The organism is Flavobacterium buctense (genome assembly GCF_014486695.1).
Lineage (GTDB): Bacteria > Bacteroidota > Bacteroidia > Flavobacteriales > Flavobacteriaceae > Flavobacterium > Flavobacterium buctense.
In genome coordinates, this window is sequence record NZ_JACTAB010000006.1 from 57,672 (window position 1) to 115,342 (window position 57,671).

At 37.3% G+C, this 57,671-nt stretch carries 50 protein-coding genes (1 of these 50 only partly in view); 20 read left to right on the forward strand and 30 right to left on the reverse strand.

Going from position 1 to position 57,671, the window contains the following annotated elements:
• Position 1: 1 nt before the first annotated feature.
• Together gap and ICG50_RS10175 are read left to right on the forward strand one after the other, a co-directional pair.
• On the forward strand, positions 2-1,012 hold the full coding sequence (gap, locus tag ICG50_RS10170; protein WP_187660806.1) for a type I glyceraldehyde-3-phosphate dehydrogenase: 1,011 nt from the start codon (positions 2-4) through the stop codon (positions 1,010-1,012).
• 187 nt (positions 1,013-1,199) lie between these two features.
• Positions 1,200-2,051: a BadF/BadG/BcrA/BcrD ATPase family protein gene (locus ICG50_RS10175; protein WP_187660807.1), complete on the forward strand. Its 852-nt coding sequence runs from the start codon at positions 1,200-1,202 to the stop codon at positions 2,049-2,051.
• Between the two features lie 69 nt (positions 2,052-2,120).
• Here the strand turns inward: ICG50_RS10175 and ICG50_RS10180 are convergent, their stop codons facing one another.
• From ICG50_RS10180 to ICG50_RS10215, 8 genes are all read right to left on the reverse strand, one after another.
• A complete protein-coding gene (locus ICG50_RS10180; protein ID WP_187660808.1) occupies positions 2,121-2,621 on the reverse strand; it encodes a hypothetical protein in 501 nt (166 codons plus the stop codon).
• Between the two features lie 76 nt (positions 2,622-2,697).
• On the reverse strand, positions 2,698-3,084 hold the full coding sequence (locus ICG50_RS10185; protein WP_187660809.1) for a DUF4279 domain-containing protein: 387 nt from the start codon (positions 3,082-3,084) through the stop codon (positions 2,698-2,700).
• Positions 3,085-3,119: 35 nt separating this feature from the next.
• Positions 3,120-3,518 carry a DUF4279 domain-containing protein gene (locus ICG50_RS10190; RefSeq protein WP_187660810.1) on the reverse strand — a complete coding sequence of 133 codons (399 nt, stop codon included), beginning with the start codon at positions 3,516-3,518 and terminating at the stop codon, positions 3,120-3,122.
• 135 nt (positions 3,519-3,653) lie between these two features.
• A complete protein-coding gene (locus ICG50_RS10195) occupies positions 3,654-4,184 on the reverse strand; it encodes a hypothetical protein (RefSeq protein ID WP_187660811.1) in 531 nt (176 codons plus the stop codon).
• Positions 4,185-4,328: 144 nt separating this feature from the next.
• Positions 4,329-4,541, reverse strand: coding sequence for a hypothetical protein (locus ICG50_RS13120; protein ID WP_222940183.1), 213 nt, complete (start codon positions 4,539-4,541; stop codon positions 4,329-4,331).
• 570 nt (positions 4,542-5,111) lie between these two features.
• Entirely contained in the window at positions 5,112-5,501 is a 390-nt protein-coding gene (locus ICG50_RS10205) for a putative quinol monooxygenase (protein ID WP_187660813.1), read from the reverse strand.
• 132 nt (positions 5,502-5,633) lie between these two features.
• Positions 5,634-6,020: a RidA family protein gene (locus ICG50_RS10210; RefSeq protein ID WP_187660814.1), complete on the reverse strand. Its 387-nt coding sequence runs from the start codon at positions 6,018-6,020 to the stop codon at positions 5,634-5,636.
• A 23-nt stretch (positions 6,021-6,043) separates the two neighbouring features.
• Positions 6,044-8,710, reverse strand: a complete 2,667-nt coding sequence (locus ICG50_RS10215; protein WP_222940185.1) for a putative LPS assembly protein LptD — start codon at positions 8,708-8,710, stop codon at positions 6,044-6,046.
• Positions 8,711-8,841: 131 nt separating this feature from the next.
• Here ICG50_RS10215 and ICG50_RS10220 point away from each other — a divergent pair, with 131 nt between their 5' ends.
• The 10 genes from ICG50_RS10220 to ICG50_RS10265 all read left to right on the forward strand — a co-directional run bounded on the left by ICG50_RS10220 (position 8,842) and on the right by ICG50_RS10265 (position 20,098).
• Positions 8,842-9,966 (forward strand): N-acetylmuramoyl-L-alanine amidase family protein, encoded by a 1,125-nt coding sequence (locus tag ICG50_RS10220; RefSeq protein ID WP_187660816.1) that lies wholly within the window; start codon positions 8,842-8,844, stop codon positions 9,964-9,966.
• A 38-nt stretch (positions 9,967-10,004) separates the two neighbouring features.
• On the forward strand, positions 10,005-11,156 hold the full coding sequence (locus ICG50_RS10225) for an N-acetylmuramoyl-L-alanine amidase family protein (protein ID WP_187660817.1): 1,152 nt from the start codon (positions 10,005-10,007) through the stop codon (positions 11,154-11,156).
• A 51-nt stretch (positions 11,157-11,207) separates the two neighbouring features.
• Positions 11,208-12,164 carry an MlaD family protein gene (locus ICG50_RS10230; RefSeq protein WP_187660818.1) on the forward strand — a complete coding sequence of 319 codons (957 nt, stop codon included), beginning with the start codon at positions 11,208-11,210 and terminating at the stop codon, positions 12,162-12,164.
• 11 nt (positions 12,165-12,175) lie between these two features.
• Positions 12,176-13,483 carry a 4Fe-4S dicluster domain-containing protein gene (locus ICG50_RS10235; RefSeq protein ID WP_187660819.1) on the forward strand — a complete coding sequence of 436 codons (1,308 nt, stop codon included), beginning with the start codon at positions 12,176-12,178 and terminating at the stop codon, positions 13,481-13,483.
• Positions 13,484-13,636: 153 nt separating this feature from the next.
• Entirely contained in the window at positions 13,637-14,083 is a 447-nt protein-coding gene (locus ICG50_RS10240; protein ID WP_187660820.1) for an LNS2 domain-containing protein, read from the forward strand.
• Positions 14,084-14,155: 72 nt separating this feature from the next.
• Entirely contained in the window at positions 14,156-14,947 is a 792-nt protein-coding gene (locus tag ICG50_RS10245; RefSeq protein ID WP_187660821.1) for a (Fe-S)-binding protein, read from the forward strand.
• A 33-nt stretch (positions 14,948-14,980) separates the two neighbouring features.
• Entirely contained in the window at positions 14,981-15,463 is a 483-nt protein-coding gene (locus ICG50_RS10250) for an ABC transporter ATPase (RefSeq protein WP_187660822.1), read from the forward strand.
• A gap of 10 nt (positions 15,464-15,473) precedes the next feature.
• Complete coding sequence (locus ICG50_RS10255) at positions 15,474-18,476, forward strand: serine hydrolase domain-containing protein (RefSeq protein ID WP_187660823.1); 3,003 nt, start codon at positions 15,474-15,476, stop codon at positions 18,474-18,476.
• A 66-nt stretch (positions 18,477-18,542) separates the two neighbouring features.
• Entirely contained in the window at positions 18,543-19,676 is a 1,134-nt protein-coding gene (gene bshA / locus ICG50_RS10260) for an N-acetyl-alpha-D-glucosaminyl L-malate synthase BshA (RefSeq protein ID WP_187660824.1), read from the forward strand.
• A complete protein-coding gene (locus ICG50_RS10265; RefSeq protein WP_187660825.1) occupies positions 19,673-20,098 on the forward strand; it encodes a protease complex subunit PrcB family protein in 426 nt (141 codons plus the stop codon). Before bshA ends, ICG50_RS10265 begins: the two co-directional genes overlap by 4 nt.
• 46 nt (positions 20,099-20,144) lie before the next feature.
• Here ICG50_RS10265 and ICG50_RS10270 read toward each other — a convergent pair whose 3' ends face one another.
• Positions 20,145-20,636 (reverse strand): hypothetical protein, encoded by a 492-nt coding sequence (locus tag ICG50_RS10270; RefSeq protein WP_187660826.1) that lies wholly within the window; start codon positions 20,634-20,636, stop codon positions 20,145-20,147.
• A 246-nt stretch (positions 20,637-20,882) separates the two neighbouring features.
• On the opposite strand from ICG50_RS10270, the gene aroC reads away from it, so the two are divergent.
• The 3 genes from aroC to ICG50_RS10285 all read left to right on the forward strand — a co-directional run bounded on the left by aroC (position 20,883) and on the right by ICG50_RS10285 (position 24,408).
• Positions 20,883-21,944, forward strand: coding sequence for a chorismate synthase (gene aroC, locus ICG50_RS10275; protein WP_187660827.1), 1,062 nt, complete (start codon positions 20,883-20,885; stop codon positions 21,942-21,944).
• Positions 21,945-22,029: 85 nt separating this feature from the next.
• Entirely contained in the window at positions 22,030-23,286 is a 1,257-nt protein-coding gene (locus tag ICG50_RS10280; RefSeq protein ID WP_187660828.1) for a dicarboxylate/amino acid:cation symporter, read from the forward strand.
• A gap of 63 nt (positions 23,287-23,349) precedes the next feature.
• Complete coding sequence (locus ICG50_RS10285; RefSeq protein WP_187660829.1) at positions 23,350-24,408, forward strand: T9SS type A sorting domain-containing protein; 1,059 nt, start codon at positions 23,350-23,352, stop codon at positions 24,406-24,408.
• A 35-nt stretch (positions 24,409-24,443) separates the two neighbouring features.
• Here ICG50_RS10285 and ICG50_RS10290 read toward each other — a convergent pair whose 3' ends face one another.
• The 3 genes from ICG50_RS10290 to ICG50_RS10300 form a co-directional block, all read right to left on the reverse strand.
• Positions 24,444-24,581, reverse strand: a complete 138-nt coding sequence (locus ICG50_RS10290; protein ID WP_187660830.1) for a hypothetical protein — start codon at positions 24,579-24,581, stop codon at positions 24,444-24,446.
• Between the two features lie 61 nt (positions 24,582-24,642).
• A complete protein-coding gene (locus ICG50_RS10295) occupies positions 24,643-25,059 on the reverse strand; it encodes a thiol-disulfide oxidoreductase DCC family protein (RefSeq protein ID WP_187660891.1) in 417 nt (138 codons plus the stop codon).
• Positions 25,060-25,066: 7 nt separating this feature from the next.
• Positions 25,067-27,235: an endonuclease MutS2 gene (locus tag ICG50_RS10300; RefSeq protein WP_187660831.1), complete on the reverse strand. Its 2,169-nt coding sequence runs from the start codon at positions 27,233-27,235 to the stop codon at positions 25,067-25,069.
• Between the two features lie 84 nt (positions 27,236-27,319).
• On the opposite strand from ICG50_RS10300, the gene ICG50_RS10305 reads away from it, so the two are divergent.
• Entirely contained in the window at positions 27,320-27,985 is a 666-nt protein-coding gene (locus ICG50_RS10305; protein ID WP_187660832.1) for a uracil-DNA glycosylase, read from the forward strand.
• Between the two features lie 3 nt (positions 27,986-27,988).
• On the opposite strand, the gene ICG50_RS10310 is transcribed toward ICG50_RS10305, so the two are convergent.
• The 9 genes from ICG50_RS10310 to ICG50_RS10350 all read right to left on the reverse strand — a co-directional run bounded on the left by ICG50_RS10310 (position 27,989) and on the right by ICG50_RS10350 (position 34,599).
• Positions 27,989-28,579, reverse strand: a complete 591-nt coding sequence (locus tag ICG50_RS10310) for a hypothetical protein (protein WP_187660833.1) — start codon at positions 28,577-28,579, stop codon at positions 27,989-27,991.
• 10 nt (positions 28,580-28,589) lie between these two features.
• Positions 28,590-29,159: a DUF3575 domain-containing protein gene (locus tag ICG50_RS10315; protein WP_187660834.1), complete on the reverse strand. Its 570-nt coding sequence runs from the start codon at positions 29,157-29,159 to the stop codon at positions 28,590-28,592.
• Between the two features lie 66 nt (positions 29,160-29,225).
• Entirely contained in the window at positions 29,226-30,158 is a 933-nt protein-coding gene (locus ICG50_RS10320; protein ID WP_187660835.1) for a transglutaminase, read from the reverse strand.
• A 17-nt stretch (positions 30,159-30,175) separates the two neighbouring features.
• Positions 30,176-31,027, reverse strand: a complete 852-nt coding sequence (locus tag ICG50_RS10325) for a substrate-binding domain-containing protein (RefSeq protein ID WP_187660836.1) — start codon at positions 31,025-31,027, stop codon at positions 30,176-30,178.
• Positions 31,024-31,527 (reverse strand): hypothetical protein, encoded by a 504-nt coding sequence (locus ICG50_RS10330; protein WP_187660837.1) that lies wholly within the window; start codon positions 31,525-31,527, stop codon positions 31,024-31,026. The genes ICG50_RS10325 and ICG50_RS10330 overlap by 4 nt, the downstream gene beginning before the upstream one ends.
• 4 nt (positions 31,528-31,531) lie before the next feature.
• The gene (locus ICG50_RS10335) at positions 31,532-32,065 is read right to left on the reverse strand and encodes a GNAT family N-acetyltransferase (RefSeq protein WP_187660838.1); all 534 of its coding nucleotides are present in this window, start codon (positions 32,063-32,065) and stop codon (positions 31,532-31,534) included.
• 120 nt (positions 32,066-32,185) lie between these two features.
• On the reverse strand, positions 32,186-33,052 hold the full coding sequence (locus ICG50_RS10340) for a nucleoside phosphorylase (protein ID WP_187660839.1): 867 nt from the start codon (positions 33,050-33,052) through the stop codon (positions 32,186-32,188).
• 102 nt (positions 33,053-33,154) lie between these two features.
• On the reverse strand, positions 33,155-33,487 hold the full coding sequence (locus ICG50_RS10345; RefSeq protein WP_187660840.1) for a translation initiation factor: 333 nt from the start codon (positions 33,485-33,487) through the stop codon (positions 33,155-33,157).
• Positions 33,488-33,645: 158 nt separating this feature from the next.
• Positions 33,646-34,599, reverse strand: coding sequence for an isopenicillin N synthase family dioxygenase (locus ICG50_RS10350; protein WP_187660841.1), 954 nt, complete (start codon positions 34,597-34,599; stop codon positions 33,646-33,648).
• 210 nt (positions 34,600-34,809) lie between these two features.
• On the opposite strand from ICG50_RS10350, the gene ICG50_RS10355 reads away from it, so the two are divergent.
• The gene (locus tag ICG50_RS10355; RefSeq protein WP_187660842.1) at positions 34,810-36,786 is read left to right on the forward strand and encodes an alpha-ketoacid dehydrogenase subunit alpha/beta; all 1,977 of its coding nucleotides are present in this window, start codon (positions 34,810-34,812) and stop codon (positions 36,784-36,786) included.
• Positions 36,787-36,854: 68 nt separating this feature from the next.
• Here ICG50_RS10355 and ICG50_RS10360 read toward each other — a convergent pair whose 3' ends face one another.
• On the reverse strand, positions 36,855-37,568 hold the full coding sequence (locus ICG50_RS10360) for a hypothetical protein (RefSeq protein ID WP_187660843.1): 714 nt from the start codon (positions 37,566-37,568) through the stop codon (positions 36,855-36,857).
• A gap of 227 nt (positions 37,569-37,795) precedes the next feature.
• Between ICG50_RS10360 and katG the strand changes: the two genes are divergently transcribed.
• Positions 37,796-39,973, forward strand: coding sequence for a catalase/peroxidase HPI (katG, locus tag ICG50_RS10365; RefSeq protein ID WP_187660844.1), 2,178 nt, complete (start codon positions 37,796-37,798; stop codon positions 39,971-39,973).
• A gap of 68 nt (positions 39,974-40,041) precedes the next feature.
• Here katG and ICG50_RS10370 read toward each other — a convergent pair whose 3' ends face one another.
• The 5 genes from ICG50_RS10370 to ICG50_RS10390 all read right to left on the reverse strand — a co-directional run bounded on the left by ICG50_RS10370 (position 40,042) and on the right by ICG50_RS10390 (position 51,245).
• The gene (locus ICG50_RS10370) at positions 40,042-40,986 is read right to left on the reverse strand and encodes an SPFH domain-containing protein (protein WP_187660845.1); all 945 of its coding nucleotides are present in this window, start codon (positions 40,984-40,986) and stop codon (positions 40,042-40,044) included.
• Positions 40,987-41,196: 210 nt separating this feature from the next.
• Positions 41,197-42,561, reverse strand: coding sequence for an oxygen-independent coproporphyrinogen III oxidase (gene hemN, locus ICG50_RS10375; RefSeq protein WP_187660846.1), 1,365 nt, complete (start codon positions 42,559-42,561; stop codon positions 41,197-41,199).
• A gap of 71 nt (positions 42,562-42,632) precedes the next feature.
• Positions 42,633-44,177 carry a T9SS type A sorting domain-containing protein gene (locus ICG50_RS10380; protein WP_187660847.1) on the reverse strand — a complete coding sequence of 515 codons (1,545 nt, stop codon included), beginning with the start codon at positions 44,175-44,177 and terminating at the stop codon, positions 42,633-42,635.
• A gap of 260 nt (positions 44,178-44,437) precedes the next feature.
• A complete protein-coding gene (locus ICG50_RS10385) occupies positions 44,438-50,101 on the reverse strand; it encodes an HYR domain-containing protein (protein WP_187660848.1) in 5,664 nt (1,887 codons plus the stop codon).
• Between the two features lie 613 nt (positions 50,102-50,714).
• On the reverse strand, positions 50,715-51,245 hold the full coding sequence (locus tag ICG50_RS10390) for a YceI family protein (protein WP_187660849.1): 531 nt from the start codon (positions 51,243-51,245) through the stop codon (positions 50,715-50,717).
• A 225-nt stretch (positions 51,246-51,470) separates the two neighbouring features.
• Here ICG50_RS10390 and ICG50_RS10395 point away from each other — a divergent pair, with 225 nt between their 5' ends.
• Complete coding sequence (locus tag ICG50_RS10395; protein WP_187660850.1) at positions 51,471-53,219, forward strand: ABC transporter ATP-binding protein; 1,749 nt, start codon at positions 51,471-51,473, stop codon at positions 53,217-53,219.
• Positions 53,220-53,252: 33 nt separating this feature from the next.
• Here the strand turns inward: ICG50_RS10395 and ICG50_RS10400 are convergent, their stop codons facing one another.
• The 3 genes from ICG50_RS10400 to ICG50_RS10410 all read right to left on the reverse strand — a co-directional run bounded on the left by ICG50_RS10400 (position 53,253) and on the right by ICG50_RS10410 (position 57,174).
• Positions 53,253-54,944: an MORN repeat-containing protein gene (locus ICG50_RS10400; protein ID WP_187660851.1), complete on the reverse strand. Its 1,692-nt coding sequence runs from the start codon at positions 54,942-54,944 to the stop codon at positions 53,253-53,255.
• A 95-nt stretch (positions 54,945-55,039) separates the two neighbouring features.
• Positions 55,040-55,900: a GNAT family N-acetyltransferase gene (locus ICG50_RS10405; RefSeq protein WP_187660852.1), complete on the reverse strand. Its 861-nt coding sequence runs from the start codon at positions 55,898-55,900 to the stop codon at positions 55,040-55,042.
• A gap of 206 nt (positions 55,901-56,106) precedes the next feature.
• Positions 56,107-57,174 carry a branched-chain amino acid aminotransferase gene (locus ICG50_RS10410; RefSeq protein WP_187660853.1) on the reverse strand — a complete coding sequence of 356 codons (1,068 nt, stop codon included), beginning with the start codon at positions 57,172-57,174 and terminating at the stop codon, positions 56,107-56,109.
• Positions 57,175-57,453: 279 nt separating this feature from the next.
• Between ICG50_RS10410 and ICG50_RS10415 the strand changes: the two genes are divergently transcribed.
• A protein-coding gene (locus ICG50_RS10415) for a DUF4920 domain-containing protein (protein ID WP_187660854.1) crosses the window boundary here: on the forward strand, positions 57,454-57,671 show its beginning. 289 nt of this gene lie beyond the right edge of the window; the window shows 218 of its 507 coding nt (coding positions 1-218); the start codon lies at positions 57,454-57,456; the stop codon falls past the right edge of the window.

The window sequence follows — 57,671 nt, forward strand, 5'->3', positions numbered from 1 at the left end:
AATGTCAAAAGTAAAGTTAGGAATAAACGGTTTCGGAAGAATTGGAAGAATAGTTTTTAGAGAAACCTTTAACAGAGATAATGTAGAAGTTGTAGCCATCAACGATTTATTAGATGTAGATCATTTGGCTTATTTATTAAAATACGATTCAGTACACGGACGATTCAATGGAAAAGTAGAAGTGAAAGACGGTAAATTATTTGTTAATGACCGATTCATCAGAGTAACGGCCGAAAGAGATCCAAAACTAATCAAATGGGATGACAAAGATGTGGATGTAGATATTGTAGCCGAATGTACCGGTTTCTTCACCACAATTGAAACTGCTAAAGCTCACATTGATGGCGGTGCCAAAAAAGTAGTAATTTCAGCGCCTTCAGCCGATGCACCAATGTTTGTTATGGGTGTAAATCATACAGAAGCTAAAGCTACGGATACTGTTGTTTCTAACGCTTCTTGTACTACCAATTGTTTAGCGCCTTTGGCCAAAGTAATCAACGATAATTTCGGAATTGTAGAAGGTTTGATGACTACGGTTCACGCCTCTACATCGACTCAAATGGTAGCTGACGGACCATCAAGAAAAGACTGGAGAGGCGGACGTGCTGCCAGCGTAAATATTATTCCTTCTTCCACCGGTGCGGCAAAAGCCGTTGGAAAAGTGATTCCGTCCTTGAACGGTAAATTAACCGGAATGTCTTTCCGTGTCCCTACAGTTGATGTTTCAGTAGTGGATTTGACTGTAAAAGTAGCCAAAGAAACTTCTTATGAAGAAATCATGGCCGTATTGAAAAAAGCTTCTGAAAACGAACTAAAAGGGATTTTAGGCTACACAGAGGATGATGTAGTTTCTCAAGATTTTGTTTCTGATTCAAGAACTTCAATCGTCGATGCTAAAGCCGGGATTGGTTTAAATTCTACCTTCTTCAAATTGGTTTCTTGGTATGATAATGAATACGGTTATTCCAGCAAATTGATTGATTTATCAGTGCATATTGCCGGTTTAAAATAATAAATAAAAAAATCCCGTTATCTTTGTAGGTGACGGGATTTTTTATACCTAAAACTAAACTAATCGAGGCGCAACTGAATTGTTTGGAGCGACTCGAAATAAAACCAATAAAATAAAGAGAATTAAGATTTATAATTTGAACTCAGTTTTAAATTCGTAATTCCTAATTCGTAATTCCTAATTGATTATGAAATTATTAGTTGATAGTGGTTCTACCAAAGCCGATTGGATTGCGATTGATGACAACGGAAAAGTGCTTTTCACCACTCAAACTTTAGGATTAAATCCTGAAGTATTAGACAAAGATGCTATACTTGAAAGACTTAACGAAAAGTTTGATATTGAGCACAACAAAGACAAAGCAACCCATTTGTTTTTTTATGGTGCCGGTTGTGGCACCGATAGAATGAAAAAATTCTTGACCATAGTATTTGAAGAATATTTCAGAAACGCTGTGGTTTCGGTACATGAAGATACTTATGCCGCCGTTTATGCCACTACTCCAAATGACGAGAAAGCCATTGTTTGTATTTTGGGAACCGGTTCAAATTGTAGTTATTTTGATGGTAAAGTTTTACACCAAAAAGTACAGTCTTTAGGGTACATCGTTATGGATGACGGTTCCGGAAATCGCTTTGGAAGACATTTAATTCGCGGTCATTATTTCAATAATATGCCGGAAGATTTGTCAAAAGAGTTTGCCGATGAATACAATTTGGATGCCGATTATATCAAAGCCAATTTGTACAAAGAAGACAATCCAAATGCTTACTTAGCCACTTTTGCTAAGTTCATCATCAAGCACAAAGACAATCCTTTTTGTCAAAAAATCATCAAAAAAGAATTGAAATCTTTTGCCAAAAACTATATCATGCAGTTTGACAATTGCCGAGAAGTACCGGTGCATTTTGTAGGTTCCATCGCGTTTTATTTGAAAGAGGAATTGGAACAAGTTTTGGCCAAATATGACATCAAAATTGGCAATGTACTCCGAAGACCAATCGACGGACTGATTGCCTATCACATTTTAAATAAATAGTAAAAAACCTAACAGCGATGTTAGGTTTTTTTATGCTTTGGTTTGTGTTGAATTTTGGTGGTTCTTCTTTTAAAAATATTTATAAGTATCACTTTCTTCACCATCATTTTTCAATTTCATTTCTTTAAATATCTCTATAAGTTTGTCACCTTTATCTGTGCAAAGTTCCGGAAAAGCAATGTTTTTTGATTGTCTGCTACCACCACATTCTGCGCAAAACTCATAAAAATCAACAATCTTATTCTGTTTGTAAAATAAAATTAAATGTCTTGGATTATAACAATCAGCCAGCAAGCATTCCTCTTCGGTTGAAAGTAAAACTTCCGCTATTTTTTCAGAATAATGTTTGTCTAAAACGACATTATCAATAATGTTTATGTCTGGAATTCGAATAGTATCTTTTTCTATTTTCAGTTCAAATTTGCTACTATACACATCTCTATGTGTATTGTAGGAGACAAGCCTGATTTTGTCATATCTTTTTAAAAATTTAGAAGTTTTCTTTTCCTGCTCATTACAGGACAGGATAAAAGTTGACATTAGAATTAAAAGGATAATTTTTTTGTTCATTGGGATTGTCTGTTTAAGTTCCGGAAAATGACTGTTAGCTTTCCGCAGTTGTTACAAACTGCTGTTAGAAACGTAGCTAAACACTATAAATGTCAAACCAAATATCAACATTTAATTTTCCAAGTTCCGTTAGTTGATTTGGTGACAAAGTTGGGCCACCATGTCCATCTTTGGAAAGCCAATAACATGAAATATCGATTTGGCTTCCTTCGGATTGAATTTTTTTCAAAATATCAATTTTTGGCCTAAACTTTTCAATCAAATAATCAATATGTCTACGTATGTCTTTTGAATCTAATATTTCTTTTGTTGAATAAAAGTAACCATTAAAATCTACTCCGGTTGATGTATCACTTGGTTTAATTTCCAACCTTTCCACAACATTTGAGTTTTTACTATAAATTCTCAAAGTTGCATATGTTTCTCCACACGTTGGATAGTTGTCGTTATATGGGTTATTCATGGGCTATAGTTGTAAATTGTTGTTATGTTACGTAGTTACTTATTATTATATATATCACAATCAATTACACCTCCTACAGTATTTACAAATTCCAATATCTTTTTACTAAAATGTAATCCAGGAGTTTCATCGCCTAAATATATTACGACTTCCAAAACAAAACTAATCTCTGGATTTTCGGCTTTTAATTTTAAAAATTCAACTTTATGATTGTTAAGTTTCATTATCAATTTTTCAATTTCTTCGAAAAAAAATGGATTTGTTAAATTGCCAGTTGAGTATTCCCAAATTGTACAAACCGGAACTTTCCCTTTTTCAAACATTTTCTGGAAACTAGTAGGCTTTACGGTTAAATATTTATCAAACTCTTGTAAACCAAAGTTTTCATTTTCAGTTTTAATTGCAAAATATGTATATCCTGTTGTGTCTTTCATTACAATTTTTCTCCTGTGGTGCATTAAGTGCCATAGCTTGCAACAGCTTTGACGATTTATTACTGATGCTTCCAAATATAAAACTCCTTTTTGAATTTTAGGAGAAAATTCGGGATAAGCCCAAGCGCGCAGTAGTTACAAACTGCTGATATGAGTTGATTTATATTGTAAAGACCTGTTTATTTTACCGAAAATCTCTTCATTTTTTCCTTTCACCAAACTTATTTCAGTCTTTACAAAAACACCTTCCGGATAAACTTTTAATTTATATAAAAATTTATCAATTAAACTTTTAGATTGCTTGACATGACTTTCCAAATCTTTTAATTCAAAGCAAACAAATGTACTTCCTCTACTTTGCCATAAGTTAACTTGCGTAATGTTTTTCCAGTATATTTTGATATCATTGATATGATCATAAAAATACTCTTCGGTTAATTCAATAGCTGGTTTCCCTGACAACTGTCTGCTAAGATTTTTGACTGTATTATAAAAATGATTCCATATAACACGCCAAATTATTAAAGCTAAAATAATTCCATAAGGTTGATGTTTATTCCAAACGAATAATAAAGTTATTAAAAAGAATATTGTAATAGTAATTATAGAATCAGTCCATAATTTCAATGGATAATACGAAAGTTGATTGTCTGATTGTTCGCTCATAAAGTGGTTCATAACGTTCCGTCGCTTGGCGTCAGTAGCGGTAAGTTAAAGAAAAATGTAATAAGAAATACTGAAGTTCAGCGTATTTTCCAAGAAAGACAAACTAGCTATTGCGCCAAACGGCTGTTAGCGGTAGTTTTATTTTTACTTCTCATACTCGATTAATTCTCCTAGATCTGTTTCAAGAATCATTTTTTCATTATCTAGGTATTTTATTTTTGATTTTCTACTACCATAGAGGGTAATATAAATTATTTTAAAACCACCAAATAAGCCTCTTCTCAATTTTATAAAAGATGAATGATTATTAAGTGGTATTCTACCATTTTCAAATTTATCTTTTTCAAATGTGTTCATTTGACCGTTTTTTCCATCAAAAGAATATTGATAAATTTCACTTGAATGATTATTTTTTATAACCCAATTACCCTTCAGTATTCTTTGAACGTCATCTTTGGTATTACAACATTTTAGTTTTTGAGAATTACAATTTAATATTGAGAGAAAGAAGAAAGTAAAAATTAAAACCCTGAATTTCATAAGATGTAGTGTCGTTAAAAATTACCGCTAACTCATCGATATATACCATAATCAAACAAGTCTATAACAAATATAAAAAAATTCCTTCTTGAATCGTTCCGTTATTCTTTTTCGGGAGTCAGATATTCGGGTGTAACGGTCAGCAGATCAAAAATGGAACTCTGAAGTCCATTTGCTGTAGTCCGAAGCATTGCTGCAAGAGTCCGAAACTTGTTCGCGAGAATCCGAAGCTTTTTCGTGTGAGTCCGAAGCTCGTTTGAGGGAGTCCGAAGCTCGTTTGACGGCTGCGAAGGCTTGGAAATGCTGTAAAGTTGGTTTTTGGGTCAAAAAAGTTCTTTATCTATTACCTAATGAATGTTTTCTGTTTTTCAACTAACTTAATGAAGGCTAAAACACTTTCTCCACTTGCCACAAAGAAATCTCCGGTGGTCCGGCTAAAAAGTTTCGGGCATTGGTAATGAATTGTTGTAAATGAGGTGTTTTCATATGCTCGTTTCCGTAATAAACAGCATCTTGCCATTCTTCATAAAGCAAAATATTCGTTGGGTCTTTGGGGTCAACATGGAGTTTGATACTCACAAAATGAGGCTCTTTTTTAACTTCCTCAATCAATGCAGTTAAGTTATTGATAACTTCTTCACTTTTATTGGGTTGGGTTTTGTATTTCACCAAAACTATGGAGTTTTTTGAAGCTAAAGTTGATGGGTTATTCCAACTCAAACAAAGGAATGCCATCAACAGTATAAAAATCGGAAGTACTCTTTTGATCGTTTTCATGAAGCTGGTTTTTGGTTGAATTGTAAAGGTAAGCAATTGGTGTTTAGGTCTATAAATAAAAAATCCTTCATTGTTATACACAATAAAGGATTCATCTATTTTTAATCTGTAAACTGAGACTGCGACTGTAGGCTATTTAATCGCTGTCATCGAAATCTCTACATTCACCCCTTTAGGCAAACCGGCTACTTGTACCGTTTCTCTTGCCGGAGCCGTACTTTCATCAAAGTAACTTCCGTACACAGCATTAATTCTGGCAAAGTCACCCATATCCATGATGAAAATAGTCGTTTTTACCACGTTGTCAAAAGTCATGTCAGCCGCTTCCAAAACCGCTTTCATGTTTTCCATTACTTGTTTGGTCTCAGTTTCGATATCGTCTAAAACCAATTCCATCGTACTCGGATTCAAAGCAATTTGGCCTGAGGTGAATAAAGTATTACCTACTAAAACCGCCTGGTTATAAGGTCCAATCGGTGCCGGTGCTTTGTCTGTAAAGATTATTTTTTTCTCACTCATAATTCACAATTTACAATTCACAATTATCTTAAGGTTCTGTCCGGAAGCGAACGTCTGTCCCATTTGATGTCGCTCAACACACCGGATTTGATTCCGATAAAGAATCCCCAATAAGCATTCTCGCCAAACGGTACCCAGTTGAAATCCATACGCCAACTCAACAAATCTCGTTCAAATCTGAATTGGGTAAACGTAACACCTCTTTGAACAAAGTCATATCCGGTGGACACCCCAATTTTCCATTTAGGCGTCAAATCAGTATTCATCGAAATCATGATTGAATTTCCGGTAATTTCTTGTTCCCTACTATTGTTAGAATAAGTTAATGAATAGGCCAAAGTCATGTCCCAAGGCAATTCGTATTTGAAAAATTCTGTCGGTGGTTTTTCTTCCCCATCATCTTCCTCGAATTGGCTTTGACGTCGGTCACTCAAATCGGTATTGGTCCCGAATAAATCATCTTCACGACCGCCATTTCGTTTGCCCTGCTCGTTTTTCTTATCATCACCATCGCCATCTTTGCTCGAAAAAGAGTAGTTCAAAGTCATATTGGCACTGGTCATTCTAAACAAACTTCCTCCGTTGTCAATATTCCAAGTATCAATTCTTCGTCCGGCATTGTTAATCGCATACGGATCTAAAGTCGCGGCAAAGTTAATATTCATCTTTTGATTCAATATCTGTGTTCCACCGCTGACACGCATTGGAGACCATCGCAAGGAATCAGCCGTAATGTCATAACTGGTTGAGAAATTTAAGTTGTTTAACAGCATCACTTTTTTAGGTTCAGTTGCGGTTGAATCTTTGTCGGTTACTTTGGCTTCAAAAGTATTGCTTAAGTTGAAACCAACATTGTTTGACATATTTTTTCCGGGAGCGCCAAAAATACCGCCGTCAAAACGGGTGTAGTCTTTTACCATGGTTCCGCTGCCGTCCGGGTCATAAGTGTCGAAATATTTTTCAAAACTCGGCGTATAACTATATGTAATGTTTGGTCTCATTACGTGTCGGATGGCCTGTATCTTTTTAGTTTCCCCTAAATTAAAGGTTCCGTATATTGTAGTTCCAACACCGGCTGTAAAAGAATAAGTTCTAAAAGCATCAAATCCTTGTACTTCAGTGTCAACTACTTCATTAACGTTGGCATCATATTGTTTCCGTATGGTTTTTAAATACCAAACTTCATTATAATTTACCGAAGTGGTAGCGCTGAAGTATTTGAATATTTTAAAGTTGGTACTCAACGGAATGCTGTGTTGAAACCCTACTTTAGCATCGCGAAACATTTCCGACTTAAAGAAAAGTGAATCCGTGGTTTGAATTCTGTTTTCACCTCTTAGGTTGTACTGTAAATTGATGTTTTTGAAAAATCCTTTTTTGATTCCGTCTTTTGGGGCAAAAGGAAAAATCCTGTCCACGCTCATTTGTAACGTAGGCAAAGTCATGTTGATTTGCTCTGTATTGGTGTTTTGTGAATGAGTTGCGGTTAGAGACAAGTTGACCTGAGGCACCGAATTAAACGTTTTTGAATACGAAATCGAAGAACTCAAAGTGTTATTTAAACCCGAACTCACATTCATCTGATTTAAAGATTGGCGGAAATACTGGCTACTTCCTAAGTTCACCGAAGCCGAGAATCTTGAGTTTGGATTTGATTTTCCGTCTTTGGAGTGTGACCATTGAATGTTGTAATTGTTGGCTCTCGAATAATCAGGATAACCTCTTTCGCTTTGGATTAAATTTTCAAAACGAACATTGATGTTTCCTAAGAATTTATAGCGTTTGGCATAAGAGGACTCAAATCGGAAGCCATAACTTCCGTTGGTAAAATAGTCGCCTAAAATTGCTAAGTCATAATGGTCACTCAAAGCAAAATAGTAACCACCATTCTGTAACGAAAAACCACGTGTATTACTGTCATTATAAGTAGGCATAATTAAGCCTGAACGCGCCTTGTCCGACATAGGGAAAAAAGCAAATGGCAAAGCAATTGGTGTAGGTACATCAGCAATCACCATATTGGTTACGCCAACCACTACTTTTTTACCGGGAACTAATTTCACTCGGTCCGTTTGGAAATAATATTCCGGATTGTCAATGTCTTTGGCTGTGGTAAAACGAGCGCCTTTCATGAAATAAACCGAGTCGTTTTCCTTTTTGGTGATCCTCGCTTTGATGTTCATTTCCCCTTGTTGGCTTCTCGAATTCCATACTAAAGCTTTTTTAGTTTTAGTATTAAATCGAATGGAATCCGGTTCTACTACATTGGCGCCTTGTTTAAAAACCGGTCTTTGCGTAAGGTTTCCTAATGAATCTTTGATTCTACCTGCGTAAATTTCATCTTTTTGGTAATCAATTACAATGATGCCCGATTTTAATTCGATATCTTGATAATAAACTTCTGCTTTGTTGTAAAGGGTGATGAGTTTTTTCTTTTGGTCTAATTTTTCATAGTCAACCGCTTTCCTTTTTATTTTACCATCTAAAAAAGCTTTCTTAGGTTTGATGCTGTCCTTTTTAGTGGAATCAATCACTTTGGTCAAGTCTTTTAACTCGACTTTAGTGCTATCTGCTTGGTTTTTAGCGGGAAAAGGATTGTTTTTTGGAGGTAAGTCTTGTGAATATGTTTTCGCGTTTCCCAATGTTAGGAAAATTGTTAAAAAAACGATATTAAATAAGTTTCTTTGCAAAGGTTTAATGCTATTTTTGTAGAAATATGGCTTGGTTTTTGACGTGGCAAACTTAAACAATATTTCCGCTCAAAAATAGGTAAATATTACATTTATGACCGCCGGGTTTTAATTTAAATTAACTTTTACAAATGAAATTAAATAATAAGAACATTCTTTTCTCGATAGTTTCGATGTTGTTCGTTTGTAGTTGGGCATGGTCTCAAAACGGTAAAGCATTCACAGTGATACTCGATGCCGGTCATGGCGGGAAAGATCCCGGGAATTCCTATCATGGTTTTGTTGAAAAAGAAATTGCATTAAAAACCACACTCAAAGTTGGCAAACTTTTAGAAAGTGAGAAGGATATAAAGATTATTTACACCCGAACTACAGATGTTTTTATCGAATTGGTCAACCGACCAAAAGTAGCCAACAAGGCCAATGCAAATTTATTTGTTTCTATTCATTGCAATTCGGTAACCAATCAAGTGCCATCCGGAACAGAAACTTTTGTGATGGGATTGTCTCGGGCCAATATGAATTTAGAAGTAGCCAAAAGTGAAAACTCGGTTATTTTATTAGAAGACAATTACAAAGAAACTTACCAAGGATTTGATCCGAAGAAACCGGAATCACTAATTGGTTTGACCATGATGCAGGAAGAAAATTTGAATAGCAGCATTGATTTGGCTACTAAGATTCAAGATAATTTCACCAACAACTTAGAGCGTAAATCAAGAGGTGTGAAACAACAACCGTTATGGGTTTTAGATGCCGCTTACATGCCGAGTGTCCTAATTGAATTGGGTTTTTTATCCAACAAAGAAGAAGGTGAATTTCTGAATTCTGATGAAGGACAAAATAAAATGGCAAGTCAAATTGCCGAAGCCATCATCAAATACAAAAAGGAGTATTTTAATGAGGCATATAACACTAACGAGAATGTAAAATATTTGGATAGAAAGGTTGTAAAGGAAGTTGCTGAGCCTATTGCGGTCAAAGCAGAAGAAACTGCCCCAACTGCTAATGTAAAAGAAGGTTTGTATAAAATCCAATTGTTTGCAACTTCTAAAAAAAGAGAGACCACTTCGCCTGATTTTAAAGGGCTTAAAAATATTTCATTTACCTTGGAAAATAAATTATACAAGTATTTTTACGGGAGTGCTGTCAGTTTGGAAGAAGCTAAAAAGTTAAATGAAGAAGCCAAAAATCAAGGTTTTCCGGATTCGTTTATTGTTACCACCGTTGGAGGAAAAACAGCTGCCTTCAAATAATTAAAAAAAATAAAGATATTTTGAAATTGATAAAACCAATGAAAGGAATTACGTTAGTAGGTACGATTTTATTATTTATTTCCAATTTGACTTTTGCCCAATCGGGAAAGTTTAAAGTGGCTCTTGATGCCGGTCACGGGGATCACGATTACGGCGCCGTTTACAACGGACATATTGAGAAGAAAATTGCTTTAGCAGTAGTGCTTAAAGTTGGGAAGATTTTAGAAAACAAATCCGATTTTGAAGTTATTTACACCAGAAAAAATGACACTTTTGTTGATTTAATTGAACGGGCCAATATAGCCAACAGAGCCGATGCCAATATTTTCATATCGATACACTGTAATGCCAATAAAAATGCAGCGGCTTGCGGTTCTGAAACCTATGTAATGGGTATGTCGAAAAATGCGTCCAATCTCGAAGCGGCAAAGAAGGAGAATGAAGTAATCACCATGGAGAAAGATTACCAACAAAAGTATAAAGGATATGATCCAAAATCTCCCGAAAGCATGTTGGGAACAATTGTGATGCAAGAAGAATATTTAGAAAACAGTATCTCCTTGGCAGGAAAAATCCAAAGCCATTTCATAGATGATGTCAGCAGTAAAAGTCGTGGTGTAAAACAAGCGCCATTCATGGTGTTACACAAAGCTTACATGCCTAGAGTATTAATAGAAATGGGCTTTATTTCTAATCCGGCAGAAGGGGCAAAGTTAGACTCAGAGGCAGGACAAAATGAATATGCCGAAGCGATAGCTAATGCCATTATCAACTACAAAAAAGAATTTTACGGTTCGGGTGATGTAAATGATGTTAAACCATCTCAAAAAATAGAAACGATAAAAATTGATTCACAGGCAACTCCAAAACCGGTGGTAAAAAATCCGGAAATTAAAAAAGTTGAACCAAAACCTGAAGTTATTCCAAATACGGGTATTGCCACGTTCAAAGTACAACTATCTGCCAGTGGCACTAAGTTAGAAACAGTACCCAGTAATTTTAAAGGCCTAAACAATATTTCGGTTTCCAGCGAAGGTTCTTTGTACAAATATATGTATGGCGAAACCACAAGCTATGATGAAGCCAAAAAATTATTGGCAGAGGCCAAAGCCAAAGGGTATACATCAGCCTTTGTAATCGCCTTCAAAAACGGAAAAAAAGTTTCAGTTCAAGAAGCATTAAAGCAATAATAATAAGGAGTTTTAGTATTTTATTTTAACTTTGCCAAAAAACAAATAGCATTGAAAATCACGAGAGAAATCAAGACAGCAATCCTAGTTATTGCTTCTATTTTATTGTTCATTTGGGGGTATAGTTTCTTAAAAGGGAGAGACTTGTTGTCAAACTACCACAAATATTATGTGAAATACAGTAATGTTGACGGTTTGGCTTCCTCGTCACCGGTTGTAATCAACGGATTAGTTGTGGGTAAAGTAAATTCAATCGAGTTACAGAAAGACTGGACTTCATTAGTGGAATTGCAAATCAATGGCGATTATAAAATCCCCAAAAACAGTGTAGCCGAATTGTATTCTCCGGGACCAATCGGTGGAAAGCAAATTGCTATATTACCCAATACAGAAACCAATGAGATTGCGGTTTCAGGTGATTTTTTCCAATCAGGCAATAAATTAGGTTTAACCGAAGAAGTTTCCAATCAAATCAAGCCTATAAAAGAAAAACTGGATAAGGTTTTGGAAAATGCCAATACGATGTTGGTCAACGTCAACCAAGTCTTAGATGAAAAAACCAAGCAGAATTTAAGAAGCAGCCTAGAAAACCTAAACGCTACTCTAGCCGAATTTAAACAAGCTTCGACCACTGTCAATCAAATGTTGGCAGAGAACAAAACAAAAATAGCTACAACAGTATCTAATTTTGACAAAACATCGGCTAATCTAAAAACCATGTCTGATTCTTTGGCAAAAGCCAATATCGGACAAACGGTTAGAAACTTGGAGAAAACATTGGCTAGCGTTGATAAAATCATGGCCGATATGGAAGCAGGCAAAGGGACTTTAGGTAAATTAGCCAAAGACGATGCACTCTATACAAATTTTGCCAAAAGTGCCAAAGAATTGGAATTGCTTCTGCAAGACTTGCGTTTGAACCCAACAAGATATGTTAATGTTTCTTTATTTGGGAAGAAAAACAAACCTTATAAAGCGCCTATAAACGATACCCTCAATAAAAAATAAAACCCTAAGCCATGATGTATATTGACAACATACTTTTTGCTATCATCCTCATTGCAGGAATTGGTTTTTTTGCTAAAAATGTAAAAGAACTAACGCGCAATATCAATTTGGGACATGATGTCAATCGCACTGATCATCCTTCAGCCCGATGGAAAAACATGGCCATGATTGCTTTAGGGCAATCTAAAATGGTGAAAAGACCAATCGCCGGTTTTTTGCACATCATCGTTTACGTTGGTTTCATCATTATCAATTTAGAAGTTTTAGAAATTATCATTGACGGTTTGTTTGGAACCCACAGAGTCTTCGCATTTTTAGGCGGATTCTACGGTGTTTTAATCGGTTCGTTTGAAGTGTTAGCCGTATTGGTTTTAGTAGCTGTTGCTGCTTTTTGGATTCGAAGAAACGTAATCCAATTAAAAAGATTCGCCAGTTCCGATTTAAAAGGTGCGCCTAAGAAAGATGCCGATACTATACTTTATTTCGAAGTAGTCTTGATGTCTTTGTTTCTAATCATGAATGCTTTCGACTTGAAATTCCAAGACATGAATTCGGGAAATATCATTTCACAATTTTTAGCTCCTTCTCCGGATGTTTTTTCCTTGGAAGCTGTTATTATTATTGAAAGAGCCGCATGGTGGTTTCACATCATCGGAATTTTGATTTTCCTAAACTATTTATATTATTCAAAACACTTACACATCCTTTTAGCATTTCCTAATACCTATTTTGCCGATTTGAATGCCAAGGGTAAATTGGACAACTTGGAAAGTGTTACCAAAGAAGTAAAACTAATGATGGATCCAAATGCCGATCCATTCGCGGCACAACCTGTGGATGAAAATGCAGTACCGGGTAAGTTTGGAGCCTCGGATGTGCAAGATTTGAATTGGGTGCAATTGTTAAATGCCTACACTTGTACCGAATGTGGTCGTTGTACCTCTTCTTGTCCGGCGAATCAAACTGGTAAGAAATTGTCACCTCGTAAAATCATGATGGATACGCGTGATCGATTGGAAGAAGTAGGTAAAAATATCGATGCCAATAAAGGGGTTTTTGTACCCGATAATAAATCTTTATTAAACGATTACATTACTGCCGAAGAACTTTGGGCATGTACATCGTGCAATGCTTGTGTGGAAGAATGTCCGGTAAACATCAGTCCGCTATCCATTATTATAGACATGAGAAGGTACTTGGTGATGGAGCAAAGTGCGGCACCACAATCATTAAATGCGATGATGGCCAATATCGAAAACAATGGTGCACCATGGCAATACAACCAACAAGACCGATTAAACTGGAAAGATGAAAATTAATCCGAGCGCATAGCGCGACTCGAAGCTTTAGCTGACAGGCGAAGCAATTGTATTGAACAAAGAGAAATAAATTATATAACCTGATGAATTCTCATAATTGTGAGGCTTGGGAATTTGTCGAATGAATTTGAAAACACTATAAAAAGTAAAAAAATGAAAGCGGAAGACATTGAAAAAAAACTCCAAAGCATCACTGAAAACGGACAGCATTTAAGTCCGATTTTACCGGAAGGAATTAAAAATTACTTAATCGACATTGACGGAACCGTTTGTGACGATATCCCAAACGAAGAACCGGAAAGAATGTTGACCGCAGAGGTTTACCCCGATGCATTAGTCACTTTAAACAAATGGTACGACGAAGGACACATTATATTTTTCTTTACCTCAAGAACTGAAGCGCACAGAGAATATACTGAGATTTGGTTAAAACAACACGGCTTTAAGTACCATGGAATCCTTTTCGGAAAACCACGTGGCGGTAACTACCACTGGATTGACAATCACTTGGTAAAAGCCACCCGATACAGAGGAAAATTTACCGATTTGGTAGACAAAGAAGTAACCATTCAAGTGTTTGATGACGAGCACCATGAATAATATTAAATATTAGATTTTAGATATTAAATTTTCAATATTTAATATCTAATATCATAAATCTAAAATTAAAATATGTCAGAAGTAGTAAACGTGCCAACCATGGCAGAAATGATGGCTCAAGGCAAGCAACCCGAAGTGTTATTTTGGGTAGGTTGTGCCGGCAGTTTCGATGACAGAGCAAAGAAAATTACCAAAGCATTTGTGCGTATTTTAAACCGTGCCAATGTAGAGTTTGCCGTTTTGGGAACCGAAGAAAGCTGTACAGGCGATCCGGCAAAACGAGCAGGGAATGAGTTTTTGTTTCAAATGCAAGCCATGATGAATATCGAGGTTTTGAATGCTTACGAAGCTAAAAAAATCGTCACGGCTTGCCCGCATTGCTTTAATACTTTAAAAAATGAATATCCTGATTTGGGCGGAACTTATGAAGTAGTTCACCATACGGAGTTTTTAAAATCGTTATTAGATTCAGGGCGATTAACTATTGAAGGCGGACAGTTTAAAGGCAAAAGAATTACTTTTCATGACCCATGTTATTTAGGTCGTGCCAATAATATTTATGAAGCGCCAAGAGATTTAATCCAAAAATTGGATGCCGAATTGGTAGAAATGAAACGTTCCCGAGCCAATGGATTATGCTGTGGTGCCGGTGGTGCGCAAATGTTTAAAGATGCCGAGCCCGGAAATAAAGAGGTAAACATCGAAAGAACAGAAGACGCTTTGGAAACTAAACCCGAAATCATTGCAGCCGGTTGTCCGTTCTGCAACACTATGATGACTGATGGTGTCAAAGCCAAAGAACAAGAAGCCAATGTCAAAGTTATGGACATAGCAGAATTAATCGCCAATGCCCAAGATTTATAATTCGTAATTTATAATTTGTAATTCACAATTCCCATGTACGTTCCCTTTGAAGATTTACCCGAAGATTCCAAAATTTGGATTTACCCATCCAATCGCAAATTTTCAGATGACGAGATGACCGAAATCGATCGTGATATTAAAATGTTTGTAGAGAATTGGTCGGCTCACGGAACCGGTTTGGAAGCGTCTTATTTATTAAAATACAACCGATTTATCATTTTTGCCGTAAATCAAGAAGTACAACAAGCCACTGGTTGTTCTATTGATTCATCAGTGGCCTTTATCCAAAGTTTAGAACAAAAATATGGCGTAGATTTACTGGATAAAATGAACGTTACGTTCAAAAACGGCGAACACATCGCCCACAAATCGTTACTAGATTTCAAACGAATGGCCAAAGAGAAAGCAGTAACGGCCAACACTATTGTTTTCAATAACTTAGTCAATTCCATTGAAGAATTTAACGAAAACTGGGAAGTTCCGGCTGGCGAAAGTTGGCACAGTCGTTTTTTTTAAACCTTATTTAATGAAGTATTTCTTGTTCAGAATAGGCTTATTCGCAGTACTGTTATTTTTGGTAACCAATTGTTCTTCCACCAAAAGTAAGAAGACGACTTCGCCATTGGTTAAAACTGAAACAACCATTCAAGAACTCGACAGTGTTTCATACATCAAGACCGAAAGAAAAAACTTTTTCCCTGAAACTGAAGCTGAAACCGTTTGGGTTGACAGTATTTACAACCAAATGACTTTTGAAGAAAAAGTAGGCCAATTGTTTATGGTTGCTGCTTATTCTAATAAAGATGCAACTCATGTCGCTGAAATTGAGAAGTTGGTTTGCGATTATTCTATTGGTGGCCTGATTTTTTTTCAAGGCGGTCCAAAAAGACAATCGCGTTTAACCAATAATTACCAACACTTATCTAAAGTACCTTTGTTCATCGGAATTGATGCCGAATGGGGCATGAGCATGCGTTTAGATTCTACTTTTCGTTATCCTTTCAACATGACTTTAGGCGCTATCAGAGATTTAAAATTGGTCGAAAAAGCCGGTGTCGCTATGGGTAAAGAAAGCAAAAGAATGGGCGTTCACTTTAATTTTGCTCCGGTTTTAGACATCAATACCAATCCTAAAAATCCCATCATCGGATTTCGTTCTTTTGGCGAAAATAAAGTAAGCGTTACTGAACATGCTATCGCCTTGATGAAAGGCGTACAAGGACAAGGCGTTTTTTCTACCGGAAAGCATTTTCCCGGACATGGCGATACTTCTACTGATTCGCACCATACTTTGCCGGTGGTCAATGCAACTCTGGAACACATTGAAAAAGTAGAGTTGTATCCTTATAAAAGAATGTTTGACGAAGGCCTGGTTTCTGTAATGGTAGCGCATTTGAATGTGCCGAGTTTAGAACCGAGACTTAATTATCCTACATCAATTTCTAAGGCAGTTGTAACCGATTTACTAAAAAAGGAATTGGGTTTTGAAGGCCTAATTTTTACCGATGCTTTAAACATGAAAGGCGCAAGTAATTTCAAAAAACCAGGTGACATCGACTTAGAAGCTTTTTTGGCCGGAAACGATATTTTGCTTTTCGCCGAAAATGTCCCTTTAGCGGTAGAAAAAATCTGTATGGCTTACCAAGACAGTATCATTACTGAAAGCCGATTAGCAGCCTCTGTCAAGAAAATTTTAGGATACAAGTTTAAAGCCGGTTTAAATAAATACAAACCGATAGAGGGAATTAATTTGGCCCATGATTTGAATCCGAAGTCGAATGAAAGTCTGCAATACGAACTTTACGAAAACGCAGTTACCGTTGTCAAAAATGATGGTGTGTTGCCAATTAGAAATTTGAATCAAAAAATTGCTTATGTAAAATTAGGCGATGATACCAGCAGTGCTTTTGTTGCAACACTTAAAAAATATACGGAAGTAACCGAAGTGGCTGATGCCAATTTAGATTCGTTACTAACCAAACTAACCGATTATGAAACGGTAATCATTGGTTACCACAAGTCAGATAAATCATGGTGGCGTTCGCCAGAATTGACGGTTCCTGAATTGCAATTGATCACTGCAATAGCCGAAAAAAAGAAAGTGATAGTCGATTGTTTTACCAAACCATATTCGTTATCAAGAATTGTAAATTTTGAGGAAATTGAAGGCGTAATAGTATCTTATCAAAATGGCGATATAGCGCAAGAAGTTTCAGCAGAATTGATTTTTGGCGCCATAGGTGCTAAAGGAATGCTTCCGGTTTCTATCAACAGTACTTTCAAAGCCGGTGATGGTTTTCATACGGATAAAGTCGATCGTTTGGGTTTCAGCACACCGGAAAATGTGGGTATGAGCTCAGAGAAATTAAAACAAATCGAAAAGATAGCCAACAAAGCCATTGATGGTAAAATGACACCCGGAATGCAAGTTTTGGTCGCCCGAAAAGGCAAAGTGATTTACCAAAAATCATTTGGTTACCAAACCTATGACAACAAAACCCGTGTGAAGAACACCGATTTATATGATGTAGCGTCGTTGACCAAAATTATGGCCACTTTGCCCAACGTAATGCATTTGTATGACCATAAAAAAGTGACTTTGGAGACCAAGCTCGATGAGATGTTGCATGAGTTTAAAGGGTCAAATAAACAACACATTACATTCAAAGAGTTACTGTCACATTACGGAAGCATGCAGGCTTGGATTCCGTTTTATAAAGCCACTGTTGATTCTGCCAAAGTGCCAATGGAAAAATACTATCGTAAGATTTATACGGAAGGTTTTACTAAAAGGGTTTCCGATAGTTTATTCTTGCGCGATGATTACCAAGACAGTATCATGAAACAAATCATCAATAGTCCGTTACTAGACAAAAAAGAATACAAATACAGCGATTTTACCTTTATCATCCTCAAAAAGTATTTGGAAAAAGTTACCGGAAAATCGTTGGACCAATTGGCCTTCGACAATTTCTACAAGACTTTGGGAATGAATAATACTTTATACAATCCTTTGCAGAAGTTTGATAAGAGCGTAATTGCTCCAACCGAAATCGATACTTATTTCCGTCACGACACCATTCAGGGCTATGTTCATGATATGGAAGCAGCTATGGAAAATGGAGTAGGTGGTCACGCCGGGATTTTCTCAAATGCCTTAGATGTGGCCAAAATGATGCAAATGTACCTTCAAAAAGGAAACTACGGGAATGTTCAATATTTCTCACCACAAACTTTTGATACCTTCAATACTTGTCATTTTTGTGCTGAAGGTAACCGACGGGGTTTAGGATTTGACAAGCCTCAGCTTAGTGGTGCCGGACCAACATGTGGTTGTGTTTCGATGTCAAGTTTTGGACATACCGGTTTTACAGGCACGATAGCTTGGGTAGATCCTGAGACGGAAATCGTTTATGTTTTCTTATCCAACAGAACTTATCCTGATTCTAATTTGCCTAATAAACTTTCCAAAGAAAATATTAGAGAAGACATTCAAAAAGTGATTCAGGAAGCGATTATTGAGAGGTAATCTTTAACTCTTTTTTACCATATAGCGTTTGTATTTTCCTTAATTTCGTGGTACGAAAAATACAATATGAAAATTGCAATTGTTTGTTATCCTACTTTTGGAGGTTCCGGTGTAGTAGCTATAGAACTTGGTCTTGAATTAGCGCATCGCGGTCATGAAATTCATTTTATCACCTACCGTCAACCGGTACGTTTGGCGCTTTTAAACCCCAATGTACATTACCACGAAGTAAACGTTCCCGAATATCCTTTGTTCCATTACCAACCCTATGAATTGGCGTTGTCGAGTAAGTTGGTGGATATGGTAAAACTGTATAAAATCGAATTGCTGCATGTGCACTATGCCATTCCTCATGCTTATGCCGGTTATATGGCCAAACAAATGTTGAAAGACGAAGGCATCATCATTCCAATGGTAACGACATTACACGGAACTGACATAACTTTAGTTGGTAATCACCCATTTTACAAACCTGCTGTAAGTTTCAGTATCAATAAATCCGACATTGTTACTTCAGTTTCTCAAAGTTTAAAAGACGATACATACAATTTGTTCAATATAAAAAAGGAAATCCATGTGATTCCCAATTTTATTGAACTCGACAAAATACGCAACGAGGGATTAATCTCTTGTCAGCGATCGGTTATGGCCAAAAAAGAAGAGCGAATTGTAACGCACATCAGTAACTTTAGAAAGGTAAAACGCATCCCGGATATCATCAAGATTTTTTATAAAATTCAAGAAAAAATACCGGCCAAGTTGATGATGGTAGGCGATGGACCTGAAAAAGCTAAGGCCGAACAATTATGTGAAGATTTATGCATACAAGACAAAGTCATTTTCTTTGGTAACAGTAATGAAATTGACCAAATTTTATCTTTTTCTGATTTGTTTTTATTGCCTTCTGAAACGGAAAGTTTTGGTTTAGCCGCTCTAGAAGCTATGGCGTGGAGTGTTCCGGTAATTTCAAGTAATTCAGGTGGTTTGTCTGAAGTGAATTTTGATGGTATTTCCGGTTATTTGAGCGATGTGGGCGATGTAGACAATATGGCTGAAAATGCTTTAAAAATCTTGGAAAGTGATGAAACATTAAACCAATTCAGAACTAATGCGTTGGAAGTAGCCAAACAATTTGATATCAAAAACATATTGCCTTTATATGAAAATTTGTATCTTCAAGCCATAAAAAATACCCAATGAGAAAAGTCATTCCGGCCTTTTTAGTTTTGTTTTTAGTTTCGTGTTCTTCTACAAAAGCACCGGTAAGCAAACAATTGTATGAAGTATTGACCACGAATAATGATGGAGGTGCTAACATCAAGTTTTATGAAATTTTGACCGAACCAAAGGAAATCATGATGTTGTTAGGCGATGAAACTTTGCGAAAAAAGATTAGTAAAGACGATACGACGAACAGTAGTTTTATTATTTTGAATTCGGGACCAACAAAGGAAACTTACAATAGGATTAAAGTGGAGAAAGTAATTGAAACCGCTACAAATATTGAAGTGTATGTTAAAGACACTCAAAAAAGTACCGAACAAGATTTGGCAGATGAGAACATAAGTTATCCTTACACGATTATCAAAATCAATTCGAAGAAACCCATAGTGTTTAAATAAAAAAATCCCACCGATTAAGGTGGGATTTTTTATTATATAGCATTGATTACCATTTGTAACGGATACCTAAAGCGATGTCCGGTCCAAAACTATCTTCTCTGTAATCATCAGAATTGAAATAAATTTCAGGTCTGAAATCTAAAGACAATTGAATTGGCGCTTCGCTGAAGTTATATTCTATCCCGATATCACCAGCTGCTAGAAGGATTGTTCCGCTATCATTAAAACCACCTTGGTCATAACTCCAACTTCCAACTCCACCACCAACACCGGCGTACCAATTGAAACCACCATCAATGTTCCAAACCCATTGGTATAAACCAACTAATTTAAAAGCATCAACGTTTTGGCTGTTTCTCCAACCTAAATCTAACTCCAAACGATTGTTTTTCGACAAACCTCTTTGGTAAGATATCTCTCCTCCAAAACCGTCATTGTCTCCTAAACGCAATCCTAATGCATTCTTAGAAATGTCTTGAGCTTGTGTGTTAAATGCTAATCCCACTAGCATTAAAGCACTTAGAAATAATTTTTTCATAATTCTTGAATTAATTTTTGTTTTTGTTAAATAATAAAATCGAAATTGTAGTAACAATTCTACTAAAACAAAGATATAGCATTAATTGGTCAAGGTTTTATATAATATTTGTTAAAAGTTATAAAATTTCTATTCAGACAATAATTAAATAATCTCATGTCAAATTTCGATAAATAATTTCAAAAAACTATATTTGTTAACCCGAGGCCAAAAAGGCCGATTTGTACGAAGAAAAAACATTACACAATGGCCGGAAACAGTTACGGAACACTTTTCAGACTGACTACTTTTGGAGAATCTCACGGTGAAGCATTGGGCGGAATCATTGATGGTTGTCCGGCAGGAATGACTATTGATTTAGCAGCTATCCAATTAGAGATGCAACGCCGAAAACCGGGCCAATCCACTATAGTTACCCAAAGAAAGGAAGAAGATGAGGTGCAATTTCTTTCGGGTATATTTGAAGGAAAAACAACCGGCACTCCAATTGGTTTTATCATTCCGAATACCAATCAGAAATCTGACGATTACTCTCATATCAAAGACAGTTACCGACCAAGTCATGCCGATTATGTCTATGAAAAGAAATACGGTATTCGAGATTATCGTGGTGGCGGAAGGAGTTCGGCGCGTGAAACGGCTTGTAGAGTTGTAGCCGGCGCTATTGCTAAACAAGTTCTATGTCATATTAAAATCAACGCTTTTGTATCTTCTGTAGGCGATATTTTTATCGATAAACCTTATCAGGATTTGGATTTCAATTTAATTGAAAGTAATGCCGTTCGCTGCCCGGATTTGGCCACAGCCGAAAAAATGGAAAATTACATTAAAGAAATCCGTAAAGAAGGCGATACCGTTGGCGGTACCATTACTTGTGTAATTCAAAATGTACCCATAGGTTTAGGAGAACCGGTTTTTGATAAACTCCATGCCGAATTGGGCAAAGCGATGTTATCCATCAATGCCGTAAAAGGTTTTGAGTTTGGCAGCGGATTTTGTGGTGCCAAAATGAAAGGCAGTGAACACAACGACTTATACAACGAAGACGGTTCTACCAGAACGAATCTTTCCGGAGGCATTCAAGGCGGAATTTCTAACGGAATGGATATTTATTTTAGAGTGGCTTTCAAACCGGTAGCAACTTTAATCCAAAAACAAGAAGTGCTCACCAATCAAAGTACTATAGTAGAACAACAAGGCAAAGGCCGACACGATCCTTGTGTGGTGCCAAGAGCCGTTCCTATTGTAGAAGCCATGGCTGCTTTGGTTTTAGCCGATTTTTATTTACTAAACAAAACTTATTTATAAAATAGTGATCAGTGTTCCGTAATTGGTGGGCAGTTGAATTAAACTGAAAACTAAGGCTAAAAGCTGAGACTCAAAACCGAATTAAATGGATACAACCCAAACCCAAAAGAAGTCTTTCTTCTCCAATCTTACTGTTCAAATTCTTATTGCCATGGTTATTGGCGCGATTATCGGAATTTTTGTTCACAACAATTACAGTCCGGAATCTGCAAAAGAGTTCAGTGGGTATATTAAAATGTTGGCTACTGTTTTTATTCGTTTGGTTCAAATGATCATTTCCCCTTTGGTTTTTACCACTTTAGTTGTTGGAATTGCTAAATTGGGTGACATTAAAGCCGTAGGTAGAATTGGCGGTAAAGCTTTAGGTTGGTTTTTTTCAGCTTCTTTAATATCGCTTTTAATCGGAATGTTTTGGGTAAATGTTTTGCATCCGGGAACCGGTTTGCAACTGTCTGACGTAGATGCGGCTTCAGCAGCCGAAGTTACTGATAAAACGCAAGTCTTTTCGGCCCAGAATTTTATTGAGCACATCATCCCTAAAAGTATAGTCGAAGCCATGGCTACCAATGAAATATTGCAAATTGTGATTTTCTCTATTTTCTTCGGATTGGCTGCCGCTTCTATTGGAGACAATGCAAAACCGGTTGTAAATGCTTTGGACAAAACCTCTCACATTATTCTTAAGATGGTTAATTATGTGATGAAGTTCGCGCCAATTGGTGTTTTTGGTGCTATAGCCGGTGTTTTTGCTATCAGAGATTTAAACGAGTTGCTGATTACTTATGCTAAGTTTTTTGGTTCGTTCCTAATTGGCATTTCTTCTTTATGGGTTGTTTTATTACTTATAGGCTACCTGTTTTTAAAAGGTCGAATGACCACTTTGCTCAAAAGAATCGTAAGCCCATTGATTATCGCCTTCGGAACCACCAGTAGTGAAGCTGTTTTTCCAAAGTTAACCGAAGAGCTAGAACGATTTGGGGTAAAAGACAGAATCGTTTCTTTTATGTTGCCGCTAGGTTATTCTTTCAACTTAGATGGGAGTATGATGTACATGACATTTGCCAGCATTTTTATTGCGCAAGCTTATGGAGTTGACTTAGATATGGGAACACAAATCACCATGTTATTGGTTCTAATGCTTACCAGTAAAGGGATAGCCGGCGTTCCAAGAGCTAGCTTGGTAGTCGTTGCGGCTACTTGTGGTATGTTTAATATTCCAATTGAAGGTATCGCTTTGATTCTGCCAATTGACCATTTTTGTGATATGTTCCGAAGTGCTACCAATGTATTAGGAAATGCAATTGCTACCTCAGTTGTGGGTAAATGGGAAAAAGATAGTTAAAAAATTATTTCTTTAATTAAATACTTTATACATTTGAATTTTAAAACTTAATAAACTATAAATATGAAAAAACTTTTACTCTTATCACTTGTTTTGTCTTCTTCTTTTGCCAGTGCTCAGGTACTTCTTGAAGACAACTTCAATCTTTTAACAGTAGGTGATATTCCTACTGAAATTACTGGAACTACACCAGGGCAAGGTGATTACTTGTTTTTTGCTTCAAATGGTACTGCTCCAACAACTACAGTTAACTCTGCGGTATCCAATGCTCAAATAGTTGCAGAAGGTAACGGAAGTTTAGGATTTCTTCTAGAAGGACCAAACGGAGATAAAGGAAGTCGTTATATGTGGAAAGCTGGTTTTCCTGCTATTTGGGCTGCGAGAACTGTTGCAAATGATATAATTGAAGTTGAGGTAGACATCAATCCTGGTGACGGAACTACACTAAGTAGAAATACTTTTGGAGTTTATATTTTTAATCCTGCAGGAAATGTATTAGCCGGTTTTTTTGTTAGAGCTGCAACACGTGAATTGTTTGTAGTGGCTTACTCTACGCCAACCGGAAATCCTGTTGGAAACTATAATTATGCTTTAGCTGCTGCTCCGGGTATTCAAATACCGGCAAGTGTGTTTAGTAGAATTGGAGTTTCTTATAATACCGTTACCGGTCAAGTTAGAATTAAAGGACCTGGAATTGCCGCAGCCGGATTGACAGTAAACGGAAGCGCTGTAGGAACTGCTCCGGATGAAATTGATTTTATCTCTTTCTCAGGAAATACTACTGCATCTCCTAATTCTACTGAGGCTACAATGGTTATGGATAATTTTCTAGTTAAAGCTTCAGCAACTGATTCTCTTTTAGGTGTTAATGAAGCAAACGAAGTAGCTACGTTCTCGGTTTTCCCTAATCCATCAACAAACAATTTCACTATTACAAGTTCAAATAGTTCAACTATCAACGGTGTTGAAATGTTTGATATCAATGGTAGAATCGTGAAATCATTGGAGTTCGATAATCTTTCAAGTGCAGACGTAAATATCGCTGATTTATCTCAAGGGGTTTACATGCTTAAGATTTCTTCTGACAACGGAAGTGTAACTCAAAAAGTGATAAAACAATAATTTTACTTTTAAAATACTAAAACGACTAAGTTTCCTTAGTCGTTTTTTTTATGCTTGCTGTTCATCATAAAGAAAACAGCCCCAATGATACCAATGATTACTAATGCAAATACGGCTATCATAATAAAGGCACCGTTGTCCCATGAATACAGTGGAATGTTTAATGAGGTCATGATTTATCAATTAGAGTTTATCAAAATTAATTGGATAAATCCAATTGCAGTATGATAATTATCATGCTAAGAATTTTGCCTTAAGTTCAGGCGTCGGAATCATGCAAGATTCTTGTTTGCCATACCATTGGTAGCGGTTTCGGGCTACATAATCGTAAACAGCATTCGAAATAAATTTTGGAATTATACTCAGTATACTTGACCATGTGTAAATTCCACCAAAGTCTTTTACAATATTTAAAACTGCTTCAGATTTGTAATAGTAAGCCTTTCCGGGTTCATATAAGATAATACTGTCTGTATTTCTAGTGTCAATGCCAAGGTGACTTATAATCTTTAAGCCCAATTCAGATTGCAAAGGAACAAAACGGAAAACATCTTTTTTATCATGTTTAATCACATATTGCACCGACGAATTGCAAAGATTGCAAACACCGTCAAAGAGGATGATTTTTTTATCTTTTGGTAAGTCAGCTATTTCCATATTACTTGTTTTGTACAAACTCTAATTGTTCCAAACTCACTTTAGAAGTAAAGACACCATAGTTCACCACAGCTTTATTCTTCTCAATTTTATCAATAGTACCAATGGCTTTACCATCAACCATTCGAACGCGGTCACCAATTTTCAATATAACTTTAGGCTTTTCAGCTTCTTGTTTTTGTGCTTTTATTTTCTTTTCTTTCTTTTCTTTTCGAATTTCTTCTACTTTGACTTTGACTTCTTCAACTACTTTCTTCTGGATGATTTCGATTTCTTTTTTCTCTTTAACCGTAGCTTTTTTACGTTTGGAATTTTCAATTTCCACTATCTTTAAGAATTCTCCAATCAAGACTTTTTTGTCTTTGTTATTGAAATACTTCTCCGAAATATCATCTACTTTTTGCCCCATATATATCAAGCGCTGGTTGGCATCGTACAATTCCTGATAACGCTCTAACTTGTCCTGAATCTTGGCATTGATGCTTTCCATCTTTTTGCTTTCCTCACGGGCTTTGGTTTCCTCTTCTTTAAGGGTTAAAGACGTTTTTTCGAGTTTTGAGCGTTCTTTTTGCAAAGTGGCAATGGTTTTGTCAAAGCGCACTTTTCCACCTTCAATTTTCTTCTTAGCCCGATTAATCAATCCATACGGAATACCATTTTTTTGTGCCACTTCAAAAGTGAACGAACTTCCGGCTTGTCCCAAAATCAATTTGTACATCGGTTCCAATGATTTTTCGTCGAAAAGCATGTTGGCATTAGAGGCAAAAGGCAATTCATTCGCCAAAATCTTTAAGTTGGAATAATGCGTAGTAATAATTCCGAATGCTTCTCGATGATAGAATTCCTCTAAGAAAATCTCCGCCAAAGCACCGCCCAATTCCGGGTCAGAACCGGTTCCGAATTCGTCTATTAAAAATAAGGTTTTGGCATTACATTTCTTCAAGAAGTAGTTCATATTCTTCAAGCGATAACTATAAGTGCTTAAATGATTTTCTATCGATTGGTTGTCACCAATGTCGGTTAGGATTCTGTCAAATAAAAACGTTTCGCTTCGTTCGTGTACCGGAATCAAAATGCCGCATTGCAACATTAACTGTAATAATCCAACGGTTTTCAGCGAAATGGTTTTTCCACCGGCATTCGGACCGGAGATTACTATAATTCGACTTTGATTATTCAATTCAATGGTCTGTGGAAATGTTTTTTCCTTTTTTTCCAAATTGTTCAAAAACAAAATAGGATGGAAGGCATCTCGAAAGAACAATCGTTTTTCTTCTATGATATGGGGCAAAATCGCATTGATTTTACGAGCATATTTGGCTTTAGCCGAAACCACATCAATATCGCTCAGAAAGTCTTGGTATAGCTTTAATAAATCTATAAAAGGCCTGATGTCATTCGACAGTTTCTTTAAAATCTTAGTAATTTCTTCGCGTTCCTCGTATTCCAAGTTGCTCAATTCACGTGAATAACGCAAAGTAGCTTCCGGTTCAATATAGGCAATGCTTCCTGTTTTGGAACTGCCTAAAATGGAGCCTTTAACTTTGCGACGGTACATCGCTAAAACGGCTAAAACCCTTCGGTTTTCCACAAAACTTTCTTTAATTTCATCCAAGTAACCTAGACCGTTGTATTGTGTTAATGCCTGACCAAAACTTTGGTTCACTTTACCGCGAACGACACTCATATCACGTCGAATATTAATTAAATCTGGCGATGCGTTGTCTTTGATTTCTCCATATTTATCAACGACTTCGTCAATTTTTTGGATGAGGTATTTGGTGTATTCCACTTGTGAAGCTTTTTCATTCAGCTTTGGGTAATAATCATGGAATTTTTTCATAAACAGCAACAACACATTCACGGTTTCTGAAAGTGTGGCTATTTTTCTGAAACTGCCCACTTCCAAGAAGCTGTCTTCTATCGCTAAAAACTTAATGTCGTTAGTGATATTGTCAAATCCGTGATTGGGAATGGCGTTGTTATTGGTAAAAGAAGATAAGTATTCCGAGGTTTGCAAAAGCGCATCCATTAAGGTTTCCTTGTTTTTAAAAGGAACAATTTCTAACGCTTTTTGTTTGCCAATTTCAGTATTACAGCGATCTGAAATGGTTTGCAAAATGGTATTAAATTCTAAATCTTTAAGTGTTTTATCTGTAATTGATATCATTCAATCCGTGTCTTTGGTTCAAAGTTACAAAGGATAAAATCCATATTGCAACAGAAAATAGTATTTTTGGTAAAATTTTATGAGATGTTAATCAAAATGCATTCTTCTTGGCATAACCAACTTTCCGATGAGTTTGTAAAACCTTATTTTGAGCAGCTAACAAGCTTTGTTAAAAAAGAATATGCAACCCATAGGTGTTTTCCAATCGAAAGTCAAATCTTTGCTGCCTTCGACTATTGTCTGTTTGAAAAAGTCAAAGTCGTAATCATCGGTCAAGATCCGTATCACGGTTTGGGTCAGGCAAATGGATTGTGTTTTTCTGTTTCAGATGGGATTTCGTTTCCGCCATCGTTGGTTAATATTTTTAAAGAAATTCAAACCGATTTAAAGTTACCGATTCCTATTTCAGGTAATTTAGAACGTTGGGCCGACCAAGGTGTCTTATTGCTTAATGCCACATTAACCGTTCGGGAAACCGAAGCCGGAAGTCATCAAAATCAGGGTTGGGAAATATTTACAGATGCGGTAATCCAAAAAATATCTGATACCAAAGAAAGTGTCGTGTTTCTCCTTTGGGGCGGATTTGCCAAAAAGAAAGGTGCCAAAATCGACCGCAATAAACACCATGTTCTAGAAACCGGTCATCCTTCGCCATTGAGTGCTAATCGCGGATTGTGGTTTGGGAACCAACATTTCAGTAAAACCAATGCATATTTGAAAAGTATTGGCAGCAATGAAATTCAGTGGTAAAATTTAATTGACGTTGAAATAAAAGTAGCCACCACTATCAAGATTAGAAACTGCAGCATTTAAATTGACAATTAGATTTTTAGGTGAATTTTGTGAAACCAATTCCACACTATTGGTGGACGAACTGTTATAACCAAAGGTTAATCGGTACTCACCAGCAGTCAACAAAGGAAATCCAACATCATATCGGTAGTATTCTGAAGTACTATCGTATTCGCAAATGGCATAAACGTAAGCCCCATTTTGAGCCTCTCCGTCATTGATGTCTAATTGGTTGTCATTAACGGTAACCACTTCCCAATCAGTTGCATTTATTTTTCGCTCAATTACGTAGGAGAAAACAAATATTGGTGCATTTCCGGTGGTTTTGTAAATGTCCAACAAACTCGATTCTCCCGGTTCCGGAATGTATCTTGCCAAATCGGCTTTCACATATAAATAATCACCAACATTGTAAGTGGTTTGCGGTTGAAAAGTAACGATATTGTTACCGCCTTCTACGTAAATGGTTTTGTAAAAAGTATCGTCATTGGTGTCGCAATTGGTAAATAAGGCGGCGACCAACAATAAGGCTATGTATGATAATTTTTTCATGTTTTTTGAATTAAAATCGGTAACCTAAATTAAAACCCACTCTGGAAATCACATCCGGACTTTGATCACGGTTGGTTAAGTTCGAACCAAATCCGGCTAAAAATTCCAACGCAAATGCTTCTTTGATGTACATTTTGTAACCTAATCCGCCGCCCAAACCAAAATCGCTATATTTTGATTTTTTGGTGGTGTAATATCCATTTAGATTTTCATCGACTAAACGAACAATTTCCTTGTAATCACCTCCATTATAGGAGCCAAATACTTCGGCAAAGTAGAAACTTTTTTTGCCTTTAGACAGTTGGTATCTCACATAAGGATTGAATTCGAATTTTGGAACATTGTTTCGGTAACCATTATCAAAATCTTCGTTCAATTGATTACTGTCAGAGAAATTGACATTGAAACCCGTAGAGAAATTGCCACCCAAAAAGCGTTCGTAACTCAAACTGGCTTTTTGCCAAACTAAAGCCGACAAAACATCGACTCTGAATTCATTTTTCTTATTGTCCAAGGGTGAACTTTCTTGGGCTGATAAAGCCAAGGAAAATAACAGCAATAAGCAAAGTATTTTTTTCATTACAACTCTTTTTAACGAAACGAATATAGTAAATAAAATAGTCTGTAATTATAAATAATTGAAGAATTATTCGAGTGTTAATGCTCCTAAAATTTCTTCATTCATAAATGGACCACCGGGATATTTGGCGGTGTAATCTAAGTTGAGCCAAATATTTCCACGCTCGTCGATATGATAATTGATGATTTTATTTTTGCTTTCCAAGGGAAAAAGGATCATTTTAATGGCGTAGTTGATTTTTTCTAAATCTTTTTTATCACCAATATACAATTCGGGATAAATATGTCCTTTGGTGTGAATCAGTCGGGTTGTTCCGCCGATAGATTTGATGCAAGCTGCCATGAAAATAGAATGGTCATCACAATCGCCGGAAAGGTATTGCAGCGACTCGGTTGCTTTGGCAATATAGTCACGACCTTTCGGATCGCTTACATAGTTCCAATTTGTGTTGATTTCTTTAAAAACGGCAAACGACTGAATAATGGTAAAGTAATCTTGGTATCCTTTTACCTCTTTAAAATGTTTCGAAGTTGCCATAATGGCAAAGTTTCGAATTTTAGGGTTCTGATATTCAATTGCATCTAAAATTTTCGACTTATTGGGAAAAGGTAAAAGTTTGGATATGATAATGTCTTGTGGAAAAGGATCTTCATTCATGGTGTAAATCATGGTCCGATAATCTTCAAAAACGTTTTTAAATCCGTAGTTACTAAACAAACTTCCGTAAATAATTACTACTAGGTACAGAATAACAGAAATCAAAGTTATTCTTCGCATTGCTCGTAAAATTAATTGTATAACAAGAAGAATTACAAAAAACAATAGGATTCTGTCCACATGATTAGCCCAATCCAATGTAATTAGGTTGTGATGAGCAATAATGAAAATAGGAATGGTAATCAAAATGTTGAGCACAAAAATGATAATTAAATCCCAAGGACTTTTTATCCTGAATTTTTCTTTCAGTTGCTGATAAGTGAGATTTCCTATTTTGATCATATCGCCAATGGCAAAAGCTAGATGGCTTTCACGATTTTAGCAAAAGTACCTTTTTTATCTATAATTTTGAGGTCAAACAACTGATTTTGAATTTTGTTTAACACTTTTTCTTCCAAAGGTTTTTGGGACCATTTAGTAAGCGATAACCATTCTTGTATGTCTTCTAATTTTTGGTGGTATTTAGAAGCCAAAGTTCGGTCAATACTGGGAATATTTTTAAAATCGGCCGTTGTATTATTGATGATGTTAAGGATAAGGGTAACGGTTTGAAAGTTGTTTTCCAAGAATTCATTTCGCACCGCAATCACAAAACAAGGCCATGGCGTCGGGCAATCGGCAACGCGACGAAAAATGCCTTTGTCGACTAATGGTTTGGTCATAAATCGTTCCCACATAAAATAATCGGACGAACCATTCGTTAACGCTTCAACTGCGCCATCAATAGTATTTACGATTTCGAATTGTAATTTTTCAGTGTTCCAATTTTGATTTTGGGCATTGACAAAGGACATCAAATGCGAACCGGAGCCATAACGGGAAATCGCGGCTTTGGTATTTTCTAAATCGGCTAATGTTTGATAAGATGAATTGGCACCAACATGTATTCCCCAAATTAACGGACTTGCCACAAAAACCTGAACAATAGCACTTGGATTGCCGCCGACTATATCTTTTACTATTCCTTCGGTTAAAATTACGGCAAGATCAGTTTCGCCATCGCGCAGCATTTGACACATTTTACCGGTACCTTCCGGAACGTCTGTCCATTGCAAATCGATGCCGGCTTGATCAAATTCTCCATTGTCGATACACAAATGCCATGGCAAGTTGAAATGTTCGGGAACGCCTGCTATTTTTACGGTTTTCATGAGTTGGTTTTTGAAAGATTTTCAATGCATTGTTCTCTTATGGCCCATATTTCTTCAAAGCTGTAGCTGATTTTATTTTCAATAATCCAGTTTTGTATAAAGGCTTTATGGTAATTCACTTTAAAATCGCTTACTTGATTGGGTTCAATTGTAATTTCCTCAAGGATGTCATTTTTAATTTTGTTGAAATCACTACTTGGATTGGTAACATCAACAACTTCTCCGTTTATTTTAAGGTAACAATGGGCTTCAGGAATATAGTCAATGTTATTCTCGGATAAGGTTGTACCGATTTGGGTATTCTGCTCATTCATTTTGTAAATACCGATTGTCAACTCAATATTGGGAATGTTGTTTTTGTCTGCGTAATCCTTTAGAAAAGCGTGTTTAGAGCTACAAGTTCCTTTGTTTTCGCTTATAACCAATGAGAAATCTGTTCGGTTTGAATTTCTTCCATATGGAATATGCTTAACTTTTTCTATTAAGGTGTCAAAATTCATAAAGCTAAAGTCTATTGTTTTCCATTTGCCACCATTTCCAAATCACGCCGTCTTTGTCGGGATAGTTTTCCATTAACTTCATGCCTACTTTTTCCAAAATATGATTGGACGCACCGTTTTCTGAGTGCGTGTAAGCGTTCATTTTATCGATTTTCATTTGGTTAAAACCGTAGTCTAACCATGCTTTTGAAGCTTCAGTGGCGTATCCTTTGTTCCAAAAATTTTCGTTTAAGCGATAGCCGTAATCGTAGAAATTGGTATTCCCGTTTTCGACATGGTCGTCTACGAATTTGATGCCGGTCCAGCCAATGAATTCGTTGGTTTCTTTTACAATTGTGGCAAAACGACCAATATTGTTCTTATCGTATTGAGTGCGAACGTAATCAATTACTTTGATGACTTCATCAATATGTTGTGCCGGAGTTTGCCAAAGGTATTTGTGCACCTCAGGATTTTTATCCATGGCAAACATTTCCTCCGCATCGGAAAGTTCCAATGGACGAAGGATAAGTCGGTTGGTTTCTATAATTAAGTTCATGTCGTTTTATTTAGCCCCGATAGGAACGGCATCCTTTTGTTTTGTTCGAAAAAGTTCTAATTCAGTCTAAATGTGACAAAACAAAAGATACAGTGGATAGCGGGAAATTGCTCCTAAAATTTATTCTGCTAATTTATCTAAAGCATACGCAATCAAAGCATCAACGGCTTTGTATGGATCTTCGCTGAAAGTTCCGTTAGCTCTGTTGGCAATGATGGCATTTAAAGACAAACAGTTGTGGCCAAGCAGTTTTCCTAAACCATAAATCGCTGCGGTTTCCATCTCTAGATTGGTCATTTTGATGCCTTCGAATTCGAAACTGTCCATTTTTTTGTTCAGCTCAGCATCCTGAATTTCGAGTCGCAACACACGGCCTTGCGGTCCGTAAAATCCGCCGGCTGTTCCTGTGAAACCTTTATGTATTTGGTCGCTTTCAATTCTTTTTTCTAATGTTTCGGAGCAGGTGATTACGTATGGTCGCCCTTTTTTCAAATCCCAATTGGTTTGTTTGATAAACGCATCTTCCATGGCTTTTTCCGAAATGTCATCAATTAAATAGGAGCGAAGCATATTGTCTAAGCCCAAGCCATATTTGCTCATTACCATACTGTCACAAGGAATGTCGGCTTGCAACGAACCCGAAGTTCCGATGCGAACAATATTTAAAGACACTAAGTTTTCTTTGGGTTTACGTGTTTCTAAATCGATGTTGACCAAAGCGTCCAATTCGTTCATGACAATGTCGATGTTATCCGGACCAATTCCGGTAGACATTACGGTCATTTTTTTGCCTTTGTAGTAACCGGTTTGGGTTTTGAATTCGCGTTTTTGAGTAGAATATTCTATGCTGTCAAAGAACTGTGTGATTTTCTCTACTCTATTTTGGTCGCCTACGAAGATGATATCGTGTGCAATATGTTCGGGTTTGAGGTTTAGGTGGTAAACGCTACCGTCTGGGTTTAATATTAATTCTGAAGATTGTATCATGGTTTTATTTTTAACCGCAAAGTGCGCAAAGAGTTACGCAAAGTTTGCAAAGTTTACTATTGTTTTATTATCTGAAAACTGAGACTGAGACTGAAAACTTTCTCATCCTCCGACGCGTTTGGTTTTAAAGCCTTTATCTTGAAGGATTTTCATTATTTTGTCGCGGTAATCGCCTTGAATAATGATGGCACCGTCTTTGAAAGTGCCGCCAACACTGAGTTTGGTTTTGATTTCTTTGGCTAAGACTTTAAAATCTTCGTCACTGCCTTCATAGCCTTCGATGATAGTGGTGGCTTTCCCTTTTCGTTTTTCGTATTTGCAAATCATCGGTTCTTTTTGGATGAAAAGTTCGTGATTTATTTCGGCTGTAGCTTCCGGTTCGTTCGAGGGTTCGTGGTCGGGGAAGAGTTTTTTTAGTTGATCTTGTAAGTCCATTTTTCTTTAAAGGTGCTAAGGTTCTGAGTGGCTAAGGCTCTAAGGTTTTTTAACCTCAGTACCTTAGAACCTTAGTGCCTTAGTATCTCAGTTTAAAAAACCAAAAAAGACATCAAGTGCATAACTCAATGTCTTTAATGAAATTATTGAATTAACCTTTATTTTTTCTTTAATCCTAGTTCAACTAGTCTTTCGTCAAGATATTCTCCGGCGGTGATGTCTTCGAATCCTTTTGGATTGTTGGCATCGATGCATTTCTCTAAACAGTTGAGAGGCATATCGCTAACAGGATGCATAAAGAACGGAATAGAAAAACGAGAGGTACCCCATAATTCTCTTGGCGGATTCACTACTTGATGAATGGTTGATTTCAATCGGTTGTTGGTGTGACGGGCCAACATGTCGCCTACATTAATCATCAATTCATCTGGTTGTGCCATCGCATCAATCCATTCGCCATCGTGATTTTGTACTTGCAACCCTTTGCCTTGTGCGCCCATTAAAAGCGTAATCAAATTGATGTCACCGTGAGCAGCAGCACGAACGGCGCCGTCTTTTGGTTCGTCAGTAATTGGCGGATAGTGGATTGGTCTTAGGATACTGTTACCGTCTTTGATGTAGTTGTCGAAATAAAATTCGTCCAACCCAATAAATAAAGCCAAAGCTCTCAATACATAAACACCTGTTTTTTCTAACATTCTGTAAGCTTCTTGACCAACTTCGTTGAAGTGTGGTAATTCTGTTACAGTCACATTGTCCGGATATTCGCTGGCGTATTTTGAACCTTCGCTAACGTATTGTCCGAAATGCCAAAATTCTTTTAAGTCACCGGCTGAACGACCTTTGGCATGTTCTTTTCCAAAAGAAACATAACCACGTTGGCCGCCAATTCCGGGAATTTCGTATTTGGCTTTGGTTTCCAATGGCAAGTTGAAAAAGTTACGCACTTCAGCGTATAAATCACCTACCAGTTTGTCATCAAGAAAATGACCTTTTAGTGCTACGAAGCCAATCTCTTCGTAAGCTTTTCCGATTTCATTTACAAATTTTTGTTTACGTGCCGGATCGTCCGACAGGAAATCACGTAAGTCAACACTTGGAATTTGTTGCATACTACTAAAACTTTTTTGTTAATAACTTATGTTGGAAAAATTCCAACGATAACTACAAATGTAACTATTTTTTAAATAGTAAAGTTCAAAGTTATTAACAATTCACAGTAATATTTTTTACACATTCAAATAGTTTCCTTTTACTTTCCGTGAAAAAACTACAACGATTGAAATTGGTTTTTATACTTTTGCAACGCTAAAATAAACCCAATGAATTTCGACAGAAAAGAGTTATCTAATATCCAGTTATTGGATTTATACAAAAGACTGCTCAAACCCAGATTGATAGAAGAAAAAATGCTCATTCTATTGCGCCAAGGAAAAGTATCCAAATGGTTTTCAGGTATTGGTCAGGAAGCAATTTCCGTTGGAATCACGGCTGCTTTAGATAAAGACGAATATATCTTACCAATGCACCGAAACTTAGGCGTATTTACCGGAAGAGACATTCCGTTGCACCGTTTGTTTTCGCAATGGCAAGGCAAAAAAACCGGTTTTACTAAAGGAAGAGACAGAAGTTTTCACTTTGGCACCCAAGAGTTCAATATTATAGGCATGATATCACATCTTGGCCCGCAAATGGGAGTTGCCGATGGGATTGCTTTGGCCAATAAATTAAAAAAGAACGGTAAAGTTACGGCGGTTTTTACCGGTGAAGGTGCTACTTCGGAGGGAGACTTTCACGAAGCGTTGAATATTGCTGCCGTATGGGAACTACCTGTTTTGTTTGTCATTGAAAATAATGGTTATGGTTTATCAACCCCAACCAATGAACAATACCGTTGTGAGAACTTAGCCGATAAAGGCATCGGTTACGGAATGGAAAGCCACATCATAGACGGAAATAATATCTTAGACGTTTATACCAAAATAGCAGAACTAAAAGCTTCTATGGTCGATAATCCTCGTCCGGTTTTATTAGAGTTTAAAACCTTCAGAATGCGTGGGCACGAAGAAGCGAGTGGCACCAAATATGTGCCTCAAGAGTTGATGGATATGTGGGCCATTAAAGACCCGATTTCAAATTATAAAGATTATTTGCTTCGAATAAGCGTGCTTTCGGAAGAAGAAGACGAAAAGATAAAAAAAGCCATTAAAGCAGAAATAGATGAGCATTGGGCAACTACGCAAGCGGAGCCTGAATGTGAAGCCGATTTAGCCGAAGAGCTCAAAGATATGTATGAACCTTACGAATTTGAAGCCGTAAATCATGGTGATGCGGTAGAAAATATTCGTGTGGTGGATGCTATTTCGACTGCATTGCGCCAATCGATGGAGCGTCATGATAATTTGGTGATAATGGGACAAGACATTGCTGAGTATGGCGGTGCTTTTAAAATCACAGATGGTTTTGTAGCGCAATTTGGTAAAGAACGTGTTCGCAATACCCCAATATGTGAAAGTGCAGTGGTCTCTGCGGCCAATGGATTGTCCATTAACGGATACAAGGCAATTGTAGAAATGCAATTTGCCGATTTCGTTTCTACAGGATTCAATCCGATTGTAAATTTATTAGCGAAGCAGCATTACCGTTGGAATGAAAAAGCTGATGTGGTAGTGCGCATGCCTTGTGGTGGTGGCACTCAGGCCGGACCATTTCACTCCCAAACCAATGAAGCTTGGTTTACCAAAACGCCCGGTTTGAAAGTCGTTTATCCAGCGTTTCCATATGATGCCAAAGGATTATTGAATACCGCTATCAACGATCCGAATCCGGTGATGTATTTTGAGCACAAACAATTATACCGTTCAGTTTATCAAGACGTTCCGACTGATTATTATACTATTCCTTTTGGGAAAGCGACTTTACTAAAAGAAGGAACTCAAGTGACCGTAATTTCTTTCGGTGCCGGTGTGCATTGGGCACTGGAAACTTTGAATAAGCATTTACAAATCAGTGCTGATTTAATTGACTTGCGTTCCTTACAACCTTTGGATACAGAAACAATTTTTGCTTCAGTGAAAAAGACCGGTAAAGTGATTATTCTGCAAGAAGATACTTTATTTGGAGGTGTTTCAAGTGATATTTCAGCAATGATTATGGAACATTGTTTTGAGTGGTTAGATGCACCGGTGAGGAGAGTGGGTAGTTTAGAAACCGCTATTCCATTTGTAAAAGCATTGGAAGACCAATATTTACCAAAAGAACGTTTTGAGATAACCTTAATGGATTTACTCGATTATTAAAACCTTACATTAATAAAAGAAAAAGATACATTCAAAATGTGTCTTTTTCTTTTTATACTTATTAATGATTAATCTAACTTTTTGAAATAGTTGGTTATGTAGATGTCAAAATCAGGTAGTGATTGGTCTTCATATACTTTTATAAACTGGGCAAACTGCATGTAGCCATATACAAAAGGATCTCCGGCTGCTTGCTCATAATTTTTGGTGAAATACTCTTCAGCTGTTTGGCCTTCCGGAACCGGATTGGGGAGTTTGGCATACATTGATTTAGCCAATTCGTAACAAGCTTTCAATTCTTTTTCTTTTCCTTGTTTGCGCCACCATAGCATAGCTATTTCATTGGCCAGATATTCGTTTTTAAAGCTAACATTCGCATTTTTTTTATCGACATAATCTTGTAATGCATGTCCTAATTCATGCGGTAAATAAAAACCATTAAAGAATAAGCCAAACATTCTTTCTCCATCGGCTTCACTTCCGGCTACTTGAGCAGTGAAACCTTTAATCGGTGGTATTACTTGTGACCAAAGCGGTAAATTAACCGTATCATTTTCACCATAAAAAATAAGATAGGGTGTAGTGTTTAAGAGTACGCCGGTTTTAAAATCCAATTCAGGTTTGAGTTTTTTAATATCAGCTTTAAATAATTCGGATAAACGATTCGATTCTTTGATTAAAGCTACTGAATCTGTATAAGTACTAAACCATTGGTTTTGCCCTGAGACAAACGTACTTACCAATAGTAAACTAAAAAGGAGTTGAAGTTTAAAAAATTTCATAACTAATATTGTTTTTACTTTGTTGATTTAAATTCATTTGCGAACATAAATATTATATTTTATATTTCCTACAAACAAGCAGTAGGTTTATATTCAATCTATTGCAAAGGTTATATAGGCAAGGACAACTTTTAATATAGTTTTTTTCTATCAAAATTAATTTTTTGATAAGTGGTTCTGTCGTAACTTAGCACTATAAGTTTTAAACAACAAACATAATTTACAATATGGAAAACAATGCTAACGGTTCCGGGAAATGTCCTTTCTCAGGTGCTCAAGTAAAACAGGGTTCAGACGTACCCAATAACAGTTTTTGGTGGCCCAATGCCCTTAACTTAGACATTTTACACCAACACGATTCCAAGACTAATCCGCTGGGTGAAAATTTCAACTATGCTGAGGAATTCAAAAAATTAGACCTCGAAGCTTTAAAAAATGATCTGAAAGCCTTAATGACCGAAAGTCAAGATTGGTGGCCTGCCGATTGGGGTCACTATGGCGGATTGATGATTCGTATGGCATGGCACAGTGCCGGAAGTTACCGTATAGCCGATGGTCGTGGCGGTAGCGGAACCGGTAACCTGCGTTTTGCTCCTCTAAACAGTTGGCCGGATAACGGTAACCTTGACAAAGCCCGAAGATTACTTTGGCCTATCAAGAAAAAATACGGAAACAAAATTTCTTGGGCCGATTTAATGATCTTAGCCGGTAACATGGCTTATGAATCGATGGGCTTTAAAACTTTTGGTTTTGCCGGTGGTCGTGAAGATATTTGGCACCCTGAAAAAGATATTTATTGGGGTTCAGAAAATACTTGGTTAGCGACATCCGGTGGTGAAAAAAGCCGTTACTCGGGTAAAAGAGATTTAGAAAATCCGTTGGCAGCCGTGATGATGGGGTTAATTTATGTGAACCCGCAAGGGGTTGACGGTAATCCTGATCCTTTAAAGACGGCTCAAGACATGCGCGTAACCTTTTTGAGAATGGCCATGAACGATGAAGAAACCGTAGCGTTAACTGCCGGTGGTCATACTGTAGGGAAAGCACACGGAAACGGAGATGCCAATGCTTTAGGTCCGGAACCGGAAGCAGCTGACATAGAAACTCAAGGTTTTGGTTGGTTAAATCCAAAAGGAAACGGAAACGGTGCCGATACCATTACCAGTGGTTTAGAAGGTGCTTGGACTTCGCATCCCGACAAATGGAACCATACGTATTTTGATATTTTATTAAACCACGATTGGCAATTGTCTAAAAGTCCGGCCGGCGCTTGGCAATGGGATCCGGTTAATATGGCCGAAGAAGACAAACCGTTTGATGCTCATATCAAAGGCGTGCGCAGAAATCCAATCATGACCGATGCCGATATGGCTTTGAAAATGGATCCTGAGTACCGCAAAATTTCAGAGAAGTTCCAAAAAGACCCAAAAGCTTTTGAAGATGCCTTTGCCAGAGCTTGGTTCAAATTAACCCACCGTGATTTAGGACCAAGAAGTCGTTATTTAGGAGCCGATGCACCTAAAGAAGAATTAATTTGGCAAGACCCGATTCCGGCGGTTGATTATACCCTTACTGAAACAGAAATCGAAGATTTAAAAGCTAAAATATTAAACTGCGGCTTAACGTCTACGGAATTAATCAACACTGCTTGGGACAGCGCTAGAACGTTCCGTGGTTCTGATTATCGTGGTGGTGCTAATGGTGCTCGTATTCGTTTAGCCCCACAAAAAGACTGGGAAGGCAATGAGCCGGAACGCTTGAATAAAGTGTTAGCAAAACTGACAGAAATCCAATCCGGATTGAGTAAAAAAGTATCTCTAGCCGATTTGATTGTACTCGGTGGAACTGCTGCAGTTGAAAAAGCGGCAGGCGTTAAAGTGCCTTTCACACCGGGTAGAGGAGATGCAACAGCTGAAATGACCGATGCCGAATCTTTTGAAGTATTAGAACCATTACACGATGGTTTCAGAAACTGGTTGAAAAAAGACTATACTGTTCAGCCGGAAGAAATGTTGTTAGACAAAGCCCAATTGATGGGATTAACTGCACCGGAAATGACCGTTCTTATTGGCGGAATGCGCGTTTTAGGCACCAATTATGGTGGTACTAAACACGGCGTATTTACCGAAAACGAAGGCGTATTGAGCAATGATTTCTTTGTTAACCTGACCAATATGAATTTCTCTTGGCAACCTACAGGTAAAAATTCGTATAATATTGTAGACCGAAAAAGCGGCCAAACTAAATTTACGGCTACTAGAGTTGATTTGGTTTTTGGTTCTAACTCGGTGTTGCGCTCTTACGCTGAAGTATATGCCCAAGACGACAACAAACAAAAATTTGTGAACGATTTCGTAGCGGCTTGGACTAAAGTAATGAATGCAGACCGTTATGATTTAGCTTAAATAGTTATAGTTTATAAATAGAAAAGGTGGTTCAATTGAGCCACCTTTTTTTATTTAGAAATATCGTCTTAATCTTTTAAATTGATCATTGGTGTAGCATTCCCTAAAGTTGTTTTTGGAAGCTCACCATTCCATTTTTGCGCTTTGATGTATTCAACATATAAAGGGGTAAGTTCTCTTTGTTTAAGCTTTAATGCCGCAGCTTCTGAACTCGCTTGAATTACCACTGTGGCACTGTCACCTTTAGCCAATGCAATTTTTCGTTGCGCATCTGCTGTTGCGGCCTTAGCTTGTGACTCAGAAGTAATAGCATCTTGAACCGCTAATGCTTTTGCTTTAATAGATTCAACAATACTTGGTGGTGGCTGTATATTGGTTCTTAATTGTGATATGGTAAACCATTTTCCAACACGTTTATTGGCTTCTACAACAATGGCAGCTTCAAATCCGCTTCGATTGTTGAAAATATCATCTATTACCCATTTGTTGGCTACATCACTAACCGCTCCAAGAATAGCAATTTCAAGCCAGCCACCTTCAATGGCTTCTAAGCCACCGCTTCTATATGAAGTTCTTAAATTGGTAAACATGTCTGAACTGGTTGCTCTTTTTACAGAATGATTAAAGCTTGGCGAAATATCACATGGGAAACCACCTTTGGCAATAACACTTTGTTTTTCATATCTGATGGTTCTTTGGTCAAGTGGTATTTGATGAATTTCCTCTGTCCAAGTATTGTATATTTTCCATCCGGATACTTCTTTGATAGTGGATGCTCCTCTTGAATCACCAACAAGATTCACTAATAATCCTTGATAACCGGCTTCAATCTTTTTCATTTCGTAGGGTTGAACGAAGATAAAAAGTAAGGCTAAAATACTAAAAACAATAGGTTTGTAATTTAATTTTTGAAAATGTCCGTCAATGTTTCTCTCAATAATTTTAAATTTTTTTTGCGCCCACATGGTACCAAATGCTAGTGCGAAAACTATTAATAATACAACTGTAACCATTTTTTTTACGATTTAATTTTTGCCTACTCTTTACAGTTTTCAGCTTTCTCTGTTTAAATATTATCCAAATTAAATGAAAAGAAATTTCTGATTCAAATTTTTCAAATAAAATTTTAAACAGTTCCCAAAATAGGATAAATAAAAAAAGCTCCTAGTAGAGCTTATAGAATTTTCTTTCCAAGAATTGCTTTAAAAAGTAGTAGGAAAAATCTAAACGGTCATAGAAAACAACTGGTTTTGTGGTGTTTTGCGTTTCAATCTCAAATCAAAAGCCATACAAATGTTGCGAACAAAAGCTTTCCCTTTTTCAGTTACGACCAAACTATTGGGTTGAATTAGTAATAATCCATCGTTTTCCATTTCATGGAGTTGGCGTAATACCTCGGGAAGTTCTCTAAAGTATAAGTTGTCATCTTTCCATGAAGTTTCAAATTGGCACATCAAGTTAAGAATATGACGGCGAATAATTAAGTCTTCTTCGCTCAACACATGACCACGGTAAACCGGTAATTCATTATTGTTCAAACGGGCATAATAGGTTTCAAGTTCCTTTTCATTTTGGGCAAAAGCATACCAACTGTCACTAATCGATGAAACACCTAAGCCAATCATTAGTTGTGTTTTCGAAGCCGTATACCCCATAAAATTGCGGTGAAGTTTTCCGGCTTTAAAGGCTTTGTACATTGCATCGTCTGCTAAGGCAAAGTGATCCATTCCAATTTCATGATACCCTTTTTCTGAGAGTAATGCTTTACCCACTTCATAGAGTTGGCGTTTTTCATCATCTTTAGGTACATCTTCATCTTTGAATCCTCGTTGGCCATTGCCTTTTATCCAAGGCACATGTGCGTAGCTGTAAAAAGCCAATCGGTTTGGGGAAAGTGAATTGGTTTTTTCAATGGTGTCAATGACATTGTCCAATGTTTGGAACGGCAGGCCGAAAACCAAATCATGCGAAATAGAAGTATAGCCTATTTCTTTAGCCCAAAAAGTTACTTTGGCCACATTGTGAAACGGTTGGTTTCTATGAATGGCTGTTTGCACTTTTTCGGCATAATCTTGCACGCCAAAACTCACTCTTCTGAAACCTAAATCATAGAGCTTTTGTAAATGTTCTCGGGTTGTGTTATTAGGATGCCCTTCAAAACTGAATTCGTATTCATTGGCTCTTTTGGCTTTGCGTAGTATTCCGGTAATCAAACGCTCTAAGTTTTCCGGAGAAAAGAAAGTGGGTGTTCCTCCACCAAGATGAATCTCTTTGATAATAGGCTTCTCCGAAAATAAATTGCAATACAAATCCCATTCTTTTAAAACAGCTTCAATGTAAGGATGTTCTACCTCGTGTCGTTTGGTAATTCGTTTGTGGCAACCGCAAAACGTACACAAACTTTCACAAAAAGGCAAATGTATATAGAGACTTATGCCTTCCGAAGTATTACTCTCTTTGAAACTTTGCAAGAATGTTTGCTGCCATTGGGAATCAGAGAATGATTCTTCATCCCAATAAGGAACTGTCGGATAACTGGTGTATCTCGGACCGGGAACGTTATATTTTTGGACTAAAGAAATCGACATGTTACTACTTTATGAGGACAAAAGTAGTTCGTGTTTTTTCCAATAAAAATGACAATTGTCATATCGGCCAATTAATTCCGGATGATTTTGACTACTTGTTGGTCAATCTTAAGAAAATAACTGCACGTAGCAATTTCACTTAAGTTCAGTACCGTTACGTCAGTCGTAACATCGAAACTTTTTATGCGTTGTCCCAAAATGGTGAATAATTCGGCCTTACCCCGATAACCATTCGATGAAAATGTCAGTAACTCTTTAGTCGGATTGGGATAAACTATAAATGAATTTTGAGGATTGATTGGAACTTCTAAGGAAGACTGACTCAATTTGGCCAAAAATGGATAATACTGAAAATCATCTGTTCCTGCGGTTAAATTATCAAAAGAAATTACGTCATTCGCCATACCGGATATTAGGATGCTTCCATCCGACAAAACACTGATGCCATCGGTTCTGTCTTCAGAACTTCCACCGGCGGTTTTAGCCCAAAGTACGACTCCTTGTGGGGAATATTTTAAGATTAAAACATCACTGCTGAAACCTAATTGGGTTTGCGAACTCACATTGGCATTCCATTGAATAGTTCCTTGAGTTTTTCCTGCCATATAAATATTACCTTGATTGTCTAGCGTTAAGAAATTGCGGTGACCAATTTCGGCTCCACCACTTCCCGGAACTTCTTTTACCCATTGTACTGTTCCCGTTGCATTCAATTTAGCCAAAAAGAAATCGGTACTATTTACCGGACCTTCGCAGGTTATGTTGCCAATAGTAAAATTATCAAAAAGGTGTGAACTGAAATAAACTTCATCCGGTGTTCGGGCAATCACCATAGGTTCGGGACAAGTGATGTCTTCTACATAATGCATCCATTGCATTTGTCCGGTCGGATTGTATTTAACCAAGTATATATTGTATAAAAAAGGGGCGGGCATAACTGTCCCATTAAAGTTGGCACTTGTTTCAGCGCAAGAACCAACAGCATAAATGTTACCTTCCGTATCTACACTTACCGCGCTAATTAGTTTTACTTCGCTTTGAGTGATTAGTTGAAGTGTGTTGCCATTGGCATCTAATTTTTCGATAAAGGAATTTTGATAATCGTCGTAACCAATAAAAACATTTTGTTGACTATCAATGGCAATTGCATTAAAATGTTGGGTAAAATCACCCGGGATGACTTTATGCCATTGGAGTTCACCATTAGCATTGAATTTTAACAACAGCGGATTTACGTTTTGTAAATTGTTGGTTAAACTAAAATTGCCCATTGTAATTGAAGTCAGATAACCTACAGCCAAGTACAGATTTCCGGCATTATCAGTAGCCATCTTATAAGCATGTACATTACCGTTGATGTTTTTAGTAAAAATTAATGTACCGTTAGCGTCATATTTAAGTAAAGCAAGATTCCCAAATATATCCGTGTAAGGAGTAGCATTATCTTTTAATCCACAGATATAAGTATTTCCTTGTTGGTCAGAGGCAGTCGGATAACTAATCATTGCCGGATTAGAAGTAAAAGTAATACTTGGTGTACGCAGCCATTCAAAAGTTTGGGCTGTTACAACAAACTGGCCTAAAAGTAAAAGCGTGATTAAGTAATTGTTTTTCATGATTTTGTACTTGATGATTGCCAAACAAAGATACAGAAAACTCAACAAGGTTGGTTAATTAATAGGTTGACTTGTGGTATACATGAAAAAGGAAATCGTTTGTAAAGTTAATTTAAACAGACTTTTAGGTAGCTAACAATTAAGCCACATTGAAGCTGTAATGCTTAATAAAGCAATGACTTTAAAATTACTCTATGTTCAGTTATAAATAAAAAAAAGGCACTCCGTAAGGAATGCCTTCTTTGTCAAAACTAATTGCTTTATCGTTTTACGACACGAAGAGTTTTTACTTCTTCCCCTTGAGAAACTACAATATTATAAACTCCCGAAGGATATCTTTCTCCGATAGTTGTGTTTTCTAGGTCGTTAACTTTTACGACTCTTTGCTCTACTAATCTGCCTACCATGTCATATACTTTGATAGCAATAGCTTCAATGTTAGTGGTTTTAACATTAATCAGGAAGTTTTCAGTATAAGGATTCGGATAAGCAGTAGCATTAAATGGCAGCTCTATTTCGGCTTTCGCTGATGGTGGTGTAGTTATGCTACAATCTTTATCATAAGGAACAAAAGTTCCATACAATTGCATTGAGACAGCAACACTATATACAGTATTAGGTTGTAATCCTGTAAACATACTTAGCGTAAAACTTGGAGTTGCACTATCTTGATATTGTTGGTAATCTAAGACACCAAATTCATCATAATGCGTCAACAAGAAGCGGTAAAGTGTTGCTCCGGCAAATGGCGTAGCATTAATCACTTGGGTATAACTACTAGCCACCAATTCACATTGAGATGATATTATAGAGCTTGTAGGCGGTTGTGGTGTGAAGATGGAACATACTTGTCCAAATTGTGACCAAGCTGTGATATTAGCTAATTTAATCTTAATTTGAACAGCTACTTTATATTCTGTAGCATAGGTTAAGAAACCTACTGGAACCGTTAGCATGGTCAAATTAAAGTTCGGCAAATTACGCTCACCGGTGTAATAGTATATTCCAGGCGCATCGGCACGAGCCACTCTAAAACGATACGTTATTGCAGAATTTACCGCATTAGCATTGATGGTAGAATTCATAAACAATAGGGTTGAACCACATTGTGAATTAACCACTTTTGTTGTTGCCACGTTAGTGGTGGTCAATGTACAAACAGAACCATTATAACCTTGTACTTCTCCATTAACAATAGCTGCTACTTGAATAGAGTAGGATGTGCCATATGCGTAAATGTCGGTATCTGTCAGTTTGAAATGATGTTGAACTGTATCAACGTAATCAACTTGTCCTGTGGATAAATTAGTCACTTTAAAGCGGTAACCGATAACAAATCCTTCGCCTAAATAAATTTCTGTACAATTAATGGTATTGTTCAAACCATGATTAATACCGCCACAACTAGGAGAAAGTACATGAACTACAATTAGGGGATGACCGTCATATAATGTACCATTACAATTGTTGTCGATATTATCAAAAGGAATTTCGGCAACACCAGGATTGATATCAAAAACCCCATCATTACAATCATCATCATTTACAGAATAGTTAGATTCCGGAGGTGTGTCTCCGTCTACGGCACACAATTGAATCGCAGTAGAACCTTCGGCACCATAACCATCACCATCACCATCTACAAAGAACGGGAAAGTTTCATGTCGGTCGGCCAAAGTATCATCACAATCGGTTCCGTCAACACTATATCCTTCTGGGGCATTGTTAGCATCGTCAGAACATAACAGAATTGACGGGCCGGCTCCATAATCATCATCATCATTATCCGCAAAGAAGGGATATGTCAGATAAACAATCACTGTTGTAGTGGCTGAGTTTTCTTGTAAACAAACACCACTTTGTATTACCGCTCTAAACTGTGTAGTTTCGGCTAACGGTCCTGAAGTATAATTGGTTGTGTTGTTTGCAATAGGATCCCAACTTAAGAATGGGAATATTGAGCTTTCCCAACGCAATATAGTACCCGTGTGTCCTGACAGCGTCAATAAAGCACTCGTTTCTCCCGGACAAATTGAGGTTCCGCCACTTACTGCACCGCCAACGGTTGTTGGATTTACGTTAACACTTCCGCTAACAGAATTAGTTCCATCCCAAAAGTATCCTCCACCATTAGTAAACCCACCATATTGCCATAAACAACCATTTAGTCGGTAACGGAAAGTATAGTAATAAGTACCACTGCTCGGCGGCGTGAAATTATAATAATATTCGTCATTAGCAAATCCACCACCAAATTGATTAAAGGAAGCGGTACTCCAATTTGACCAACCTGAAGGGTTAGTATTGGTGGTACTATAGCCAAACTGAACATCTATTCCGGCACCTTGAGAACCTCCGCCCGGAGTTACGCCCGCCTCATAAACTTGTCCGTAAGCAGTCATGCTCGAACCTTGACAAATGGTTGCGTTTGGTGGCCATTGTAAGTTAGCCCAATCCAAAGATTGAACGGTCAATACACCACTTACATAATTGGTACCATCCCAAGTACCACCATCCCATTGTTGGAATCCTCCATATTGCCAAGTACAACCATTTTGTCGGTATCTAAAAGTATAATAATAAGTACCGGGAACGTTTGAACTAAAGTCATAATAGTATTCATCATTATTTGGACCGCCACCATATTGATTAAACAAGGTAGGGAACCAATTAGACCATCCTGAAGGATTGGTGTTAGTGCTACTGTAACCGAATTGCACTTCAATGTTTGCCCCTTGTTGGCCAATAACAGTGGTTACATTTGGCTCATAAACTTGTCCGTAAGCAGTAAAACTACCGCCGGGACAAATAGTAGCATTAGGAGGCCATTGTAAGTTAACATGATCTAGTAAATCCACCGTAACTGTAAAGGTACAACTTGCGGTATTGCCATGACCGTCATCAGCAGTAGCCGTAACAGTTGTAGTGCCAACGGCAAATAGTGAACCCGATGCCGGGCTGTAACTAATTGTAGCTGTTCCGCAATTATCTGAAGCTGAAGCTGCAAAAGTAACTACAGCACCACACGAACCGGGATCCATATCAACATTAATATTAGCCGGACAAGTAATAGTTGGCGCTTCTGTATCATTAACAGTTACCGTTTGATTACAGGAAGCCGTATTACCGGAAGCATCAGTTGCTGTCCAGGTTACAGTTGTATTTCCAAACGGGAAGGTTGGAGGAGCATTGTTGCTGATGAATTGACGATTGATTGAGATGTCATCAATAATGAATCCAACGGTACCACCCCAACCCGGTGAAGGTAAAAATGTTAATTGGTGCGTAGTTTGTGTAGCCACAAATGTTAGCGTTTCAGGTGTTAAATTGAAAATATTATTAGAACGACTAACCGTGGTATTTAAAGCTCCACCATCAAGAGTAATTACTGTCCCTACTGTTGGTGGTGCGCCTGATCTTCTAGAAGCTCTGAAAGTCAACTGATAGGTTTGACCGACTACAAAACCGCTAATGCTTTGACATAAAGATACCGGCTCATGATCAATCTCAGCTACGGCGTTAAAAGGATTAGTGCCACCATATCCGGCTTCTGTGCCATAAGCTTCTACATTATTGCCGCATTGATTCCAATTGTCACTACCGGAATCAAAACTTCCGTTAACTGACATTTGAGGTGCTACAGAACAATTATCTGTAATAACAGGTGCTGTTAGTGTTGCGGTACCCGAGCAAAGTCCGGGTGTGTTGCTTACAACTACTGTTGGTGCACAAGTAATGCTTGGTGCTTCTGTATCGTTAACGGTTACCGTGAAGGTACAACTGGCAGTATTGCCATGGCCGTCATTAGCGGTTACTGTTACGGTAGAGGTTCCTTTACTAAAGAATGAACCCGATACCGGACTATAACTTAGGTTAGCCGTTCCACAATTATCAGTGGCAGTGGCAGCAAAAGTTACATTGGCACCACATTGACCGGGAGTATTGTTTACTACAATATTGGTAGGACATGTTATCACCGGTGGTTGGGTATCATTGACTGTTACAGTAAAGCTGCAAGTACTTGTATTGCCGCTTGCATCGGTAGCTACAAAAGTATTGGTAGTTGTGCCAACCGGGAAGAATGCATTTTGTGCCAAACCGTTAGTTTGAGTCAGTTTTGCGCCTTCAATTTCTATGATGGAATAACGGAAAGCAGTATTCACTAAATCGTTCCAACATCCTCCGGTTTCAAATTCAAGATGGTTTTCAAAATTGCCTCCATTGGGTTCTCCACCACACCAATTTGTATATGAAGAGGATTCACAAGTAATATACTCCCAAACACCATTCGCTATTAGGTCATTTCCACCTATCCAACCGAATCCGGCACCACTGGCATTGAGCGCATTATTTTCTGCTGCCGAAGTTATTACTGCGAGATGTCCGCCGGCTGCAATAGCACTGCTTTGAGCCGTAGCATAATTCATTAGTGCGGTCGATTGATAGTAATAACTATTACCATAACTTGCTTTATAAGTATAGCCTGTCGGTGCAGCCGGACGGCAATTTTCTGTTATAACCGGAGTAGTATAACAAACTTTAGCCCCGCATTGTCCCGGAGTATTGTTAACTGTTATATTGGCCGGACAAGCAATCGTTGGCGTTTGTGTATCATTTACCGTTACAGTGAATGTACAGCTCTGTGTTCCACAATTATTGGTTGCCGTGGCAGTTACTGTGGTAGTACCTAAAGGGAAAAAGCTTCCCGATGGAATGGAATAAGTCACAGTAGGAGAGGTGCCGGTTGTAGTGGCTACAGGATAAGTAACATTGGCGCCACATTGACCGGAAGTATTACCCATATTAATATTGGTCGGACAATTTATAGTTGGTGGTGTACAAAGAACTCCTACACATTGCCATTGCACCGTATAGCGAAGAATTAAACCATACGCATCAGTGCCTCCGTTTCCACTACCGTCAAAAGTGGTAGTGACTTGTGGACTGCTACAACTCGTTCCGCCGGTACAGTAACCACATACAGAGCCACAAGTTCCGCCATAACTGCCTACAGCATTATAACCTAAACTTTGACAAATGTATGTAGCATGATAAATACCTGAGTTATTAGCGGAAATCCAAGCTCCCGTTGGACCGGCAGAACAAACTACATATCCTGAGCCGGTAAAAGGGTCAGTGCCAATCTGACAAGCAGTAGGCAAAGCCGTTGTGATAATTTGATTGCGGTATTGTTCCCCATTAATTAAAAGTGTCGGAGAGGCATTAATTCCTGCTGTTTGTGCTAAATTAATATTGCTTCTGAATAGTGCTTGACTTTCAGCACTTTTAGAGGCTAAGTCTAATGTTTGTATATCAATACCGGCTTCAGAAGCGGCAAGTTGCCAGTTATTATCAGTATAGTTTTTTGCTCTTGCCGTAAGATAAGCAACTAGCTTTTCAGGATAGTCACGCGCTACAACAAGTTGTCTGATATTTTCATCGATTTCTTCTTGTCCGTGCATGCTGCTAAATACTTTCTGATCACCAACAAGTTCTTCGCTGGCTATAAAATTAAGTCGAAAATCAACCTGATGGCCAAACTCTTTTACTAATGGTAAAAGCGTTTCTTCAGCCATTACTCCAAAAGGACATTTACTCATTACAAATAAGTCAAGCGTCACTTTTGCGTTTGATTTTAGTTTTTGTTGAATTTCGTCTCGTACCGTATAGATTACATTTTGAGGCGATTTATCCGCACTTTCCATCGTTGCAAAGCAACCGGAAGATTTGTCATTCGATAAGTTTACGGTGTTAGTTGAAGTAGTAAACCCCTGATTTTCTAATTGCCCTGCAGAGTTAGGGAATATTTTTGCTTCTTTTTTGAGGTCTTTGAGGTCAGGTTGATTTACTTTTTGTGCGAAGGAGGGCGTTGAAATTAACACCATTGCACAAATTAATCTGGTTAGAAATAGTAATTTTTTCATATAAACCAAAATTTAGATTACCTACTCTTTGAAGGGATTTTCGGTTTCTTCCCAATACACAATAGACTATAATTTCACTCTTCAAAAGAAGAACGAAAACGATGTGAGGAACAGTTCAAACACCAGTGATGTCTAAACTACCATTAGTAGGTATTGAAAAAAAACGTAGGTCGAAACGAAATCAAGCATCAATTATGGAGAAATTGATTTTCGTTTATAGAAATTAAGAATTGTTTAGCTATAATTTTAGCTTTTTTAATTCTTAAATAAATTTAACACTATTCTAATGGTTAAACAAAACAAATCCGATGAACTACAATTTAATACCGTTAAAACGACAATCTTTTGTAGAACAAACGTTAATATTTATATAGAACAAATTGGAAATAGTCACATAATAGTTGCTCAAGGAAAAGGATATAAAAAAACCGTCGCGATCCCTCGTGACGGTTTTTTCTTTATCATAGCCTTGTTATTGGTTAGGACCAAATTATAATTTGGTGACTGCTTTCTTCTCTTGACCCAACAACATTGCTTTTTTGTTAAAACAAATTTGGTGCTTTTCTACCCTAGTTGCGTTGCAAAATTCCGGCTAATTGTTATATAATTTTCATTACTCTTTTACAAACTGTACTTCGGCATTCAACTTAATGTCTTCACCCACCAAAACACCACCGGTTTCTAAAGCAGCATTCCAAGTCAAGCCAAACTCCTTTCGATTGATTTTACCATTTAAAGAAAGCCCGATTTTAGTATTTTCCCAAGGATCTTTCATCAAACCACTGTATTCGGCGTCTAAAGTGATGTTTTTGGTTACGTCTTTAATAGTCAAATCACCACTGATTTTGTATTCGCCTTCGTTTACTTTTTTAACGTCGGTGCTTTTAAAAGTAAGGGTTCCAAAGTTTTCAACGTCAAAGAAATCCGCACTTCTCAAGTGATTATCTCGATCATCGTTTCCGGTATTAATTGAACTTACTTCAGCCGAAAAAGTAATCGCTGAGGTTTCAAATTGTTCATCATCATTTGCTATTGCCGCTTCAAACGAATTGAATTTTCCGGATACATTAGTAAACATCATGTGTTTTACTTTAAAGCCTATTTCTGAGTGTGTAGGGTCGATTGCCCAAGTTGCTTTTGCCATTGTTTTTTATTTTTAATGAATTAAATTAAAGTCTTGTTTTTATAAAGTAGTTTTTAATACTTCTTTTGAACAAGGCAAGGGTATGCCGGGTTTCAATCCGGGACACTTAACCTAGATTAAGAAATTAGATGGTTTGTTTTAGACTGTTAAATAGTTAATTTTTTCAAAAATAAAATCAGGAAGCCAATAGTATCGTAGTTTTGCACTTCCGTTTTTTAGACAACTATGAAAATATTATATACTTACATACAGCAGCACAAATTACTGTTGTTCTTGGCTCTTTTTTTAGCCGCCATCAACCAATGCTTTTCTCTATTCGATTCGATTATTATTGGTAAATTATTAAATGAATGTGGCGTAGGCGTGGCCAATTTCAATCACAACCAAGAAACTTTTGTCAAAGCAGTTTTAGGTTGGTTAGGCTTATCACTGGGAGCCGCCATGATGTCGAGAATTGCTAAAAACTTCCAAGATTATTTTACCAATATTATCATCCAACGCACGGGTGCTCAAATGTATACCGATGGCATTCAAAAAGCACTGCAATTGCCTTACCAAGATTTTGAAGACCAAAGAAGTGGTGAAACGTTAGGCAAGTTGCAAAAGGTAAAAACCGATTGCGAGAAGTTTATTACGTTGTCTATTTCTATGGTTTTTCAAACGCTTATCGGGATTGTTTTTGTAGTGGTTTATGCCATAAACATCCACTGGCTTTTAGGACCGATTTTCTTAGCTACCGTTCCGGTTATTGCTTTGGTGAGTTCTTTTTTAGGCAAAAAAATCAAGAAGGTTTCTCGTGAGATATTAGGCGAAACCACTGCATTAGCCGGCGCTACAACTGAGTCGCTTAGAAATATCGAATTGGTGAAAAGCTTAGGCCTAACCGAACAAGAAGTCAATCGATTGAACAACACTACTATTAAAATCTTGGGATTAGAATTGAAAAAAGTGCGTTTTATTCGTTCGTTAAGTTTTATCCAAGGTACTTCGGTGCATTTTATGAGAACGACTTTAGTATTTGCCCTATACATGTTCATTTTTAACGGCATTATCAAACCCGGCGATTTAATCACGTTGATGTTTTTCTCTTTCTTTTTATTCAATCCGTTGCAGGAATTGGGAAATGTGATTGCAACCTACAACGAAACCAAAGCTTCTATGGACAACTTTAGCGAGTTGATGAATGCGAAAAGTGAAAGCAAACCTTTGCATCCGCAAACAATAGGTTCTATCAATCACTTGAGATTTTCACATATATCCTTCAAACACCAATCGGCGATGACTTATGCCGTGAAAGATATTTCTTTTGAAGCCAAAGCCGGTGAAACCATCGCTTTTGTTGGTCCGTCAGGAAGTGGCAAAACGACTTTGGTTAAAATGTTAGTCGGATTATATACGCCGGAATCGGGTTCTATTTTTTACAATGAAAAGAACGCCAAAGACATTGATTTGAACGAACTCCGACAGCAATTAGGCTTTGTAACCCAAGATGCACAATTGTTTTCAGGAACGATAAAAGACAATTTATTGTTTGTAAAACCAACGGCGACAGCGGAAGAACTAAACGATGTTTTGCAAAAATCCGCTTGTCAAAATCTGTTAGAACGTGCCGAAAAAGGCATCGACACTACCATAGGCGAGGGCGGAATCAAAGTGTCCGGTGGTGAGAAGCAACGGTTGTCTATTGCCAGAGCTTTGTTAAGAAACCCGAAATTACTGCTTTTTGATGAAGCCACTTCAGCCTTGGATTCAATAACCGAAGAGGAAATCACCCAAACCATCAGAAACATTTCTTCTAAACAAGACCAAATAACGGTTCTGATTGCACACCGTTTGTCTACGATTATGCATGCGGATAAAATATTTGTATTGGAGCAAGGACAAATTATCGAGCAAGGAAAACACCTCGATTTAATTGAAGAAAAAGGATTGTATTACGCCATGTGGCGCCAACAAATCGGAGAGAGAAAATAGTTTTAGCACCAATAGCTTTTCAACAAAACATAACTAATTTACTTTGCCGCTACCGTGGCAAGTGCCACAACTGCCCACACTGATTGTACCATTTCCGCGGCAATATATACAAGTGCCTTTGCCCGAGTATCGACCAAAACTATCTACTTTTACCCAAGTGTCCGATTGGCCGTTGCCTTTACACATTGGGCAAGTATTTACATTATTACCGCTTCCGTTACAACTGCCGCAAGTGCGGCCTTGACTGTAACTTTGTTGTTGCTGTTGCTGTTGGGCCGTTTGATTTTTAGCATCGTCAAGGCTTTTCATCATTACTTTAAAATCGGCTATGTAGTCTTTTGTAGAAAACTCCCTTTTTTTAAAGTCATATTCACCGAAATAATTAGTGCCATCGGCTTTGTAATAAGTACAGCCAACAGCATACTCATTGTGAAAATAACTACTCTCAATACGCTCTCCATTGGTGAAAAAGTATTTTCCGGCGCCACGCATTCCGGTTTCGTTAAATTCGCCTTCGTAACGTTCTTTGTTGGGGAAAGTCATACTTCCGTTTTTAGGCAACTGGTTGAGGTAGCTTCCGTTAAAAATTCGTCCGTCTTCAAAGGTTTCCATGCCACTGACTTTTATCCCTTGGGCATACTTTCCAACGAAACTGTTTTTGCTGTCAACGGAGGCCTCCATATAGTCTCCATCCACTAAATAATTCACCAGTTTCCCTTTGCCATAGGCTATTGCGTTTAATTCGTGGTCATAAGTGGTTCGGGTGGCATCGCCTAGTAGTTGTCCGTCTTTAAAAGTGCCTTTGGTGATGTAAAATTTGGGTTTGTCATTCCAATCCGTTTCAAATAATTCACAGTCACCGTTTACCCCATCGCCTTTATAACAATACACCACATTGCCGTTTTTGTTGACCCTGCTAATCGACGGTGTAATCATCTTGTTATTGATGAAAAAGGCTATTTGCGCTGTTCTTTCTAATGGGGTTACATCTACTACACCAATCAGTTTTCCTTTGTTAAAGTAGGCACTTTGCACTTGTTCGCCCTTTTGGTTGTACCCGAGCCACCAACCATCAGGGAGACTATTCTTTAATTTTCCTTTGTAAGTAACTCCACCGGGATGATAATAGTTTACATAACCGGAAGGGAGCAAGGTTCTCGTTTTACGGTCAATAGAACCATAATAGTGAGCGCCTGTTTTAGGATAATAATGAAATCCCACCTCGTTGTCATAATAATCAACAGTACAAGAATCGCCGTTTTGGTAATGGTAAACCCCTTTTACATTCTCGTAATACTGTATTTTTCCGGGTTGGTGTGAAAAAACCAGCTTAATACCGTTTTTAAATAGATAGGTGCCGTTAGTATAATAAATCCCACTGTTATGGGTAAAATCGCCTTGGTAAACATCACCGTTGGTAAACGTATAGATTCCTGTTTTGAGTTTAAATTCTTTCTCTTTTTTATTATACATCACCACACTACCTTCATAAGTTCCATCACTGAATTTAACCTTAGCCGGTTTGCTTTCTTTTAAATCGCCTTCTATGGTTATAGCAGTGTTGCCTTTGCGCACAAACATATAAGGATTACCCTTTTGTTCAGGTAATTCAGGAGATTTAAGGTTGTATAAAAAGTCAAATAATCCTCCTTCGGGTGTAGTTGGATCTTGGGCATAATTACTGTAAAAAATACAGCAAAAGAGTAGGGAATAAATCGCTTTCATAAAGGATAATATAGACTAAAACAAGACAACCAAAAATACTTATTTTATCCTTAATTGGCATAAGTCAAATGCCGTATTTTTATCGATTGTGTTTGTTATCCCAACTCAAAACTGGTAATCCCAAATATCTTTTTTAAAGCTGAATTTGGTGGCGTACCATAGTACATTCGGGCACATTCGAAGACATAAGTTGCTTTGTATTGTTGTACCAAATTCACTGCGGCTTCGTTACAAACCGGTATGTCTAAAAATACGGGTTTGTCAATCGATTCGCTAAGACAGCGTTCGTAAAGAGCGGCCGCAACAGTCTCATTTTCGGCAAACAAAGGGCCAATTTTATAACCGGTTTGGCATTGTCTGATCACCGCAAAGCCTAATAAACTTTCGTTGACTGTATATTGAAAAGTCTTAACATTGGTAGCTTCGAGCCAAAGTTTTAAAAAGCGCTTACGCCTTAGGCCAAAACATTCTAAATCTAAAGCATTGATACCTTTCCAATCTTTTTCGGTACAAGGTTGTACTAAGGGATTAGTAGGATAGAAGCATCCCGTTTTTTCATAACGCTCATCCCGATAAGCAATTTTGAAACCGCCTTTTTGGTAAAAGGGTTGCATGGCTACCACACCATCCATACCGATTGCCGCGTTGGGTTGCAAACGCGCCAACAAAGTATCCTGGCGTTGTTGCCAAAGGTTGCGCCCAATGCCTTTTGCTCTGTAATCCGGATGAACAATGAAGAAACCCATAAAACCAAACTCTCCGTCATAGGAAACAATAGAACCGCCGCCAATAAGCGTATCGCCTTCAAAATAACCGTAAAAGCCCTCCGGGTCAGTGGCCCAAAAGATCTCAGCATCGAACAATCCGGGATTCCATCCTTCCAGCGCAGCCCAATTAACCAGTGTTTCAAATTCTTTAAAAGTCAAACGTCTGAAAATTAGCGATGAAGTCTTCATATTAGTGTTGGTTAATTTTTTTTATAGATAATGAAGGATAAAGTTAAGAATTCCGGTTGTTTTATAGTAATAACATTTTTTTCTCTTCAGCATTTTATTGTATTTGAAGTAGCTTTTCAGTTGCTGTAATCGGGGTAAATTGAAATAAAAAAACTCCGAGTTTCCCCGGAGCTGTTATTACTATAAACTGTGACTGCAACTATCAACTATACCTTAACTGTCCAGCCAAAAGTATCTTCAGCCAATTTGTATTGTATTTTTGTCAGTTTGTCTTTTAAATCTAACGCGAATGAGTTTTCTAATTTTGGCAATTCATAATACACGTCTTTGTATTGGAATCCAACAATCGGATTTACAACAGCAGCAGTTCCGGCACCAAAAATTTCTTTTAAACTTCCGTCTTTGGCAGCGTTTACTAGTTCTTCTACCAATACTGAACGTACTTCCACTTTAATCCCTTCGCGTTTGGCTAAGTCAATTAAGCTTTTTCGCGTTACACCATCTAAAATTCTTTCACTCGTTGGTGCCGTATACAAAGTATCGTTGATTCTGAAGAAGACATTCATAGTTCCGGCTTCTTCCAGTTTGGTGTGCGTGGCATCATCAGTCCAAATGATTTGTTGAAATCCTTTTTCCTGAGCTAATTTTTGCGGATAGAATTGGGCCGAATAATTTCCGGCAGCTTTAGCCGCACCAATGCCACCATTGGCAGCACGACTGAAATGTTCCGCAATAATTACTTTCACTTCACCCGAATAATAAGAACGAGCCGGTGAAAGAATAATCATAAATCTATATTGGGTTGACGGTTGCGCAATAACACCAGAACCAATCGCAATCATGAATGGTCTGATGTATAAAGTGTTGCCTAACCCTTTCTTTACCCAATTTCTTTCCATATCAAGGATGGCATTTAAACCACCAATAAAGATGTCTTCCGGTACTTCGGGCATGGCCATTCTTTTGGCAGATTTGTTAAAACGGTGCAAGTTCTCATCCGGCCTGAACAACCAAACATCATCATTTTCATCTTTATAAGCTTTCATGCCTTCAAAGATGGCTTGACCATAATGAAACACTTTAGCTGAAGGATCAATTAGGAACGGTTCGTAAGGTTTGATAATGGGTTTTTGCCATTGTCCTTCTCTGAAATCACAGACCAACATATGGTCGGTAAAGGTGTTTCCAAAAGCAAGATTTTCAAAATCGACTTCATTTATTTTAGTAGCAGTAGCTCTAACTATATCGATTTCGGAAGGTGTTTTTAACATCATTTAAAGATAGGTATTGGGAGAAAAAATGATTTAATTTATTGTAAGTCAATTTATTAGGTAGTTTTTCTCAGAATTATAAGTTGTATTGTTAGTTTTTTGTAAAACTAATAAAAAAATATTAGTCAGTAGCACCCTAAAAAAATATTGAATGCTTTTTCTCAAATTCTCTTTTGAGGCTTATTTTTTGTCTTAAATTTTCATTAAATATTCAATTTATTTGTCATTATAGTATGTGTATTTGTTAATTGGTTTACTTTTGTAATTCTAAAACTGATAAACATGAAAAAAATAAACGTATTCTTAATCGCCATCGTATTATTTATGGGTGGTAATGCTTTAGCACAATCAAAATCTAAAACACCAACTAAAGTATTCAAAGCAACGGATTATACTTTATTTGGTGAAAAATTTAAAGTAACCAAGATTTTGACTAAAGACGAAATGATGAAAAAATATGAAAACCTTAAAAAAGGAGATACTATAACGGTACAATTTCA

Excerpts from the sequence above, each read along its gene's own strand:
- ICG50_RS10410 (WP_187660853.1), bottom strand. The coding sequence starts at position 57,174 with ATGATGTTAAAAACACCTTCCGAAATCGATATAGTTAGAGCTACTGCT.
- ICG50_RS10305 (WP_187660832.1), top strand. The coding sequence starts at position 27,320 with ATGTTAATCAAAATGCATTCTTCTTGGCATAACCAACTTTCCGATGAG.
- ICG50_RS10355 (WP_187660842.1), top strand. The coding sequence starts at position 34,810 with ATGAATTTCGACAGAAAAGAGTTATCTAATATCCAGTTATTGGATTTA.
- ICG50_RS10190 (WP_187660810.1), bottom strand. The coding sequence starts at position 3,518 with ATGAAAGACACAACAGGATATACATATTTTGCAATTAAAACTGAAAAT.
- ICG50_RS10385 (WP_187660848.1), bottom strand. The coding sequence starts at position 50,101 with ATGAAAAAATTACTATTTCTAACCAGATTAATTTGTGCAATGGTGTTA.
- ICG50_RS10320 (WP_187660835.1), bottom strand. The coding sequence starts at position 30,158 with ATGATCAAAATAGGAAATCTCACTTATCAGCAACTGAAAGAAAAATTC.
- ICG50_RS13120 (WP_222940183.1), bottom strand. The coding sequence starts at position 4,541 with ATGAACACATTTGAAAAAGATAAATTTGAAAATGGTAGAATACCACTT.
- ICG50_RS10310 (WP_187660833.1), bottom strand. The coding sequence starts at position 28,579 with ATGAAAAAATTATCATACATAGCCTTATTGTTGGTCGCCGCCTTATTT.
- ICG50_RS10340 (WP_187660839.1), bottom strand. The coding sequence starts at position 33,052 with ATGATACAATCTTCAGAATTAATATTAAACCCAGACGGTAGCGTTTAC.
- ICG50_RS10235 (WP_187660819.1), top strand. The coding sequence starts at position 12,176 with ATGATGTATATTGACAACATACTTTTTGCTATCATCCTCATTGCAGGA.
- ICG50_RS10325 (WP_187660836.1), bottom strand. The coding sequence starts at position 31,027 with ATGAAAACCGTAAAAATAGCAGGCGTTCCCGAACATTTCAACTTGCCA.
- ICG50_RS10285 (WP_187660829.1), top strand. The coding sequence starts at position 23,350 with ATGAAAAAACTTTTACTCTTATCACTTGTTTTGTCTTCTTCTTTTGCC.
- ICG50_RS10345 (WP_187660840.1), bottom strand. The coding sequence starts at position 33,487 with ATGGACTTACAAGATCAACTAAAAAAACTCTTCCCCGACCACGAACCC.
- ICG50_RS10250 (WP_187660822.1), top strand. The coding sequence starts at position 14,981 with ATGTACGTTCCCTTTGAAGATTTACCCGAAGATTCCAAAATTTGGATT.
- bshA (WP_187660824.1), top strand. The coding sequence starts at position 18,543 with ATGAAAATTGCAATTGTTTGTTATCCTACTTTTGGAGGTTCCGGTGTA.
- ICG50_RS10255 (WP_187660823.1), top strand. The coding sequence starts at position 15,474 with ATGAAGTATTTCTTGTTCAGAATAGGCTTATTCGCAGTACTGTTATTT.
- ICG50_RS10390 (WP_187660849.1), bottom strand. The coding sequence starts at position 51,245 with ATGGCAAAAGCAACTTGGGCAATCGACCCTACACACTCAGAAATAGGC.
- ICG50_RS10330 (WP_187660837.1), bottom strand. The coding sequence starts at position 31,527 with ATGAATTTTGACACCTTAATAGAAAAAGTTAAGCATATTCCATATGGA.
- ICG50_RS10175 (WP_187660807.1), top strand. The coding sequence starts at position 1,200 with ATGAAATTATTAGTTGATAGTGGTTCTACCAAAGCCGATTGGATTGCG.
- hemN (WP_187660846.1), bottom strand. The coding sequence starts at position 42,561 with ATGTCGATTTCTTTAGTCCAAAAATATAACGTTCCCGGTCCGAGATAC.
- ICG50_RS10265 (WP_187660825.1), top strand. The coding sequence starts at position 19,673 with ATGAGAAAAGTCATTCCGGCCTTTTTAGTTTTGTTTTTAGTTTCGTGT.
- ICG50_RS10245 (WP_187660821.1), top strand. The coding sequence starts at position 14,156 with ATGTCAGAAGTAGTAAACGTGCCAACCATGGCAGAAATGATGGCTCAA.
- ICG50_RS10185 (WP_187660809.1), bottom strand. The coding sequence starts at position 3,084 with ATGAATAACCCATATAACGACAACTATCCAACGTGTGGAGAAACATAT.
- ICG50_RS10270 (WP_187660826.1), bottom strand. The coding sequence starts at position 20,636 with ATGAAAAAATTATTTCTAAGTGCTTTAATGCTAGTGGGATTAGCATTT.
- ICG50_RS10400 (WP_187660851.1), bottom strand. The coding sequence starts at position 54,944 with ATGAAAGCGATTTATTCCCTACTCTTTTGCTGTATTTTTTACAGTAAT.
- ICG50_RS10205 (WP_187660813.1), bottom strand. The coding sequence starts at position 5,501 with ATGAAAACGATCAAAAGAGTACTTCCGATTTTTATACTGTTGATGGCA.
- ICG50_RS10380 (WP_187660847.1), bottom strand. The coding sequence starts at position 44,177 with ATGAAAAACAATTACTTAATCACGCTTTTACTTTTAGGCCAGTTTGTT.
- ICG50_RS10300 (WP_187660831.1), bottom strand. The coding sequence starts at position 27,235 with ATGATATCAATTACAGATAAAACACTTAAAGATTTAGAATTTAATACC.
- ICG50_RS10350 (WP_187660841.1), bottom strand. The coding sequence starts at position 34,599 with ATGCAACAAATTCCAAGTGTTGACTTACGTGATTTCCTGTCGGACGAT.
- ICG50_RS10225 (WP_187660817.1), top strand. The coding sequence starts at position 10,005 with ATGAAAGGAATTACGTTAGTAGGTACGATTTTATTATTTATTTCCAAT.
- ICG50_RS10290 (WP_187660830.1), bottom strand. The coding sequence starts at position 24,581 with ATGACCTCATTAAACATTCCACTGTATTCATGGGACAACGGTGCCTTT.
- ICG50_RS10360 (WP_187660843.1), bottom strand. The coding sequence starts at position 37,568 with ATGAAATTTTTTAAACTTCAACTCCTTTTTAGTTTACTATTGGTAAGT.
- aroC (WP_187660827.1), top strand. The coding sequence starts at position 20,883 with ATGGCCGGAAACAGTTACGGAACACTTTTCAGACTGACTACTTTTGGA.
- ICG50_RS10280 (WP_187660828.1), top strand. The coding sequence starts at position 22,030 with ATGGATACAACCCAAACCCAAAAGAAGTCTTTCTTCTCCAATCTTACT.
- gap (WP_187660806.1), top strand. The coding sequence starts at position 2 with ATGTCAAAAGTAAAGTTAGGAATAAACGGTTTCGGAAGAATTGGAAGA.
- ICG50_RS10395 (WP_187660850.1), top strand. The coding sequence starts at position 51,471 with ATGAAAATATTATATACTTACATACAGCAGCACAAATTACTGTTGTTC.
- ICG50_RS10335 (WP_187660838.1), bottom strand. The coding sequence starts at position 32,065 with ATGAACTTAATTATAGAAACCAACCGACTTATCCTTCGTCCATTGGAA.
- ICG50_RS10240 (WP_187660820.1), top strand. The coding sequence starts at position 13,637 with ATGAAAGCGGAAGACATTGAAAAAAAACTCCAAAGCATCACTGAAAAC.
- ICG50_RS10405 (WP_187660852.1), bottom strand. The coding sequence starts at position 55,900 with ATGAAGACTTCATCGCTAATTTTCAGACGTTTGACTTTTAAAGAATTT.
- ICG50_RS10315 (WP_187660834.1), bottom strand. The coding sequence starts at position 29,159 with ATGAAAAAAATACTTTGCTTATTGCTGTTATTTTCCTTGGCTTTATCA.
- ICG50_RS10210 (WP_187660814.1), bottom strand. The coding sequence starts at position 6,020 with ATGAGTGAGAAAAAAATAATCTTTACAGACAAAGCACCGGCACCGATT.
- ICG50_RS10370 (WP_187660845.1), bottom strand. The coding sequence starts at position 40,986 with ATGGTTACAGTTGTATTATTAATAGTTTTCGCACTAGCATTTGGTACC.
- ICG50_RS10220 (WP_187660816.1), top strand. The coding sequence starts at position 8,842 with ATGAAATTAAATAATAAGAACATTCTTTTCTCGATAGTTTCGATGTTG.
- katG (WP_187660844.1), top strand. The coding sequence starts at position 37,796 with ATGGAAAACAATGCTAACGGTTCCGGGAAATGTCCTTTCTCAGGTGCT.
- ICG50_RS10180 (WP_187660808.1), bottom strand. The coding sequence starts at position 2,621 with ATGAACAAAAAAATTATCCTTTTAATTCTAATGTCAACTTTTATCCTG.
- ICG50_RS10195 (WP_187660811.1), bottom strand. The coding sequence starts at position 4,184 with ATGAGCGAACAATCAGACAATCAACTTTCGTATTATCCATTGAAATTA.